General features: G+C 47.0%; 31 protein-coding genes, 1 tRNA gene and 1 pseudogene. 15 read left to right on the top strand and 18 right to left on the bottom strand.

The genetic code is table 11. The features are described from left to right. Positions 1 to 535: 535 nt before the first annotated feature. The 4 genes from pssA to rluD form a co-directional block, all read right to left on the bottom strand. Positions 536 to 1,357: a CDP-diacylglycerol--serine O-phosphatidyltransferase gene (gene pssA, locus CWE08_RS11545; protein ID WP_126768400.1), complete on the bottom strand. Its 822-nt coding sequence runs from the start codon at positions 1,355 to 1,357 to the stop codon at positions 536 to 538. A gap of 125 nt (positions 1,358 to 1,482) precedes the next feature. Next, on the bottom strand, positions 1,483 to 4,056 hold the full coding sequence (clpB, locus tag CWE08_RS11540) for an ATP-dependent chaperone ClpB (RefSeq protein ID WP_126768398.1): 2,574 nt from the start codon (positions 4,054 to 4,056) through the stop codon (positions 1,483 to 1,485). Positions 4,057 to 4,155: 99 nt separating this feature from the next. Then, the gene (gene pgeF / locus CWE08_RS11535; RefSeq protein WP_126768397.1) at positions 4,156 to 4,890 is read right to left on the bottom strand and encodes a peptidoglycan editing factor PgeF; all 735 of its coding nucleotides are present in this window, start codon (positions 4,888 to 4,890) and stop codon (positions 4,156 to 4,158) included. After that, positions 4,887 to 5,855 (bottom strand): 23S rRNA pseudouridine(1911/1915/1917) synthase RluD, encoded by a 969-nt coding sequence (rluD, locus tag CWE08_RS11530; protein WP_126768395.1) that lies wholly within the window; start codon positions 5,853 to 5,855, stop codon positions 4,887 to 4,889. Before rluD ends, pgeF begins: the two co-directional genes overlap by 4 nt. A 151-nt stretch (positions 5,856 to 6,006) precedes the next feature. On the opposite strand from rluD, the gene CWE08_RS11525 reads away from it, so the two are divergent. Then, positions 6,007 to 6,732 (top strand): outer membrane protein assembly factor BamD, encoded by a 726-nt coding sequence (locus CWE08_RS11525; RefSeq protein ID WP_126768393.1) that lies wholly within the window; start codon positions 6,007 to 6,009, stop codon positions 6,730 to 6,732. A gap of 32 nt (positions 6,733 to 6,764) precedes the next feature. Here the strand turns inward: CWE08_RS11525 and glnB are convergent, their stop codons facing one another. The 4 genes from glnB to CWE08_RS11505 all read right to left on the bottom strand — a co-directional run bounded on the left by glnB (position 6,765) and on the right by CWE08_RS11505 (position 10,043). Then, positions 6,765 to 7,103 (bottom strand): nitrogen regulatory protein P-II, encoded by a 339-nt coding sequence (gene glnB / locus CWE08_RS11520; protein ID WP_126768392.1) that lies wholly within the window; start codon positions 7,101 to 7,103, stop codon positions 6,765 to 6,767. A 5-nt stretch (positions 7,104 to 7,108) separates the two neighbouring features. After that, complete coding sequence (locus CWE08_RS11515; protein WP_126768390.1) at positions 7,109 to 8,758, bottom strand: NAD+ synthase; 1,650 nt, start codon at positions 8,756 to 8,758, stop codon at positions 7,109 to 7,111. A gap of 120 nt (positions 8,759 to 8,878) precedes the next feature. After that, positions 8,879 to 9,403: a DUF1285 domain-containing protein gene (locus tag CWE08_RS11510; RefSeq protein ID WP_126768389.1), complete on the bottom strand. Its 525-nt coding sequence runs from the start codon at positions 9,401 to 9,403 to the stop codon at positions 8,879 to 8,881. Between the two features lie 34 nt (positions 9,404 to 9,437). Further along, positions 9,438 to 10,043 carry a LuxR C-terminal-related transcriptional regulator gene (locus CWE08_RS11505; RefSeq protein ID WP_126768388.1) on the bottom strand — a complete coding sequence of 202 codons (606 nt, stop codon included), beginning with the start codon at positions 10,041 to 10,043 and terminating at the stop codon, positions 9,438 to 9,440. Positions 10,044 to 10,337: 294 nt separating this feature from the next. Here CWE08_RS11505 and CWE08_RS11500 point away from each other — a divergent pair, with 294 nt between their 5' ends. From CWE08_RS11500 to pdxH, 3 genes are read left to right on the top strand one after another with little or no spacing between them, the layout of a single operon-like run. Beyond that, positions 10,338 to 12,071, top strand: a complete 1,734-nt coding sequence (locus CWE08_RS11500) for an amidohydrolase (protein ID WP_126768387.1) — start codon at positions 10,338 to 10,340, stop codon at positions 12,069 to 12,071. A gap of 40 nt (positions 12,072 to 12,111) precedes the next feature. Beyond that, positions 12,112 to 13,068: a DUF3369 domain-containing protein gene (locus tag CWE08_RS11495; RefSeq protein WP_126768385.1), complete on the top strand. Its 957-nt coding sequence runs from the start codon at positions 12,112 to 12,114 to the stop codon at positions 13,066 to 13,068. 60 nt (positions 13,069 to 13,128) lie between these two features. After that, the gene (gene pdxH / locus CWE08_RS11490) at positions 13,129 to 13,767 is read left to right on the top strand and encodes a pyridoxamine 5'-phosphate oxidase (protein ID WP_126768383.1); all 639 of its coding nucleotides are present in this window, start codon (positions 13,129 to 13,131) and stop codon (positions 13,765 to 13,767) included. Here pdxH and CWE08_RS11485 read toward each other — a convergent pair. Further along, positions 13,756 to 14,817, bottom strand: a complete 1,062-nt coding sequence (locus CWE08_RS11485) for an Ldh family oxidoreductase (RefSeq protein ID WP_126768382.1) — start codon at positions 14,815 to 14,817, stop codon at positions 13,756 to 13,758. The genes pdxH and CWE08_RS11485 overlap by 12 nt on opposite strands. 122 nt (positions 14,818 to 14,939) lie before the next feature. Between CWE08_RS11485 and CWE08_RS11480 the strand changes: the two genes are divergently transcribed. From CWE08_RS11480 to aceA, 7 genes are all read left to right on the top strand, one after another. Next, the gene (locus CWE08_RS11480) at positions 14,940 to 15,953 is read left to right on the top strand and encodes an ATP-dependent 6-phosphofructokinase (RefSeq protein ID WP_126768380.1); all 1,014 of its coding nucleotides are present in this window, start codon (positions 14,940 to 14,942) and stop codon (positions 15,951 to 15,953) included. A gap of 51 nt (positions 15,954 to 16,004) precedes the next feature. Continuing rightward, the gene (gene speB, locus CWE08_RS11475) at positions 16,005 to 16,922 is read left to right on the top strand and encodes an agmatinase (protein WP_126768378.1); all 918 of its coding nucleotides are present in this window, start codon (positions 16,005 to 16,007) and stop codon (positions 16,920 to 16,922) included. Continuing rightward, complete coding sequence (gene speA / locus CWE08_RS11470) at positions 16,919 to 18,850, top strand: biosynthetic arginine decarboxylase (protein WP_126768377.1); 1,932 nt, start codon at positions 16,919 to 16,921, stop codon at positions 18,848 to 18,850. Before speB ends, speA begins: the two co-directional genes overlap by 4 nt. A 136-nt stretch (positions 18,851 to 18,986) precedes the next feature. After that, positions 18,987 to 19,062: transfer RNA gene (locus CWE08_RS11465), tRNA-Phe, on the top strand. 292 nt (positions 19,063 to 19,354) lie between these two features. Further along, positions 19,355 to 20,803: a sodium:proton antiporter NhaD gene (gene nhaD / locus CWE08_RS11460; protein WP_126768375.1), complete on the top strand. Its 1,449-nt coding sequence runs from the start codon at positions 19,355 to 19,357 to the stop codon at positions 20,801 to 20,803. 231 nt (positions 20,804 to 21,034) lie between these two features. Further along, positions 21,035 to 22,636, top strand: a complete 1,602-nt coding sequence (aceB, locus tag CWE08_RS11455) for a malate synthase A (protein WP_126768374.1) — start codon at positions 21,035 to 21,037, stop codon at positions 22,634 to 22,636. Between the two features lie 49 nt (positions 22,637 to 22,685). Further along, a complete protein-coding gene (aceA, locus tag CWE08_RS11450) occupies positions 22,686 to 24,011 on the top strand; it encodes an isocitrate lyase (RefSeq protein WP_241973895.1) in 1,326 nt (441 codons plus the stop codon). Positions 24,012 to 24,130: 119 nt separating this feature from the next. On the opposite strand, the gene CWE08_RS11445 is transcribed toward aceA, so the two are convergent. Further along, positions 24,131 to 25,492 (bottom strand): amidohydrolase family protein, encoded by a 1,362-nt coding sequence (locus CWE08_RS11445; protein WP_126768372.1) that lies wholly within the window; start codon positions 25,490 to 25,492, stop codon positions 24,131 to 24,133. 129 nt (positions 25,493 to 25,621) lie between these two features. Then, positions 25,622 to 27,358: a bifunctional isocitrate dehydrogenase kinase/phosphatase gene (gene aceK / locus CWE08_RS11440; RefSeq protein WP_126768371.1), complete on the bottom strand. Its 1,737-nt coding sequence runs from the start codon at positions 27,356 to 27,358 to the stop codon at positions 25,622 to 25,624. A 101-nt stretch (positions 27,359 to 27,459) separates the two neighbouring features. Between aceK and CWE08_RS11435 the strand changes: the two genes are divergently transcribed. Next, a complete protein-coding gene (locus CWE08_RS11435; protein ID WP_126768369.1) occupies positions 27,460 to 28,401 on the top strand; it encodes a LysR family transcriptional regulator in 942 nt (313 codons plus the stop codon). A gap of 178 nt (positions 28,402 to 28,579) precedes the next feature. Here the strand turns inward: CWE08_RS11435 and CWE08_RS11430 are convergent, their stop codons facing one another. The 6 genes from CWE08_RS11430 to CWE08_RS11405 all read right to left on the bottom strand — a co-directional run bounded on the left by CWE08_RS11430 (position 28,580) and on the right by CWE08_RS11405 (position 37,681). Beyond that, positions 28,580 to 31,756 carry an amidohydrolase family protein gene (locus CWE08_RS11430; protein WP_126768368.1) on the bottom strand — a complete coding sequence of 1,059 codons (3,177 nt, stop codon included), beginning with the start codon at positions 31,754 to 31,756 and terminating at the stop codon, positions 28,580 to 28,582. Positions 31,757 to 31,934: 178 nt separating this feature from the next. Next, positions 31,935 to 33,296: a GntP family permease gene (locus CWE08_RS11425; RefSeq protein ID WP_126768366.1), complete on the bottom strand. Its 1,362-nt coding sequence runs from the start codon at positions 33,294 to 33,296 to the stop codon at positions 31,935 to 31,937. 31 nt (positions 33,297 to 33,327) lie between these two features. After that, a complete protein-coding gene (locus tag CWE08_RS11420) occupies positions 33,328 to 34,158 on the bottom strand; it encodes an EAL domain-containing protein (RefSeq protein WP_126768365.1) in 831 nt (276 codons plus the stop codon). Positions 34,159 to 34,268: 110 nt separating this feature from the next. Beyond that, a complete protein-coding gene (locus CWE08_RS11415; protein ID WP_157981255.1) occupies positions 34,269 to 35,576 on the bottom strand; it encodes an MFS transporter in 1,308 nt (435 codons plus the stop codon). Between the two features lie 23 nt (positions 35,577 to 35,599). Then, on the bottom strand, positions 35,600 to 36,952 hold the full coding sequence (locus tag CWE08_RS11410; RefSeq protein ID WP_126768361.1) for a hypothetical protein: 1,353 nt from the start codon (positions 36,950 to 36,952) through the stop codon (positions 35,600 to 35,602). A 6-nt stretch (positions 36,953 to 36,958) separates the two neighbouring features. Continuing rightward, positions 36,959 to 37,681: a VC0807 family protein gene (locus CWE08_RS11405; protein ID WP_126768360.1), complete on the bottom strand. Its 723-nt coding sequence runs from the start codon at positions 37,679 to 37,681 to the stop codon at positions 36,959 to 36,961. A 175-nt stretch (positions 37,682 to 37,856) separates the two neighbouring features. Here CWE08_RS11405 and CWE08_RS11400 point away from each other — a divergent pair, with 175 nt between their 5' ends. Next, entirely contained in the window at positions 37,857 to 38,876 is a 1,020-nt protein-coding gene (locus CWE08_RS11400) for a M28 family peptidase (RefSeq protein WP_126768358.1), read from the top strand. Between the two features lie 6 nt (positions 38,877 to 38,882). After that, entirely contained in the window at positions 38,883 to 40,151 is a 1,269-nt protein-coding gene (locus tag CWE08_RS11395; protein WP_241973894.1) for a serine hydrolase domain-containing protein, read from the top strand. Positions 40,152 to 40,251: 100 nt separating this feature from the next. Here CWE08_RS11395 and CWE08_RS11390 read toward each other — a convergent pair whose 3' ends face one another. Beyond that, positions 40,252 to 40,653: a hypothetical protein gene (locus tag CWE08_RS11390; protein ID WP_126768355.1), complete on the bottom strand. Its 402-nt coding sequence runs from the start codon at positions 40,651 to 40,653 to the stop codon at positions 40,252 to 40,254. Positions 40,654 to 40,862: 209 nt separating this feature from the next. Between CWE08_RS11390 and CWE08_RS11385 the strand changes: the two are divergent. After that, a pseudogene (locus CWE08_RS11385) lies at positions 40,863 to 41,149 on the top strand (MipA/OmpV family protein); the annotation flags it as partial.

Below are 41,149 nucleotides of genomic sequence, written 5' to 3'. Positions count from 1 at the left end.
CTCGAAAGCTGAACCTTGGTATAAAAGTAAACTTTCATACCTGCCACCGAAATGGCGTTTGGTTGATGCTTTTCTTGCGCAAGTGCCCACACAGATTACTTGGCTTGATATATTGTTAAAGAACGTTTGCTCGGCTCAGTGGAGCTCGTAGCAGGGAAGCGAATTTTACGCGACCCGGTGAAGAAGTCAAGAGCTTGATTTCAATTTTTACTAAATCAATTTTGCTCGATTCCTACCCGCTGACACCTCGGTGACAACGGAGGCGAATTATATAGATCAGATTTGATCACGCAACCCCTCAAATCACTTTTTTTTAGTAAAAAATGATTGTTCGTTCGAACTTTCACCAAATCTGGTTCATTTCCCGAGCAAGGCGCCATTTTCGCTACATTTAATCAACAAAAGAGCCCGCTACTTTTCAATAGCGGGCTCGAAGAAAAAGCTACATTTCGCCAAGTTTTGTTGCGTTTTTACGGCTTTATCTTGATTTTATCTCTTTTCTTAGTCTTTTTCAGATTCAAGTAGCTGCAAAAGCTTAGTCTTTACCTTTGCGGTCCACTGAAGCATCTTTCGGTTCTTCAGATTTTTTCTCGCTATCAGAAAGATCAACTTCTTCTTTCTGGTCTCCTAAAATGTGTTCGAGCTTTAACTTGTTTACATTCTTAATTGTTAAAACAGGGCCTGATATTGCATAGGCTGTGAACAGCAAGAATAAAACTAATGCAGGTTCGGTTGCCACGATTACAAAGATTAGAACAACCAAAAGAATAGCGAGGAAGTTTACTTTGCCACGCCAATCCACATCTTTAAATGAATGGTATTTAAAATTGCTTACCATCAATAGGCCGCAAGCGATTGTGAAAAAGACAACGATGAAGCTCACATTTTCTGGTTCGAAATCATATTTAGCACCAACCCAAACTAATCCTGCAACTATCGCAGCCGCGCTTGGTATAGCTAAGCCCTGAAAATACTTTTTGTCCGATGTAGAAGTTGAAGTGTTAAAACGAGCCAATCGTAACGCGCCACCGGCAACGAAGATAAACGCCGCAAGCCAGCCTAACTTTCCAACATCGTAGAGCGCCCAATTGTATGCCACTAAAGCAGGGGCAATTCCGAAAGAAACAATATCAGCCATGCTATCGTATTCAGCACCAAACTCACTTTGTGTATTTGTTAATCGTGCAACCCGGCCATCGAGCCCATCAAAAACCATAGCCACAAAAATTGCGATAGCAGCGAGTTCAAAGCTACCATTCATTGATGCAACGATAGCGTAGAAACCGGAGAACAAACCTGCGGTTGTTAATAGATTCGGCAACAGATAAATACCACGGTGCTTATTTTGGTCTGGCATAGTTTTTCCTATAGTTATAGGTTTTAGGCGTTGTATTTATAGCAGAGCATAGCATAACTGCGCACTATAAATAAAAAGCGCCACCCTGAGGTAGCGCTTTTGCTTAATTTGTACTTTATAGCCTATTACTGGGAGAGTTCTAGGCCATGCTCGCCTGCATCTACCTTAATCACTTTTCCTGGAATCAGAGTCCCAGCCAAGATTTTCTGGGCTAGAGGATTTTCAAGCTCACTCTGGATTGCCCGTTTTAGCGGCCGCGCTCCAAATATTGGATCAAACCCTGCTTCCGCTAACTGATTAATGGCTGCATCACTCACTTCAAGTTTATAATCTCTGCTTTCAAGGCGATCAAACAAACGCTGCAATTGAATTTTCGCAATTCGATGCAAATGCGAATCAGCAAGTGGATGGAACACCACGGTTTCGTCGATTCGATTCAAAAACTCTGGCTTGAATGCGGTTCTTAACACATCACCCAGCATTGATTTCATTTCTTCGTACGCTACTTCTCCAGCATGCTCTTGAATTAGGTGTGAGCCTAAATTCGATGTCATGATAATTACCGTGTTACGGAAATCTACTGTTCTGCCTTGCCCATCGGTAAGCCGGCCATCATCGAGTACTTGCAGTAAAATATTAAAAACATCTGGGTGCGCTTTTTCTACTTCATCTAAAAGTACAACTGAATACGGACGGCGCCGAACCGCCTCAGTTAAATAACCGCCCTCTTCATAGCCAACATACCCTGGAGGAGCGCCTACTAAACGCGCCACACTATGCTTTTCCATGAATTCCGACATATCTATACGAACCATTGCATCATCGGAATCGAACATGAACCGGGCAAGCGCCTTACACAATTCAGTTTTACCCACCCCAGTTGGGCCTAAGAATAGGAACGAGCCTGTTGGCCGATCTGGATCGCTCAAGCCGGCTCGCGAGCGGCGAATGGAATTCGCCACCGCAACTACAGCCTCATGCTGGCCAACAACACGCTCGTGCAGCTTATCTTCCATTTGCAGGAGCTTCTCGCGCTCACTCTCCAACATTCGAGCAACTGGAATACCCGTCCAGCGTGCCAAAACCTCGGCTATTTCTTCATCGGTTACGCGATTTCGCAGCAGTGTCATTTCCTGAATTTCAGCACTAAGCGCCACCTCGAGCTGCCGCTCAAGATCTGGAATTTTTCCGTACTGTAACTCTGCCATGCGGTTCAAATCACGAGCACGATTCGCAATTTCAAGATCATTTCTGGCTTGATCTAGCTGTTCTTTAATGTGCTGATGCCCTTGCACCGCCATCTTTTCACTATTCCATACCGTTTCTAACTCGGCATATGAACCTTCAAGCTCACTTAGCTCATTACTGAGGTTTTCTAAGCGCTTCTTACTGGCATCATCTTTCTCTTTTGCCAAGGCTTGTTGCTCTATTTTCAATTGCACAATGCGGCGCTCTAACCGATCTAATTCCTCTGGTTTCGAATCCATTTGCATCCGAATACTTGAAGCCGCCTCATCGATCAGATCAATGGCTTTATCCGGGAGTTTACGATCGCTAATGTAACGGTGTGATAGAGTAGCTGCCGCCACAATCGCCGGATCGGTAATTTCAACCGAATGGTGCAACTCATATTTCTCTTTCAAGCCACGCAGAATCGCAATGGTATCTTCAACCGAAGGTTCATCTACCAATACTTTTTGGAAACGGCGTTCTAGAGCAGCATCTTTTTCAATATATTGGCGGTACTCATCTAATGTAGTAGCACCAACACAGTGTAATTCACCCCGCGCAAGGGCCGGTTTTAACATGTTCCCTGCATCCATAGCGCCTTCGGCTTTACCAGCCCCTACCATAGTGTGCAGCTCATCAATGAACAAAATAACCTGGCCTTCTTCCTGCTGCAGTTCATTCAATACCGCCTTCAGGCGTTCTTCAAATTCACCACGATACTTAGCGCCAGCTAGCAAAGCTCCTAAATCAAGAGAAAGTACACGTTTACGCTTTAAGCCATCAGGTACTTCACCGTTTACAATACGCTGGGCAAGCCCTTCTACGATGGCCGTTTTACCAACGCCAGGCTCGCCAATCAAAACTGGGTTGTTCTTAGTGCGCCGCTGTAACACTTGCAACGTACGGCGAATTTCCTCATTGCGGCCAATTACCGGATCAAGTTTGCCCTGCTCGGCTCGCTCAGTTAAATCAATTGTATATTTTTGTAACGCTTGGCGTTGCTCTTCCGCGTTTGCATCGTCAACACTCTGGCCCTTGCGCAGGTCGGCTATTACTTTTTCAACTTGCTTGTTTTCCACGCCTTGGGATTTTAAGAGCGCGCCAAGCTTGCCCTTATCTTCGGTGGCAGCAAGAACAAATAGCTCACTAGAGATAAAGCTATCTTTACGCTTTTGCGAATATTTATCGCATAAGTTTAAAAGGTTCGCGCTATCGCGGGAAATCTGAACATCACCGCCAGTGCCCTGCACTTCGGCAACACTATCGAGGATCTTACTCAATTCGGTTCTAAATGTTGCGATATCAACACCCAACTGCTGCAACAGTGGGCGCACAGATCCGCCATCTTGATTCATAAGTGCAAGCATGATGTGCACAGGCTCGATAAACTGGTGATCACGGCCAAGCGCCATCGATTGCGCCTCAGCAATGGCTGATTGAAATTTGCTTGTAAAACGTTCCATACCCATGATTTACCTCACTGAAAGCATTAAGGGATGCCAATACAGTTAATGTGGGTATGTTTTAGGCTAATTCAAGGTTAAAAATGAAAAATCGTAAATATATATTTACACGCGCCAAATTAATGTAGCCATTCGGCCTGTTTTGCCATCACGGCGATAGGAAAAATAATCTTCTGGCTGGTTAAAAGTACACTCACCACCACCCGACACAGATTTCACGCCATGCCAAGTGAGTTGCTGGCGGGCAATGGCGTAGATGTCAGCAAGATATTTTGCTTCTTGTGGTTTAAACGCTGCTGCTAAATCCGCATGCAGCCCCAGCATTGCAGTGCGAACATCCTCACCTACTTCAAAAGCCGTTGGCCCAATTGCTGGCCCCATCCAAGCATGTATCTTGCTCGCAGGGGAATTAAATTCAGCCAAAACATTACCAAGGATATTGCTTGCCAAACTGCGCCAACCGCAATGAACAGCGGCAATTTCCTTGCCATCCTCAGTAGCTAACAATACGGGTAGGCAATCAGCACTCATGATCACCAGTGGTGTGTTTGCACAATCTGTATACGCCGCATCGCCCTCCGGAATATCTTTGCAGCCATTCTCGGAAACTCGGATAACGCCATTACCATGCACTTGGTTTAGCCAAATTGGCGTTTGCGGTAACTTTAAATGTTTACTTAAGCGTTTCCGATTGGTTTTAACTGCCGCAGGTAAATCCTGCACGTGCGCACCTAGGTTTAAGCTGCTAAACGGGGCTACACTGACACCGCCACTGCGCTGAGTGCTGAACCCCTGTACACAATCGGACACTGGCCAATCCGGCAGCAAACCACGAATCATACTTCTTTATGTTCCTTACTATCCGCTCGCAAGGCTGCCAACAACTGCTGCATATCATCTGGAAGTGGAGCTTCCCACTCCATCATTTCACCAGTACGGGGATGCACCAAAGCTAACCGTATGGCATGAAGTGCTTGCCGGTTAAAGCCTCTGAGCAACGAGATAAATGCCTCGCTTGCTTGCCGGGGCGGCCGTGGCCTACCGCCGTATTGGGGATCGCCAACAAGTGGATAAGTTAAATGTGCCATGTGCACGCGAATTTGATGCGTTCGGCCACTCTCTAAACGCAACCGCAAGCGTGTATGCGCACGAAAACGTTCCGCAACACGATAATGGGTAACGGCTGGCTTGCCTGTGCGCGTTACCGCCATCAATGTGCGCTTAGTTGGGTGCCGGCCGATGGCGGCTTCTACTGACCCTCCGGCCGTCATCACGCCAGTACAAACGGCTTCATATTCCCGCGTAATCTCTCGCGCCTGCAGTGCAGCAACCAACGCCGTATAACTTGGTAAGGTTTTAGCAACCACCATCAAACCTGTGGTTTCCTTATCTAAACGATGCACAATCCCTGCGCGAGGCAGTTGCTCTAAAGTGGCACAGTGGTGGAGTAGTGCATTGAGCAAAGTACCATCTGGTGTGCCAGCCCCAGGGTGAACTACTAATCCGGCTGGTTTATTGATAATTAAAATATCATCATCTTCATACACGACATTGAGCGCAATTGCCTCTGGCGCGGAAAATACCTCAGGTTCAAGCGTGGCCTCCAAAACAACCTCTTGCCCGGCAATCACTTTTTCCCTTGGCTTGGTAACCACTTGGCCGTTAACCTGAACATTCCCCTCTTGTATCCATGTTTTTAATCGCGAACGCGAAAAATCAGGGAACAACTCAGCCAATGCTTGGTCCAACCTTGCACCTAAAAGAGTTTCAGTAATTATTGCTGTTTGTTTCACATAATCTGTCATAGAACCTGCGTTATGCATCCTCGTGCTGTGCATCGTTGCTTTTGATCGTTGCATTAGTGCGTTACAATCTGAAATTGGTACCTAGTGTACTTCAGATGATGATAAACATCCCAGGGAATTCAACGGAAAAATAAAAGAGATCAGGTTAACCATGAGAGTAGTTCTTTCGATTGCCATCTGCGCAGTATTATTTTTAGGTGGATGTTCATCTCGTTCAGATACCGATATTCAACGCTCTGAACTAGAAAACTTGTACGAATTATCACAAGAGTATTTACAAAATGGGCGCTTTGCGGATGCAGGGGCCTTGTTAACGCAAATCAATACCCGTTATCCTTTTGGGCCCTATGCCCAGCAAGTGCAACTCGATTTGATCTATGCCAATTACAAAGTGGGTAGAGAAGAACAAGCACTTACGGTTATCGATCGTTTCCTTTCGTTAAATCCGAATCACGCGGATAACGATTACGTGCGGTACATGCGTGGCCTAGTGCATTTGCAAGCTGAAGGTGCTTTCTTCCAAGATGCGTTTAACATCGAACGAAGCGATAGAAACCCAGTATATGCCGAGCGCGCCTTTGATGATTTCGCGGAATTGGTTCAACGCCACCCAGACAGCAAGTACGCGGCAGATGCGCGGCAACGTATGGTGGGTATTCAAGCCCGTTTAGCGCAGCACGAACTTGCTGCAGCTGAATATTACTTGCGCCGGGAAGCCTACATGGCGGCTGCTAATCGTGGCGTTTACATTTTGGAAAACTTTCCAAATGTTATTGAATCAAAACGAGCACTCGAAATTATGATTGCGAGTTACGATGCACTAGGGTTAGAGCAAGAAGCTGCCGACGCTCGCCAAGTGCTGAGTGCTAATTTCTAATTAAATGATTACCTTAGAGAGGGCGCTATCGTTTAAATAGCGTCCTCATTTTCTTCACCAGTGCGAATTCGAATTACGCGCTCAACGCCTGAAACGAATATCTTCCCATCACCAATCTTGCCAGTTTGTGCCGTTTCAATAATAGCTTCCACGCAGCGATCCACATCATCATCCGCAACAACAATTTCAAGCTTCACCTTTGGCAAAAAATCAACCATATATTCGGCGCCACGATAAAGCTCGGTATGCCCTCGTTGCCGCCCAAACCCTTTTACTTCGGAAACTGTCATGCCGGCAATACCCACTTCCGATAAAGCAGCGCGAACATCGTCTAATTTAAACGGCTTGATAATTGCTTCAATTTTTTTCATAACGATTAACCCTTGTTGCTCGCAAATGAATTCATCAATGTATGCACATAATGATTAGTTATCGGGTAGCGGCGATCTTTATTAAAGTTGCGGCGTGTTACCTTTGGCCCCACCGCACCTTGCCTGCGTTTATATTCATTTCGCTCTATTTTACGAATAATATCTTTTACTAGTGCCTCGGAATATCCCAATGCAACTAAATCAGCAATCGAAAGATCGCGTTCGGCGTAACCATCAATAATTTCATCCAGCACATCGTAGGGCGGCAGTGAATCTTGATCTTTTTGATCTGGCGCCAATTCAGCCGATGGTTCCCGAGTAATTACCCGCTCAGGTATCGCCGGCTGATCTTTCAGGTTGAGTGTATTTCGATATATCGACAACTGATACACCAAGCTTTTCGGCAGATCTTTGATAGGTGCAAAGCCACCACACATATCACCATAAAGCGTACAATAGCCCACGGCTAGTTCGCTTTTATTACCTGTAGTAAGCAATAAACTACCATGCTTATTCGATAACCCCATTAATAGCACACCGCGGCATCGAGCCTGCAGGTTCTCTTCTGTGGTATCGGCTGCAACATCACCGAACAATGGCGTTAAAGTTGCCATAAAGCTATCAACCATGGGCTCTATTGGCACAATATCAAACGCACAACCCAAAGTTGTGGCTTGTGCTTGCGCATCCTCTACACTGATATCAGCAGTGTAGCGATAAGGCATCATCACTGCTCTTACGCGTTCACCACCTAACGCATCAACGGCCAAAGCTAAAGTTAACGCCGAATCAATGCCGCCAGATAAGCCTAGAAGTACGCTCGGAAAACCATTCTTTTCAACATAATCACGCAAACCTAAAACTAACGCTTGATAAATGCTTGCTGAGTTTTCCGGCACTACAGGTAGGGGGTGCGGCACCGGCTGCAAACCTTCAAAACAGGCAGTTACCACAGCTTCTTCACAGTGGGGTAAATGCACCGCTACCTCGCCTTTTGCATCAAGCACTACGGAGTTGCCATCAAACACTACTTCATCTTGGCCACCTACAGTATTCACATACACCAAAGGCAATTGAGTTTCTTTACAGCGTGCCGAGAGCACCTGTAAACGCTGTGAGTATTTGTATTCTTCAAACGGCGAAGCGTTTACCGACACTAAAACTTGAGCACCTGCTTCACGAGTTTGGCGTGCCGCATCCGGGCTCCACAAATCTTCACAAATGAGTAGGCCAATTCTTACACCTTGCAACTCGAAAACAGTAGGTGTTGAACCCCGGGTAAAATAGCGCTGCTCATCGAACACACCGTAATTTGGTAATTTGCGCTTAAAATAAGTAGCTACTTTGTGCTGCTCAGAAAAAACGCTAAGCGCATTCCAATAAGTGTCACCATCAGTTTCTGGATGCCCAACAGCCACCGCTACTTCCGTTGTTGCCGCTCTTATTTCCTCAAGCGCAGCCGATACAACTTGATAAAGATCCGGCCGATAAAGGAGATCTTCAGGCGGATACCCAGTAATGGCGAGCTCAGGGAAAACGATAAGATCGGAATCTTGATGGTCCGCAATAACAGCGAGAATTTTTTCTTTATTCGCTTGAATCGCACCTACGGTAAGGTTGAGTTGCGCCAAGGTAATATTCAAAGGTAAGTGCATGCCCACATCCAATTCAAAGCAACATAAAACAATGTATTTAAATCATTGTTCAGCTAAGTGTTTGCTACTATAGCTCTACAGGCTGCGAATAATATAGCAACGCTCGAAACCTCGCAAACTTCAGGCTGGAGCAAGCAAGAAACGCTTACCGCCGCTACACAAATAAAATCCAGCCGCTTCACCAGCTTCTGAATTCTCGGCAATTTCTGCCCATTGATAATAGACATTACGATGCACACGGGCTCGTAAATTATCACGCACTACAACAGCGGGTAATTCCTTATCTAGCACCAAAGGATGATGCTCAGACAGCAAGTAGCGCTCACCAACATTTGTGGTTACCTGAACAAAGCTCACACTATCTTGGGTAACTTTTTGCCAAGTAGTTATCACAAAGGGTAAATCGTCTACCTTGATACGAACTTTCTCCGCTGGTGTTACCAAGAAGAATTCATCATTCTCTTGCTTCAATACACTCGCAAATAGTTTAACGAGAGCAATACGGCCAATGGGTGAGTTCATATAAAACCATTGCCCATCCGCGGCGATGCGGATATCGATATCCCCGCAGAACGGCGGATCCCACTTTTCTACTGGTGCGCGATGCTGGTGCTCAAGGCTGGCTTGTAATTTAGTTAAATCCATAATGCTCAACACACGAATACAATTGGTTCATGGCTTAATTCTGCCGCAGTAAATACCATAAGGTAGCTTCAGTTCGGTTAGATACTTTAATCGCCTTGAATATGGCAGATAAGTGCACGCGAATTGTGCCTTCAGTGATACCTAAAATATTCGCTATTTCTTTGTTTGATAGGCCTTGAGCCAGCAATTGCATAATTTCTCGCTGCCGTGGCGATAGCTTTCTATCTGCCTCAGTTTGTTTACGGTAGGGTAAATCATCTACGGGTAAATAGGCTTTATTCTGAAGTAAACCATGAATCGCTAATTTCACGCTTTCAGCGCTAGCATCTTTACGTAAATAACTCTGAGCACCTTGCCCAATGCCAGTTTGAATATCAGCAGTGCTGCTACGCCAAGTGAACAACACTATATGAGCATCCGGCGCAATGCCATGAAGTGTATTGATCACAAATCGATGATCCGCATCCGGCAAATCTAATTCCGAGAAAATTAAATCGTAGGTTTCGCCAGAATTAATATAGCTTTTTGCCACTTCAAGATTTGTTGCTTCATAAATCGCAACCGACCCCGGTTGCGAGGTGAGCAGGTGAATCAGCCCTGTTCGCGTTAAAAATTGCGGATCTATAATCAGAATCTTCATAATCGCTTTTGCTCTCTTGAGTAACAACCGCTTCTCTTTACAAGAAGTTTGCGGATAGCGGATCTCGTTTGTGTTTCTAAATTTTAACAAATATCCCAAATAAATGTTAGGTTTAAGCCTATAAATTAAATATCTGTTATGGGCCAACGAAACGAAAGTTATAGTATTAACGCTATATGCCTTTAATACTAAACCTCTAGTGTTGTACTTAAGAAGTTTTTTCTACCCTGTACTGAACAGAAAAAACCGGTATATTGATAATTAACATTTTTTGGGTGACGGAAAAGGTCTGCGATGAAGGCATTTAAACTTCTTTCGAACTTATTATTGGCTCGGCAACTTCAATGCGCGTTAACTTTGCTGATGAGTTCTTTATTGCTTGTGTATAGCGTTGCTTCGGCAAACACGCAAGGTGGTGATTTCAGTAACCACACTGTCTTCCATAACTTCGATGGTTTCACTTTCACCGGTGAGCCCGGTAACAACGCACGCCTATTAAATTTCTCGGTAATGGTGGTGGCAAACGGCAAAATTGTTGCCACCGGAACTTCACAATTGGTTGATAATTACCAAGGCGCAAAAAAAGTAGATTTAATGGGCCGAACTCTTATTCCGGGTTTAATAGATGCTCATGGCCATATTTCTAGTTTAGGAGAGAATTTAACTCAGGTTGATGTTCGCGGTACCACAAGTAGAACGCAAGCGGTAGCAACCGTAGCTAATTACGCTGACGATAACCTCCATCACGAATGGATTGTTGGCCGCGGTTGGAACCAAGAGCTTTGGCCTGACCGGCAATTTCCAACACGGCAAGATTTAGACGAAGTAATTAGTGATCGCCCGGTTTGGTTAGTGCGTGTTGATGCACACGCGGGTTGGGCAAATAGTAAAGCGCTGGAGCTTGCTGGCATTACCGACGACACGGTAGATCCTCCCGGAGGCCAAATCATTCGTGATAACTCCGGTAAAGCAACCGGTGTGTTAATCGATACGGCGATGGCGATGGTGCAAGCAGTGCTTCCGGAAGCAACCGATGAGCAACTTGCCGAGGTAAACGATAAAGCATTCCAACACCTACTTTCATTGGGTATCACACAAGTTCATGACGCCGGCGTAGATGCGCGTAGGCTCAACATTTTTAAACAACTTGCAGAGGCTAACCAATTGCCTTTACGAGTGAACGCTATGATCGCCTCAAGTGAGCCTCGTTTAGCCGAACTCCTGGCTGCAGGCCCCTATCGTAGTGATAACGATATGCTACAAATCAATAGTGTAAAGGTATATGGCGATGGCGCTCTTGGTAGCCGCGGTGCTCGATTAATAGAGCCTTATAGTGATGATGCCGATAATATCGGTTTGCTGATTAACCCTGAGGACCGCGTTCGTGAGCTATTCAGCCTTACTCACAACCATGGCTTTCAAATCAACTACCATGCCATTGGCGATTACACGAATCGTTTAGCGTTAAATGAGTTTGCTCGCTTGGCAGAATCTGAGCATAGTTATCGGCACCGTATTGAACACGCGCAGATTGTTAGTATGGAGGATATTCCGCGTTTTCTTGCCCTCGATATCATTCCTTCGATGCAACCTACCCACGCTACAAGCGATATGAACATGGCCGAAGATCGCGTGGGTTCAGAGCGTATTGCCGGAGCCTATGCTTGGCGTGAATTTCTTGATCAAGGCTCGCTTATTGCTGCAGGCTCAGATTTTCCAGTTGAACTTGCCAATCCATTTTACGGTATTCACGCGGCTGTAACGCGGCAAGACCGTGATAACCAGCCAGTAGAGGGCTGGTATCCGGAACAGCGCATGACACTGCAAGAGGCCTTGCGCAGCTTCACTCTCGACGCCGCCTACGCGGGCCACTATGAACAAGAAACCGGAAGTTTAGAGCCAGGCAAGTGGGCTGATTTTATTGTACTAGATCAGAACCCCCTGCGCATGAAAGTTGAGGATCTTTGGCGCGTTCGCGTTGAATATACTTTCGTTGCTGGCAAAGAAGTTTACAAACGCCCGATTTAGATTCCTTTCGTGTATCAGGGATAATTTATAAAGGATAGTTATGGCCGATGAATTTCTGTTTGCCGATGAAGGCGTTCAATCACAACCGATAGAACCACAGCCACCGTTTCACATTCTTATCGTTGATGACGATGAGGAAATACACGTTATTACAAAAATGGCGTTGGCTGATTTTCATCTCGATAAACGCCCTTTGGCTTTTCACTCCGCGTATTCCGCTAGAGAAGCAAAAGAAATGCTAGCTAAGCGGAATGATTTCGCATTGATGCTGCTTGATGTCGTGATGGAATCTGATCATGCAGGTTTAGATGTAGCGCGGTGGACACGAGAAGAGTTAAAGAATAAGTTAATTCGTATCGTTTTGCGCACCGGGCAGCCTGGGCAAGCTCCGGAAGAAGAAGTTATCGCAAAATATGATATCGATGATTACAAAGAAAAAACTGAGTTAACGTACCGCAAATTAATGACGTTAATGTATTCGAGCTTGCGTGCATTTCGTGATTTACAAGCCATTGAGCACTACAAATCCGGGCTTGAACGCATTATCAAAGCCTCGGCGGAAATATTTTCAGCGCAATCAGTAAACCAACTGAGCCAAGGCATATTAGAGCAGCTTGTAGCCCTACTCACCCGCACCCAAACCGCGGCCTACTGCAAGATAAATCCTGCGGGCTACACCGCCAGTGCTGATACTGATCAGCCACTGCAGATTATTGCAGCCACCGGCGAATACACCCAGCGTGTAGGGGAACTGCTAAAAAACAGTGATGCACAACGCATTGTAAATGATTTGCGCCAGCGCAAAGAATCAGTAGCTTATGAAATAGCAGATGACACCTACTACGGCCTTTATAAAACTTCGAAATCTCAATATTACTTGCTATTTATCAAAGGTATTGGCGAACTAAGTGAAACAGATAAGCATTTACTTAGTTTATTCATGAACAACACCGCCATTGCCTTCGAGCACGCTACATTACTGAATAACTCTATTTGATCAATATCGATAAATTTCACGTTCACATTCAACTACTAAATTAAATGAGTATTAGCTGCTATGAGCATCGATCAAATCCGCCGCGATTATACCCAGCGCACTCTGCAACGAAGCGATTTGTTGGAAGATCCAATCGAGCAATTTCAACTTTGGTTTAATGATACATTAGAAGACCAAGGCGATACCGACCCAACCGCCATGGTATTGACCACATGCGCGGATAATCAGCCAACACAACGAGTAGTTCTACTGAAAGGCGTTAGCGAGCAAGGGTTTGTATTTTATACCAATTACGAGAGCCAAAAGGGCCAACAGCTTGCTCGTAATCCAAATTGCAGTTTACATTTTGCATGGTTGCAGCAAGAGCGGCAGATAACCATAACCGGTAAAGCCGAACGCTTAAGCACAGCAGAGAACACACACTATTTTCAATCTCGGCCGCGTGCCAGCCAGCTCGGTGCCTGGGCATCGCAACAAAGCCAAGTCATTGCCGATCGCAAAAGTTTGGAACAACGGTTAGCAGAAGTTGAAGCACGCTTCGCCGAAGAGCCGGTACTACCATTACCATCATTTTGGGGTGGCTTCCGAGTTGTACCCGAAAGCATAGAGTTTTGGCAGGGCCGCAGCGGCCGTTTGCATGATCGCTTTCGCTATCAACGTCATTCAGAAAATTGGCAGTTACAACGGCTACAGCCCTAACACCGCCGGCGACTCTACGCCAAGCTTTTTAGCGCAATGTTGCAATCGAGGCCAAGTTAATTCATCAAGGAGCACACCCCGCTCGGTTTGCTCCTGAAAATTAGCCAAAGCGCCGCTACCAGGAATTCGTACAGGCTGGCTCGAATCAATGGGCTGCGCATCTAAACAACGGGTTAATAAATCTTCCGCCACACGAACAAACGCAGCCTTCCCAGCGAACGCCTCAGGATCAATAACCTGCACAAAAAATGTATTTTGCTCACCATCAGCAACGGCTTCCGCGCGGCCATAACCACTCAAACCTAATGTCCATAATTCGCTCTGTAAACATAAGCCGTAACCCTTGTACCCTAAATCGGCTCCTCCCAAAGGTAAAATAGCACCACCCTCTTCGATATAAGCCTTTGGGTTATTGGTAATCTCACCGGTTTTAGTAACAATTGCAGGCCAAGGTAGGAGCTCATTGCGATCATAGGCTTGCCGTATTTTGCCAGCAGCAGTTACTGAAAAACTCATATCCAACAAGAGCGGCGCGCCATTGGTTGGTACACCAATGGCATAAGGGTTAGGCGAAAAAACACGGCTACTGCTGCCTGCTGGTGCAACACTTGATTGTGCAGGTGTTGCCGCCATCAAGTTAACTAACAGCCCTCTATCAGTGGCTATTTGCAAGTAAGCTGCCAAGCTCGCTACATGTTCGCAGCGCCGCACTACCACGGTGCCGGTACCGGCATGCAAAGCCATAGTACAAGCTTTTTCTACGGCTTGCGGTGCCACAAACAAGCCAGGCAACCCATTGGCATCCCAAGTTTCAACGGCTGCTCTACTATTCAGCACTTGCACACTACCCTCACCCCGAGCTGCACCGCTTTGTAATTGCTTCACATTGTAGGGTAACCGGCGCATGCCGTGGGTACGAAAACCTAAAAGATCGCCCCATAAAAGAGATTCCGCCATCGTTTTGGCAATCGTTGCTTCCGCTCCCGCTTTTGCAAAGCAGGCCGTTGCAAAGGTTAGCAAGCTTTCTTTTGTTACTCTCACTTGGGTCATAAACCAGCCTTTTTTCTCAAAAAATACAGTGTAACGGTTAAATCATACTTGGTCAGCGCTCTTTCGTCCGTTAAGCTGTAAGATTAACCAGATTACCGAATCTCTGAGGAAAGGAAAAGAAGATGGATAAGATCGCTGTGATCACCAGCGGCGGCGATGCGCCGGGCATGAATGCGTGTATTCGAGCTATTGTAAATACTGCTTGGCAGGATAACGTAGAAGTTGTGGGTTTTCGCCACGGCTTTCGTGGCATCGTTCAAAATTTAGCGCAACCCCTACACCCAGATGATATGCGGTTAGTGAGCCAGCGCGGCGGTACCTTTTTAAAGAGCTCGCGCTTTCCTGAGTTTCGTGAGATAGCCTCCGCTCAGGCCGCTGCAGAAGTACTCGATAGCCACGGTATCAGCGCGCTGATCGTGATCGGTGGCGATGGGTCGTTTCGCGGCGCCGCACACCTGCAGGAACACTGGCAAGGCCAAGTAATTGGTATTCCTGGCACCATTGATAACGATATCGCCGGTACCGATACAACCATCGGCTTCGCCACCGCCGTGGATACCGCCATGGATGCTATCGATAAAGTACGGGAAACCGCAGAAGCCATGGCGCGGGTGTTTTTGATTGAAGTGATGGGCCGGCACGCCGGCTTTATCGGCTTACATGCCGCCATTGCCGGCGCGGCTGAGGCCATGCTGCTTCCTGAGCTTGAGCCGCAACCAAAATTAGCAGAAATGGCGGATAATATTTTGCAAGCGCGAAAAGCCTTTCCAGATAGTAGCTATGTTGTTGTGGTAGCCGAGAATTTGTGGCCGGGTGGCGTACATGAACTCGGTAATAATCTATCGAAAGCCACTGGCGTAACTTGCCATCCTTGCCCGCTAGGCCATATTCAACGGGGCGGGCGGCCGAACGCACAAGATCGCATATTAGCAACGCAACTTGGGGCAGCGGCCGTATCTGCTATTCTTGAAGATAAACGCAGCATTATGATCGGCCTCGAACAAGAGCACGTAGTTGAGGTACCGCTCCATTCAATCCTAGCTCGAGATAAACCACTCGACCGACGTTTGGTGCAATTGCAGCAAGGTTTGCAAGGCGTAAATTTAGCTTCAAAAACAACTGCGAAAACCGCATAATGGCGGCCCTTTTTAAAGCGCATTAATTCACAGTTAAAGGTGGTTAAACAATTGGCAAACATATTCCCTATTTCAGTAAACCTTGATGAGCCAGTGCGTGCCTATTTTGGTGCTGATTTGGCAACCGATATCACATCGAATCATACTTATGTAATCGGTTTTGGCTTTGATGGTACAGCGTGTTTTCGTAAAGGCACGCGCTACGGGCCAGACGGCCTGCGTGCCGTTTCTGAGGATATCGAATCGTATTCGCCATACTTAGATCGCGATTTAGAGGATTACGAATTTTTCGATTTAGGGAATTTACAGCTTGGTGATAGCACTGATGTGGAAGCGCAGTGGCAGCAAGCGAGCAATGATTTCAAAAAAGTATTCGATACCATCGATATACAGGCCAACGATATAAAAATACTTACACTTGGTGGCGAGCATTCCATTTCCTATGCGCCCATTGTTAAGTATCTAGAGCAATATCCGGATCTTGTATTGCTGCACTTGGATGCTCACGCCGATCTGCGTGATGGCTTTACTGGCTATCATTATTCTCACGCCTCAATTATTCGCCGGGCGCTCGACCATTTTGGGCCCGGCCACGAGCTCATCCAATATGGTATTCGTTCAGGCACGCGCGAAGAATATGCGTTTATGCGCGAGCACAAAACCGTGCGTACTTCACGTAAAGATTTTCTCGATAGCGTGGCGGCCATACCAGCCGATCGCCCGATTTATTTAACACTGGATTTAGATTATTTCGATCCATCATTTTTGCCCGGCACCGGCACACCCGAGCCCGGCGGTGAAGATTTTCATTCGTTTGTGAGCCTCATCAAGCTACTCAAAGAGCGTAACTTCGTGGGTTGTGATGTTGTTGAGCTTTCACCACAAATCGATCCCACCGGAAATTCAGATGTATTCGCGGCTAAAATTGTCCGCGAGTTGTTACTTGTACTTGAGGAGAGCCGCGCATGAGTGCCCCAAGCTTGAATGAAAAATGGAACATTGAAGATGCGGAAGCCTTGTACGGTGTGAACCGCTGGGGTGCAGGCTATTTCAGCATTGGCGAACATGGCAACATTCAAATATCGCCAAACCATCGCAAGCCCGATGTGTACATTGATATGAACGAAGTGCTCGAGGAAATGAAAGCCGAGGGTATCGAATTCCCTGCGGTTATTCGTTTTCACGATATTTTACGCTCACAAGTAGAAATCATTAACGAAACTTTTCGCGATACTATCGAAACAGCCGATTATCAAGGTAAGTATGTCGGCGTTTACCCGATCAAAGTGAACCAGATGCGGGAAGTAGTAGAAGAAATTCTGGATGCCGGTGAAGCCTACAACTACGGGTTAGAAGCCGGCTCAAAGCCGGAACTCATGGCTGTTTTGGCTTACAACGAGAATCCTGAAGCCCTAACAATTTTGAACGGCTATAAAGATGAAGATTATTTAACCCTTGCCCTATTGGGACGCCACATTGGCCGCAAGATGATTGTGGTCGTTGAGAAATTCTCTGAACTTGAAATGCTGGTGCGGTTATCGAAAAAATACAAGATTGATCCGATGATTGGTTTGCGTTCAAAAATGATGGTTCGCAGCACCGGGAAGTGGTCGAGCTCTAGTGGCGATCGGGCAAAATTTGGTTTAAGCATTGCAGAAATCGTAAATGCCATGGAATATTTGAAAAGCCACGATATGTTGCACTGCGCAAAACTACTGCATTTCCATATTGGCAGCCAGATTTCGGATATCCGGAAAATAAAAGAAGCGGTAACCGAAGGCGCACGTTTATACGCGAAATTAGTGCAAATGGGCGTTCCTTTAGAGTATCTCGATATCGGTGGCGGTTTAGGTATTGATTACGATGGCAGTAGTACCACCACAGATTCTTCCCGCAATTACTCCACGGAAGAGTATGTTGCCGATATCGTTTATGGCGTCAAACAAATCTGTGATCTTGAAGAAGTGGCTCATCCAAGTATCGTCAGCGAGAGTGGCCGGGCCATCACCGCACACCACAGTTTGGTAGTTACAAACGTGGTTGGCGAAGTGAACCCCGGCGCTACTGATTTTGATTTCAGCCCGGAAGAAGGTGAGCATGTACTTGTCAGTAACATGCGCGAGCTTGTAAACGGCAACGATATTCATCCACAAGAGCGCTACAACGATGCTGCTGCATACAAGCAAAGTGCTTATGAAGCCTTTAAGCTCGGTATCTTATCGATCCGTGAGATGGCGAAAATTGATACCATTTATTGGCGCGTGCTTACCGATATTCACCATGCCTTAGACCATGAAACTCGGCAAATTCAAGAACTCGATGAATTAGAAGATGCATTAGCGAGCCAATACCTTGCCAATATGTCGATCTTCCAATCGGCCGCCGATACTTGGGCCATTGGCCAGTTATTGCCAATAGTGCCGCTTACGCGCTTGCATGAAAAGCCGGAAGTGCGGATATCTATCGCCGATATCACCTGCGATAGCGATGGGAAAATTGGTAAATACATCGAAGGAAATAGCATCAGCGATAACATTCCAATGCATCGCCTTCGAAAAGGCGAATCCTATCCGATTGGCATGTTCTTAACCGGCGCTTATCAGGATGTAATGGGCGATATGCACAATTTATTTGGGCGTTTAACGGAAGTTCATATTTTTAGCCATGATGATGAACCAGGTGCTTTTTACATTGAAGAAATTGTGCCTGGCCACTCGGCTGAAAAAGTATTGGAAACCATGCAATACAACACCGATTATATGGCCAAAATGGTGAAAAAATCGATCGATAAGCAAATCCGTAAAGGTTCATTAGCTCCCCGCGAAGGTGTGCGTTGGAGCGATTTTTACGAGCGATGCTTGGCCGGCACAACTTACCTACGGGAAGAACGCAAATAAGCCTTTGTTCAGGAAAACGCCTAGAAATGGGCATTTCCTGAGCAGTTGAACCGCAAACGCCAAAAAGCGGTTGACTTCAACTGCCAGAAAACGTTTAATTGCACCCACTTTACGCAACAGCGTAAAACAAAAATTTGCCCGGATAGCTCAGTTGGTAGAGCAGAGGATTGAAAATCCTCGTGTCGGTGGTTCGATTCCGCCTCCGGGCACCATTATTTCAAAGGCCCTGCTAGCAATAGCGGGGCTTTTTGTTTTAAAACACCTTAATTAGAATTATCCCTCGCTGAAAAATACCCCTTCTTTGGTAGATCGGTTTTAAGTATACAAAAACACCTATTTTTTCCCTCGCAATTCTTTAATTTTATGTTAATCTTCCCGCGCTTTTATTGGTGCGCTTAACTTGGCCTACCCCACAGATACTTACGCACGAATAAAGCCCCCCTCCGCTCTACGTTAAAGCTTGGCAGCACACATGTGCGCGCCTATTAGTTGCAGGTTTTAGAAATGAAAATTGCAGTAGGAATACTCGCTCTACTATCAGCGGTGCTGTTCAGCACGCCAGCCTATGCCGCTGTTCCCGAACTCGATATGACCAATACCACCATCGGCTTTTTCGCCCTCGGTATCTTTATTCTCGCCTACATCTTGGTGATGGGGGAAGAAAAGCTGCATATGCGTAAATCCAAGCCAGTGCTGGTTGCCGCTGGCGTTATATGGATTCTCATTGGCTGGGTTTACACGCAGCAAGGCATGCAAGATTCGGCCGAACATGCATTCCGGCAAACCTTACTAGAGTTCTCTGAGCTCATGTTATTCCTCTTAGTAGCAATGACCTACATTAACGCATTGGAAGAACGTCGGTTATTCGATGGCCTGCGTTCTTGGCTTATCCGCAAGGGGTTTAGCTATCGCTCACTTTTCTGGATTACCGGTGTTTTATCCTTTGTTATTTCGCCGATTGCCGATAACTTAACCACTGCACTTCTAATGTGCGCCGTAGTGATGAAAGTGGCCGAGGGCGATAAGAAATTTATTGGCATTTGCTGTGTGAATATCGTGGTGGCCGCGAATGCTGGCGGCGCTTTCAGCCCCTTTGGTGATATCACTACACTCATGGTATGGCAAGCGGGTATGGTAGCTGCACAGGAGTTCTTGGCGTTGATGGTGCCGGCATTGGTGAACTTCCTGATTCCAGCAACAATCATGAGTTTCTTTATTGAAAACCGGAAACCAGAAGCCCTGAGCGAAAGTGTTGAGCTGAAGCGCGGCGCCTTCCGAATTACCGCCCTATTCTTGCTCACTATCGCCACCGCCGTAGCCTGCCACACTTTGCTTAATCTACCCCCGGTTTTAGGCATGATGATGGGCCTCGGCTATTTACAATTCTTTGGCTATTTCCTCCGCATGACCCTACCCGGCTCGCTGGCCCGAAAAAAGGCTATGGCCGAACGTGTGGGTGATCAAAAAAGGCTCGAACGCCTCGGTAGCGTGGTACCTTTCGATGTATTTAGCCGCGTATCCCGCGCTGAGTGGGATACCTTGCTGTTTTTCTACGGCGTTGTAATGTGCGTAGGTGGTTTAGGGTTTTTAGGCTACTTGGGCTTGATGTCGGATTTTCTCTACAGTGAATGGAACCCCACCTATGCAAACGTAGTTCTCGGTATGGCATCGGCTGTGATCGATAACATTCCCGTGATGTTTGCTGTACTCACCATGCAGCCGGAAATGTCGCATGGGCAGTGGCTTTTAATTACACTCACAGCCGGCACTGGCGGTAGCTTACTCTCGGTGGGCTCTGCCGCAGGTGTTGCCCTAATGGGGCAAGCGCGCGGTTATTACACCTTCATGACGCACCTAAAGTGGGCGCCTGCCATATTCCTCGGCTATATCGCTAGTATTTTTGTGCACCTTTGGTTGAATGCGCATACTTTCGATTTATATGGCATCGTGTGATAGCGGGCTTATTTAGCCCGCTCTGCAATGTATAAAGCGAATCTTCGGATTCGCTTTTTTCTTATCTGCTTTTTCTCCTCACCTACTATTCATCACATTTATGCGTTTAATTAATAACCATGTCATTCATCAAGTGAATGGTGATAATTTTATATATAGATTGGATGAATACCAAAGCTAAGCTCATACTCATTTTGTGTTTAACATTGAACTAACAAATTAGGCGTGATTATGAGCAGCAATGAAAAACCAACCCAAGATTTAGTGTTCGCCAAAGAGCTAACGAACGAGTTCCGCAGTATTTTTAGCGAGCAAGCACAAGCTCTTATTGTGGAACTAACCCGAAAGTTTCGGCCTCGCTTACAAGAGCTCTTAGTAAGCCGCAAAGTGGCGCAAGATACCTACGATAATGGTGCGCTTCCTGATTTTGCAAAAGAAACTGCGGATATTCGTAATGGTGAGTGGCGCATTGCGGCTATCCCGAAAGATCTACAAAAACGCCATCTTGAAATTACCGGCCCAGTAGAACGAAAAATGATTATAAATGCGCTCAACGCTGATGTTGATGTGTTTATGGCAGATTTCGAAGATGCGCAATCGCCTACTTGGGAGGGGTTAATTCAAGGCCAGATCAACTTACGCGATGCAAACCTCGGAAACATATCCCACACCGATACAAAAAGTGGCAAAGAATACGCACTCAAAGAAAATCCAGCCATGCTTATTGCGCGAGTACGCGGCCTGCATCTTCCGGAGAAACACCTTCTCGTTGATGGCCAGCCAGTTCCCGGAGCGCTACTCGATTTTATCCTCTATTTCTTACATAACTACCAATCTCGAGCAGAAAAAGGAAGCGGCGTTTATTTGTATGTGCCGAAGCTTCAACATCATCAAGAAGCGCTTTGGTGGAATGATGTATTCAGTTACCTCGAAGATAAACTCGAACAGCCGCGCGGCACTGTTCGCTGTACTGTGCTGATTGAAACCTTACCTGCGGTGTTTCAAATGCACGAAATTCTGCACAGCCTTCGTCATCATATTGTGGGTTTAAATTGTGGCCGCTGGGATTACATCTTTAGCTATATCAAAACGCTGCGTGCACATGCCGATAGGGTATTACCCGATCGACAAGTAGTTACCATGAACCAACCTTTTCTTAGCGCCTATTCACGTTTGTTAATTAAAACCTGCCATCAGCGCGGTGCCCTTGCTATGGGCGGCATGGCGGCATTTATCCCGAGTAAAGATAGCGCCGAGAACGCCGAAATCTTGAAAAAAGTAAGAGCGGACAAGGAACTTGAGTTCAGTAATGGCCACGATGGTACCTGGATTGCTCACCCCGGATTAGCACCCACTGTACGCGATGTGGCGGCTAAATATCTAGGCGATTACCCCAATCAAATCCATGTAAGCCGGGAACAAGATGCGGAAATTAGTGCTGCTGATTTACTCGAGCCAAGCACCGGCGAAAGAACCGAAGAAGGTATGCGAACCAACATTCGTGTGGCGCTGCAATATATTGCGGCTTGGCTTTCGGGTAAAGGCTGTGTGCCCATTTATGGATTAATGGAAGACGCCGCTACCGCCGAAATCTCGCGAACTTCGATTTGGCAGTGGATTCAGCACGGTAAAGCGTTATCTGATGGCCGCAAAGTAACCAAAGAGCTGTTTCGCACAATGTTAGCGGAAGAGGCAGATGTTGTAGCCCAAGAGGTTGGCAACGAACGCTGGCAAAGTGAAAACTTTGCAACAGCAAAAACGCTACTTGATGAAATCACTACGGCCGATGAACTCACAGAGTTCCTCACCCTACCCGGCTATAAACATTTATAAACCTAAAAACTTGTACTCAACAACAAATTTAAACGGAAGGAACACCACCATGACCACACCAAAACATATGCAAAAAGAAGTTGCCGCTTTGGAACAAAAATGGGCAACAGAAGATCGCTGGAAAGGCGTAGAACGCACATATAGCGCGGAAGATGTTATTCGTTTACGGGGTTCACGAAAAACCGAATACACCCACGCGGCCAAAGGTGCTGAAAAGCTATGGCGTTTAGTTAACGGCGCGGCACAAGAAAAGTTTGGCAAAAATTATGTTAATGCGCTCGGCGCGTTAACTGGCGGCCAAGCCGTGCAACAAGTAAAAGCCGGCCTTCAAGCCATTTATCTATCGGGTTGGCAGGTTGCCGCCGATAACAACTCAGCCGCCAGCATGTATCCGGATCAATCACTTTATCCCGTTGATTCAGTGCCAAAAGTAGTGGAGCGTATTAATAACTCTTTTGCTCGTGCCGATCAAATTCAATGGTCGAAAGGTATTGGCCCTGATGACGAAAGCTACGTGGATTATTTTGCCCCTATCGTAGCGGATGCCGAAGCGGGTTTCGGTGGTGTATTAAATGCTTACGAACTCATGCTTGGTATGATCAAAGCCGGTGCCGCCGGGGTGCATTTTGAAGATCAACTAGCCTCGGTGAAGAAATGTGGCCACATGGGCGGTAAAGTTTTGGTACCTACTCAGGAGGCCGTTCAGAAATTAGTGGCCGCTCGCTTAGCCGCCGACGTTGCGGGGACAGATACACTTATCGTAGCCCGCACCGATGCCAATGCGGCCGATTTGTTAACCAATGATGTTGACCCCAACGACACCCCATTCCTAACCGGTGAACGCACGAGCGAGGGTTTTTATAAGGTAAAAGCGGGCATCGACCAAGCTATCTCTCGCGGCTTGGCCTATGCACCTTTTGCTGATTTAGTTTGGTGCGAAACGGCAAAGCCAGATTTAGAAGAAGCACGCCAGTTTGCTGAAGCTATTCACGCTAAATACCCAGGTAAGCTTTTAGCTTATAACTGCTCACCTTCGTTTAACTGGAAGCGCAACCTTGATGATGCCACGATCGCTAAATTCCAGCGTGAACTCGCTGCTATGGGTTACAAATTCCAGTTCATCACCTTAGCGGGTGTTCACAACATGTGGTATCACATGTTTAACCTCGCCTACGATTATGCGCGGAACGATATGTCGGCGTATGTGAAGTTGCAGCAAGAAGAGTTCGCCTCAGCTGATCGCGGCTATACCTTCGTTGCTCACCAACAAGAAGTGGGCACTGGCTACTTCGATCAGGTAACTAACGTGATTCAAGGTGGGGTATCTTCGGTAACCGCATTAAAAGGCTCAACTGAGGAAGAGCAATTCTCTTGAGCCCGAGCAATTTTCATTGGCAAGAATAATTTGCTTGAACAAGAACAATTCTCTTAAGCAATAAAAAAAGGGGGCATTACAAAATGCCCCCTTTCGTATGTTTGCTATCAAAACTTAACCTACAGAGCCGATTCCTGTACCTGCCCGTTTTGTTTGTAAATCACACCTTCTTTCATTACAAAATCAACGTTTTGTAAAAGGTTCATGTAGCGTAGAACATCACCACGCACCGCAATAATATCGGCCACCTTACCTTCCTGCACGGAACCGAAACGATCTTGCACGCCCATCATTACCGCAGGCCAATAAGTAGCTGCGCGAATGGTATCTTTGGCATCAAACTCCATGATATCTACCCACCACGCCATTTCTTGCCAAGTAGATTGGCAATGAAATTTCATGGGAATTCCACTATCGGTACCAATCATCATCACCACACCGGTATCTTTTAACTGAGCAATTTTATTTTTCAGTGTTGAACGGCGTAAAGGTGTAAGTTGCATGTAGCCAAGTTGCGCCGGCTGAGTAATAGAAGAACGAATATCGGCAACGATATCTTCCGATAACCCCATCTCCCAGCACGGATCATCTAAGCGCGTAGGGTTATCTACGGTATTATTGTAATTCCACAAACCTTCCACGGTTGGTGTCCAAAATAACAAGCCATCGAATATGCCCGTTGCAGTGCGTTCAATAAGTGCATCAAGAATATCTTGTGGGTAGCCAGGCGCAGTAGTTAAACCGGTATGCTCAAAGTTATCGATACCAATATCCAAGCCCACACGAATCTCATCAGGCTTATGGGCATGCCCAACTACTTTCATTCCTAATCGGTGTGCTTCATCCACAATGGCTTGTGCTACTTCAAGCTCCATATCGTCGTGGTCGATCAACTTCACCATTTCCATGCCTGCTTCGTGCAATTGCTGCACACGGCGCTGGGCTTCCGCTACGGTGCGCACTTCCCACCGATAATCCCGTTGCCACTCATCTACCTCATGCTGAAGAAACGGCCCCGAGGTATAAAGGTGCGGCCCCGGAATTCGGCCGCTCCGAATTGCCTCTTTTACATTTACCGAGGCTTCAAGAGGCGCTCCTAAATCACGGGTACTAGTTACACCCGCGAGCAACAGTTGCAATGCTGCGGCAGGCATAATCTCACTTTCAAACCGATCGGCGTATGTTGAATTCCAATGCGGGTAATCAGCGTGCCCAACTAACATTAAATGCGCATGATTCTCCCAAAGCCCCGGAAGCAAATCATGGCCGCCCATGTTAATTTCCCGATAGCCTTCAGGCACGGGTAAGGTATCGATAGTTCCTACCTGCTGAATAATGCCGTTATCGATAAGCACTACACTACGCAAAATAGGGTTAGCTACTGTACCATCGATTAAACGGCCGCCCACTAGGGCAATTTTTTCCGCCTGTGCAGGCCATGCACAAGCAAGTAATACACAAAATATAATTCCGCGAACCATAGCGAACCTCTTTATTGTTGTTGTTTGTATTTTACTCAGCTTAGCCTGTAATAATCGATATAACAACGATTTAGTAAAGTGTTAGGCTGAGCCTAACGCCGCGGTTTTTCTTGCGGCTTACCTTTTAACTTAAGTAGCTTCATCATATTTTACGTGTAAAAAACGAATACACTGTGGATAGGGAAAAACATCGGCAATCACCCCAGCTTTAATTTTTTCCTGCTGCTCACCCCAATAATCAGCACTAGCCAATTCAGGGTAGAGGTCTAAAAACTGTGCTCTTAATTTCGGGTTGTAAAATACATACTGAGGTAGCTGCTCAGGAAAAACATCGTTCGGAGCCACCGAAATAGAAGATGAATCTTGCAACGAATCTTCCATCGATTCGGCTTTCGGTAATGCCCTAAAGTTCATCTCGTGCAGATACTGAACTTCATCATAATCGTAAAACACCACCCGTTTAGTTCGAGTAACCCCAAAGTTTTTCAGCAACATATCGCCAGGAAATATATTCGCAGCCAACATATCTTTTATTGCTTGGCCGTAATCTTGAATTATGGCCTTGGTTTCCTCTGGGTTTGCATACTCCAAGTATATGTTCAGCGGTGTCATCCGTTTTTCGATATACATGTGGCGGATAATCAGTAAATCGTTTTCAAACTCCAATGAGCTGGCAATGCTCTTTTTTAGTTCCTCGAGAAGATCAGCTGAAATACAACTCAAGGGTAAAGCTACGTTGGAATACTCAATGGTATCGGCCATACGCCCCACCCGATCGTGTCGCTTTACCAGCTGGTAGCGCTTCAATACGGTATCGCGGCCGAAAGGCTTGCTTTCGCCGAATTCATCGCGAATAACTTTAAAAACATAAGGAAAAGAAGGCAGGGTGAACACCATCATCACCAAACCGCGAATACCCGGTGCCGCAACCATTTGTTCATTAGTATCAGCTAAATGATTTAACAGTTCCCGATAGAATTCGGTTTTACCTTGTTTGTGTAACCCAATCGAAGAATAGAGTTCGGCAAGTGTTTTGCGTGGCATCAAGCCCTTAAGAAAACGCACTAGCGCCGAAGGTGCGCGCGTATTCACCATAAAATAAGCGCGAGAAAAACTGAAAATAATGGTCATTTGGTTTACATCAGTAATCAACGCATCAAGAAACAACTCGCCTTGTTGATTCACTAAAACCGGCACAATAAAGGGATATTGTTGATCCTCAGTAACGATGCGCCCTACCACATAAGCCGCTTTGTTCCGATAAAATGGATTTTGCAATACATCTAGGCGGAGTTGGTGCGCCGCCAATGCTCGAACATTAGATTGCCGCTGAAAAGCGCGCATCAACTGGGCAATATTCGCCTCTAAATCGGCAAACTTAGCCGTAAAGTGCATTTCGTTAATAATCCGGCGGAGCGTTTCTTTCACTCCCTCAGCAACAGGAAAATAGCTCTGATATTCAGTTTCTACCGGCAAAGGAATGCGCCGCGCTAACGTTGATTCCACGAAAATAAATTGATTATGAAAGTAACGGCGGTGAAATAATTTGCAAAAAACCGAGTTGAAAAAGGTTTCTGCTAGCTCGGCTTGTGGATGAAATAACAACAATTCCTCGTAAGTGCTACGCACCTCTTGCCAAAGCTCAGTGTTCGGCTCATCAGTGGCTAATTCTTGATTCAGCATTGCAATGGTTTCTTGCACGCGCAAATCATAAAACGAAATACGATCCCGTGCCGCCGCTTGTAGTTTCCCCCACGCACGCGCTGTAAAGTGCTGCTCAGCAGTATTCGTAATGGCTTGAAACAGCTGATAGTGGTGGTGAAACCCCTGTAAAATCAAGCGCGCGATGCGCCGGCTTTCCGCCATAAAGTATTCTCCTAAATTCTAGAACTAAGATTGCAGTTCTGAATTGCTTCTTTATAATTCATTCATCTTATTTATTATCATCGGCACAGGCAATTCATCTGATGAATCATTTTCGAAATATCGATCTCAATCTTTTGATCTATCTTGATGCGTTATTGCGAGAGCGCAATGTTACTCGAGCTGCAGAACAATTAAATATTACCCAGCCGGCTATGAGTAATGGCTTGAAACGCTTACGGAATTTGTTAAACGATCCCTTGCTGGTACGCACTAGCGAAGGCATGGTGCCTACCGAGCGAGCCCTATCCATGCAACAGCAGGTTCGGCAAATTCTTTACTCGGTTGAAGAAGTTATTCAACCTTCGCGCTCTTTTACTGCGGAAACCAGCGAACGGGTATTTCGTATTATGGTATCCGATTACGCCGCCTCTACGCTTATGTCGCCGCTTCTAAAGGCATTACGCGATCAAGCACCAAAAGTAACGATCGATTTAATGACGCCAAGTGATGTGAGTTTTCACGATGTAGAAAACGGCAAAGTCGATATTGCCATTAATCGCTTCGATGATTTACCGCAATCATTTCACCAAAAAAATCTCTGGAGTGATGATTTCACCTGTTTAATTCATCATCAACACCCAATTATTGAAGATTATTCACTCGAAAGCTACTTAGCCGCGCAACATTGTTGGGTGAGTAAAACCGGTTTTGGCGTTGGTATCGGCATGACACCCGATGCGGTGCAAAAGCTGGGTTGGGTAGACGAAGCATTGGCTAAAATTGGCCATCAACGCCGTATTCGCGTGTTTACGCGCAACTATCACGTGGCTATGCACTTGGCGCGAGAAGGCTTAATTGCCACACTACCAACCCGAGCTGCGGAGCTTTATGCCGATAGCCCCGATTTAGTGCTACGAAAACCGCCATTCCCAATTCCAGCGATTGATTTACAAATGATTTGGAGCCCGTTGCTACAACATGATGAAGGCCACCGCTGGTTCCGCCAGTTAATGGCAGATGTAGCCGCTGAGTGCTGCGAGTGAGGTAAGAATTGCGCATTAAATAGAAAAGGCACCTTAAATAAGGTGCCTTTTTTGTATGTTACTTTTGTGCGTTACTTTTCTGCGTTACTTTTGTGCGTAAACCTGGTTTAAAGCCGTTTACTGCAAATCGTTTATCGGGAGCGCTTACTTAACGGGAGCGCTTACTTGCCCGGGTATATTACTCAAAGAAAAACGGCTTACGTTCACGGCTGTTGCGGCCAATTTCATTCATACTTTCAGCATCGAATAAACGGCCATTTACCATGGTATGCGTAACCCGATCACTCACGCGAATATCACTAAGCACATCACCATCGATAATAGCTAAATCAGCAAGCTTGCCTGCTTCAATAGACCCAATTGCATGCTCCATACCAAGATTAATTGCAGCATCATAGGTTGCTGTGCGCAGCGCTTCTGCTGGGCTCATGCCACCTTGCGCCATCATCCAGATTTCCCAATGTTGCGCTAAACCCTCGCGCTGACCATGAGCACCAGCGGTTACTTTCACGCCGCGATCCTGTAACGCCTTGGCGCCGGAAGCAACATTAATGTGGTTGTAGTGATGCGAAGGTGCAATCTCTCGGCGCATAGAACGCGGGCGAAGCACTCGCTCTGGCACATAAGTGCTTAAACGCGGGTGATTCCAAACATCAGTATGGGCATACCAATAGTTTTCACCCCAAATACCACCGTAGGCTACGCCAAGTGTTGGCGTATAGGCTGTTTCCGTTTGTTCCCACAATTGCAAAACGTCCGCATAAATCGTTTCTACTGGAAGCGCATGCTCAATTACTGTGTGTCCATCAGTAATCATGGTCATATTGTGTTGGAACAACGAACCACCCTCGGGCATTACCATCATCTCAAGCTCACGAGCCGCCTGAATAATTTGCTGGCGTTGATCCCGGCGCGGTTGGTTGTAACTTTTCACCGAGAACGCACCTACTTTCTTCATCCGTTCCAAGTGGAAGCGCGCATCATCTAAGCTATCTACATGAGCCGTTGCGGAAGGGCTATTCGCACCATACAAAATTGTGCCTGTAGAGAAGATCCGCGGCCCAACAATAGTGCCGGCTTTTTGCATTTCACTGGCAGCAAAAATTTGTTGAGTATTGTTCGATGGATCGTGAATAGTGGTTACACCGAAGGTTAAGCCCGCATATAAACCCCAGTTTTGCTGCGGAATAATTTGGCTTTCACCTTGGGCACCATGGGCGTGCGTGTCAATTAAGCCTGGAATCATTGTTTTCCCGGTAAAATCGATCACTTCAGCGCCACGTGGAATGCTTACCTCCGAGCGCGTGCCTACCGCTGTTATTTTATTTCCGGTTACTACCACAACACCGTTCTCAATCACCTCATCACCATTCATGGTTGCAACCGTACCACCAACAAAAGCAATCGTTTGATCGGGAATGTGTGTTGCACTGGTGAAACCGATATTCATGCCATCAGCTACTTTCTCAAAGTTGCTTTCGCCACCGATATCGAACATGCCGTTTAGGTTGGCTGAATATAGCTCTGGGCCCAAGGTCCAATACAGGTTATTGCTATCTGCGGTCCAAGAAAGATTATCGCCCGCTCGTTGTGAAAGCTGCTCAATCGGGAATTGACGATCATTCGGGCCAATGTTAATGGCTGCACCACGCTCAACAAATGGCGTTACGAAAACTCGGAAGCGCTCGGCAAACGCAAGATATTGGCCATCTGGAGAAACCCGATATTCCGTTGCATGGGAAGAGGTGTAAAGAGTACGTGTTTCACCATCGGCAATACGAATACTACGAAGCTCTGGGCCACTGGCACCAAAACCGTTCACATAAACACGATCATTGCGCGCACCAAACTGCACGGCACTACCACTACGAGCAATGTGCTTAGGCTCATCGGCATCAAGGGGCAGATGGTAAATACCCGCTCGTAAACCATGGCGCGGGTCGGTTAAGTAACCGCCACTAATTTTACGATAAACCACAGCTTCACCATCTGGTGAAAATACCGGCTCTACAAATTTCCCGGGGCCCGTAGGTAAAACCCGCTCACTATTATTCTGTAGATCACGCACCACTACTTGGCCTTGCTCTTGATCATGCCAAGTGGTGTAAACCAAGTAACGGCCATCACGTGAAAATGAAGGGAACTGTTCAAAACGCTCGGTTTGTTCCGTTAAACGTTGCGCTTCGCCATTCGGCAGGCCGCGGCTATATAAATAGCCCAACGCTTCATAAATTACGCGATCCGCACTTGGCGATACCACAGCACTGCGCAGCATGCGCACATCAAAATCATCATGTTCAATATGCTGGCGGAAGCGCACTGCGTTTTGCACTTGTTTTTCCACCGATACATTAAATGGAATGTTGGCTGTACGGCCATCGTTCACGTTCAAACGATGCAGCTGACCTTTTGCGTAAAACACCAATTCGGTGCCATCGGTATTCCAGCCCATGCTTGGGTAAACACCGTGAATCGCCCAAGTTTCTTGCATATCACGGCTTAAATCCGCGTAAACTTCGCGGCGTTCGCCCGTTTCTAAATCATATAAATAGAGCTTACTTTGAAAATCATCACGGCCCACGAAAGCAAGATGGCGGCCATCGGGTGAAGGCACCGGACGCACAGCACCACCCATACCTGAAATAACGGTTTCGATATCACCGGTTTCTAGTTCATAGCGTTTAATGGTGTAAATACCAGAAATTGAATCTTTGTTGTAATGGAAGGTTTGGCCAGGGGTATCATCTTGCGAGAAATACACATATTTGCCATCGGGTGAGAAAGCCGGTTCGCCAAGATCTTTTTGATCATTTGGCCGCGCCGTTAACATCACACCTTGGCCACCACTTTTGTGATACATCCAAATTTCACCCGCACCCAGCGAGCGGCGCGCGGTAAAGTGTTTGCGCGCTACCAGATATTCGCCATCTGGGCTCCACGCGGGGCTGTTCAACAGCCGGAAACTTTCGTTAGTTACCTGCCATGCATCGCTGCCATCGGCTTTCATAATCCAAATATTATCACCGCCACCCTCATCAGAGGTGTAGGCAATGTATTCGCCATCAGGGCTGTAGGTAGGCTGCATGTGCCAGCCAATACCACCGCGAAGCAACTCGGCCTCGCCGCCCCCTGCGGGCATCCGGTAGATATCACCAAGCATATCAAAGATAACGTGGGCGCCATCAGGGCTCACATCCACACTCATCCAAGTGCCTTTATCGGTATTAATGGCCACCGTGCTGAACTCACCCATGGGCTCGCTCACATTCCATTCGTTTTCAGCGTTCGCTACCCCGCCAATACATAGGCTTGCGGCTAGGCCAGCAATGGGAATGAGTTGCTTTAATTTAAACATGAAAGATTCCTAATTTTTTATTGTGATTAACAGCGATTGCATAGGGGCTGTTGCTAAAATCGTGCAGCAAACCAATGCTATTTGGCTATTTCCTGCTTGTTTTATTACTTTATACTTGTTGTAAACCACCGCGGGAAAGATGTCTATGCTCCCGCGGTGAGCTCACCCATGCTTGCGATTAAGCTACTAGCATGGCTACCGCCACGACAGCGAGCGCCGCCAACATTGGCACCAACACAGTGACCACGAAAATATCGCGATACGCTTCTTTGTGGGTTAAACCCATGAGCGTAAACAACGCAATTACCGCGCCGGAGTGTGGCAGTGAATCTAAACCACCAGCCGCTAAGTTGGCAATACGATGCAGAAGCTCAGGCGCAACACCCAAATCAAGATAGGCAGGCGCCAAACTCGACATGAAAATCTGCAAGCCACCCGAAGCCGATGCTGTGATCCCGGAAATCAGATTAGCCGAGATAAATACCGATACCAAGGCCGGTAAATCAAGAGCCAACAACCAAGCCGCAAACGCGTGAAAACCTGAGGTTTGAATAACTACTCCGCCGAATCCGATAACAGCAGCCGTATTAATCAGCGGTAACAGGGCATCATCAGCGCCTTGGCCGATAGTACGCACGAAATCTTTGCGCACCGGAGGAAATAGCAGGTAACAAATGCCCGCGCCCATCAGCAATGCAAAACTCGCCCAAAGGATAGGCTCGCCAGACGCAAAAGTTATCCAATCAGCGGAAAAGTTAAATACTTGCAAGAAGCGCGGCAACGCAATGAGCAGCAACACTACAACAACCGGTAAAATCGAGCGCCCCCAGCCGGGTAAAGCCGATCCTTTAGGCCCCGCCAAGGCCGCCATTTGCTCATCTTTATCAGTGGCAACATAACCCTCACCTTGGGCTAATGCAGCATGCCATTGCCGTTGTAGATACCAAATACCCAAACCGGCCATTAAGGCACCTGCTAACAAGCCATACCAGCCACCGGCGAACAAATCAGTTTCGAGCGCCCGCGCGGCAATCACGTTATGTATTGAAGGCGTTCCTGGCAGCGCTGTCATGGTAAAGGTACCAGCCCCTAGGGCAATGGCCGCCGCATATAAACGCCTTGGAATATTCGCTTCTTTCATCAAGGTAACGCCAATGGGGTACATGGTGAAAATCACTACGAAAACCACCACACCGCCGTAAGTAAGCAGCGCGCACACCAACATAGCAATTAGCAGTGCGCGTTTTGCGCCCAGCCACTTGGTAATGCCCATGGCCACGCCCTGAGCAGCTTGGCTCGCCGCCATAACTCGGCCAAACAGCGCACCACATAAAAATAGTAGAAGAAAATTACCGGCAAAACTAAAGGCGCCAGAGGGGCCAAACGGAAAGTGCTGCAAAAACACTTCCTGAAATGCCATACCATTGGTAAGGCCGATAACTAAAATGGCAAGTAGCACCGCCAGTAAGATATTCCACCCGCGCAGTGCCAGCCCTATAAGCAGAGCCAAACCCAGCAGTAACCCTATGTTCCCAAGCATAATGAAACCCTGTTGTTATTAATATTGGGTATCAAGGTAGCAAAAAATGTATATCTTCTGCTACTGCTAAAAATTCACTGGTTTTTTGCTGCCCGGTAAATTGCAATAGTTGGCTAAGCGGCATTGGCTTGGCTAATAAGTAGCCTTGGGCTTCGTGGCAATGGCTTAACTGCAGAAAACGCAGCTGTGCTTGGTTCTCTACACCTTCGGCAATGATTCGTAAATCAAGGTTGCGAGCAAGCTGCAAAATATCGTGGTAGAGCAAGGCATCGCGGGCGTTACTCACTGCATCGTGAAGGAAGCTGCGATCAATTTTCACTGTACTCAGTGGCAGTTTTTTTAGGTAGCTTAGGCCGCAGTAGCCCGTGCCAAAATCGTCCATGCTCAACGATATACCAAGTTGCCGTAATTGTTTTAGTGCGTTTAATAGGGCCGGTGCCGATTCCAAAACCACTGTTTCAGTGATCTCCAAATCTAAGCAATGGGGCGAAACACCGGATTCCGCCAAATACTTTTCAACTACCGTTACCACTGGGCGCCGCTGCAAATAACGTACCGATAAATTAACCGATAACCGCTTCACCTCATTCTGTACCTGAGCAAAATCAGTAAGCGCTTGGCGTAATACCCACTCACTCAATAACACAATGAGCTCATCTTGCTCGGCTACCGCAATAACAAGCTCTGGGTTCAGCCAGCCAAACTCTTTAGAGCGCCAGCGTAAAAGTGCTTCGATGCCGGTGAGTGTTTCCTGGGCAAGTGAAAACTGCGGTTGGTAGTGCAAGCTCAATTGCCCCGTTTGAAGCGCAAGCTTGAGGTTACTTTTAATAAATGCTTTTGCCGATAAATGAGTGTCGCCCATAGCCAACCTGGAGTAGAAGAAGTGTATTTATCAAGCCTAATACACACATTTCCAGATGCACGATTCTTCAGCTATATCACCATCAAGTAGGTGCTCAACAAAAACTAGCGTTAATTTTCTGAGCGGCTCATTGCCGAGAGTTGGCTAACTCGAGCTAACAAAATAGCGCCAATAATGAAAAAGCCTATCACCATCAACAATGCATTTTGCCGCGAGAAGAGGTCGGCAACGATGCCAAAAGTGGCCGCCAGCAACATTGCCATGCGGTTGAATACACCCCACAAACCAAACGCGCTGCCATCTCTTTCCGGCACGGCTAACAAAGCTACTAAAGAACGGCTTGAAGCCTGAATCGAGCCAATCCCAGTGCCAGCAAGCAAGGCAATTACCAAAAACACATCGCGCACACTCATTTGCAGCCAAGCAGCAATATCGTAAATACCATACATGCCGCTAATGGCGATTACCCACAAAAGAATAACTACGAAAAGCACTTTTCGGGCACCAACAAACCGCTCAACAACCCCAAATCCTATGGCACCAAAAAGGGCGCTGAACTGGGTTGCTAAGAATACGGCTACTAAATCGGTTTGGGAAAGGCCAAGCTCACCGGTGCTATAGATACCAATGAACTTTATTACGGTTTGCACACCCGCCATGTAAAACAAAAAGGCCCAAAAAAAACGAAACAGCGTAGGTTGTAAACGCTGTTGCCGAAGTAGATTCAAGCTCTCCCGCCAGCCCTCACGCGGCACTAGCCGAGTTGTTTTTGGCTTATCTTTTACCAGCAAAAAGGTAGGAATGGCCACCAACACAAAATAGATAGAAATCGCAATCATTGCCCACTGGTGCTGGGCAATATACAAACCGCGCTCGGCTACTGGATCGGCACTTATGATAATCACCGAAACCAGCACCATGCTCACGAAGCCACCCAAATACCCTAGCCCCCAGCCTAAACCGGAAACCAGCCCCATATTCTTGCGGGTAGAGAGCTCAGGCAAGAAGGCGGAAATAATGGCTTCGCCTACCATCCAGGCAGTATTGGTGATCAAAATAATCGCTATACCCCACCAAACATCACCGGGGCCAATAAAATACAACAGGCAGGTAAAACTGGCACACACTAAGGTTGACCAAGCGAGCAATTTTTTCTTCGAAGCACCGCGGTCAATCCAATGGCCCACCATTGGCGATAGCACCATCGCAACCAAGGTAGAACCAATAATCGCAATCGACCAATAGGCATCGCGCCACTCACTATCCGCAGGCACGATATAAGCAACAAAAAAGGCAGAATAAACAAAGGAAATAACAATGGTTGTGTAAGCTTGGTTGGCAATATCATACATCGCCCAACCGAATATCTGGCGCTTCGGCGCATTCTTAGCCGCGCTTAACTCTGTTTTACCTACCATTAGGTGCATTCCTTTTAATTCGGTTAGCTCGCGGCTTCGGTTTCTACAATACCATTGCGGTTCAGTACAATTTTCCAGCGTTGAATATCATCTTTATCGGCCCAGCGTTCACGAATCACCACGTTGAGCACTGAGCGCTTTTCAACAATATCCCGCACTACTTCATTTTTTTCTTGCCGATAAATAGGGTGAGTGCTTTGCTCAAGCAAGGGCGCGAGCACCTCAAGGTCCAACACGATCGTTTCCCGCGTGGTGGCGTAGCCACTTAAAAACCGCGAAGGTAGCATTTTCGACCAACTGCTATAATGCAATACGGTTTCACCCCGTTGCGGCGTTGATGCCCGCCGCGCCTTTTTAACTTCATCAGCGAGATCTTCAAAGGTTTTGTAATCGATCCACTCAACCGATTTGCCCACAACATTTTCATTATTGGGATCAACAAATTCGTGCCGCCACTTTGGCCGGCCTTTTCGCAGCCAAAGCCAAAGCTTCTGCCGAATATCATCTTTAAATACTTCGCGAACTGCATATAACAAGGCTACCGCAGCGATAAATACAGCAGTAACATCGCCTAAGGTATCGCGGGCGCGCAACACGGCATAAGAAACCGCTGTCATTACCACAGCCGCCACACCTGCTTTCACAAAACGCTCTTCAATGTTGCCAAGCTCATGGCCTACCCGGCGCAGCGTAACTGGAAATTCAATCAGCCGGCGCAAAAGCCGCATTTTATTCGACATTCGCGTACTATCGGCCTGCACCCGCTCAGAATTATATTCGTTTTCATTCCGATACTTTGCTTCTCTGCGAGCAATACGCAACAAGAGCTCACGAATATCTTGCTCATCATCGGCAAATTCAAGCTCTGCGGCTAAGCGCAAAAATTGTTGCTCAGAAAACCACGATAAGTAATTGTCCACGTTCGTGTAGTAACGCCGCAACGCATCTTCTTTCGGCGCAGTTCGGCGTAACCTACGCATTATCGTAGCGCTTAAATCAAGAAGCTCCGCCAATGATTCACGCAAATTCTCCGGCCGCTCACGAAGTACCCGCCCCACTTCCTGCTCAATAGCATTTACGTATTGATAGGCATACAAGCTCAAACTCAAGCGATACTCTGGCGTGGGCCGTTCTTGTTGTTTCGCCAAGCGTTGCACCAGCCGGCTGCGCACCAGTGGTTCGAGTTGTACTTGGCTATGGTAGGTGCGATTAATATGAAAGGCTTGATGATAAAGCGCCCGCTCAGTAACCACATCAACCGACAACCCAAGTTCACCGGGCACAAACAGGAAAATATCCAGCTTATGCTCCGGATAATCACCTAGGTTGCGAACAATGCGTAGGCTGAATGAATCGTTGCTATCTACGGTTACCACGCGTGCTTAGTTATCCTGTGCCTGTAAGAAAGTTTCCACTGATTCACCAGTGAGCGTGCTAATGCGTTTGAATATATAGAATATAGCACCCATAAGAATAATCATGGTGGGCAGCGCAATTACGGGGAAGCTTAACGCTGTCATACGGCCAATTTCGCTATTGAAAGCCTCTGTACCGGCCGGGCTCACCACAATCATTCGGGCCAAAATATAGTTCAAAGTGGCTGAGAGGAAAAACGCGCAGGCAACCGCATTCCCGCCATTATTAATCGTGCGCTGAAACTCTGCTGATTTTTGCCGGCGCTCTAATGCGGCATAGAGTTTATCTAAATCTAATATTTTTCGATTCAGTAAAATTTTTTCCACAACAGGGAAGCGGGTAAATCGGCTACCAAACACTACCAAACCAATAATGCCCGGCACAGCGGCCTCTTTAATCGCAATGTACGCGGGGTCGAGTTCTAGTAAACCAATGCCGCCGGTTAGCAATACACTCACCAAACCCAAAATGGAAAACCCGTTTATTTTTTTCCGCCGATAGAGCTCCCAAAGGCCAAAGCCAATAGGAAAAGCTAACGCTAAAACCAGTGCAGTGGCAGCGCCAAGGCGGGCTTCACTGCTCAACTGCATTAAAATGATTACCGGTAAAAAAATGTTGAACAGCATGTTCACCATTAAACCCGGCTCTTTGATGTCTTGTTCGGCGTGATTTTTACGATTATTTGACATAAGTAACTTCTATTTTACTGAAATAAAACCGCTAATTTTGCTATCTTACGCGCTGCTGCCCCCTGCGTATAGGTACAACAGTATTGGCTTTGCATTCTATGCGAACCGTGATTATTTTGCAGCTCTGCCCGCATAGGGTAATATAGCTTTCCTCGTTTACCGATAGGGAATTTTTATGAGCAACCGTAGTGCTTGGTATCGCCGTTTATGGCCAGTTTGGTTAATTATTGTTGTTCTGGTTATCGCTTGGTGGCCGGGCCGGATCGTTTATATGAACCTGCTCACTGAGCGGGAAGCCCAACGTATTGCCGAAATCACGCCCGATCGTGGCGCCGAAAACACACCGGAACGCTTAAGTATTGATCGCATCATGGCTGATTTGCATTGGCTAGCCGATGCCGAACGAGCTGGCCGAGCACCAGGAACACCGGGCAGCCTTGCCGCTCGCGAATATATTATCGAGCGCTTCGAAGCCCTTGGATTAGAGCCCGCTGGCACCGAAGGCTATGAACATGCATTTAGCCACGAGCGCGTTGAACGTGCGGTGAATGTTCTGGGCACAATTCCGGGAGAAGATCCAAACCTACGCACTATAGTGATCACCGCTCATTATGATCATTTGGGCGTGCGCGATGGCGATATTTATCACGGTTCTGATGATAATGCCTCGGGCACCGCGGTACTCCTCGAAATGGCCCGTTATTTTAGCGAGAACCAACCACAACACACCTTGTTATTTGCGGCGTTAGATAGTGAAGAACGCGGTTTGCTTGGTGCCCATGCGCTGTTTACTACGGGCCATCTCGAACCTCGAAGCCTAGCCTTTAATGTGAATATGGACATGATGAGCCGCAACACCGATGAGCTTTTATACGCGGTGGGCACTTATCACCACCCGTGGTTAGTGCGTTTAGTTCAGCGAGTACAAAGCGAAAATGGTGCTCGCATTGTAATGGCGCACGATCGCCCGTGGTACAAAGCTGGTTACACCGTGGATTGGACAAATAGCTCAGATCATGGCCCGTTCCATGAACAAGGTGTTCCTTTTCTCTACTTTGGGGTGGCCGATCATCCTGATTACCATGCACCTTCCGATACCTCGGATAAAGCCGATGCGGCTTTCTTTCGTTTAACTGCAGAAGCGGCCTTGAGCTTCACTAAGCTTATCGACCAAGTTCTCGCGGAAAAACGCTAAGTGCTTGTGAGTGTCAAAAAAATTGGGGTTTTAGCGCTTCTCTGTGCGTTTTTGGGAAGCGCTAATGCTGATCAAAATGGCAACCGCAACGTTCCAGAAGCGGCGCCTTTACATCCTGATTTTGCCACTTTGTTTTCTCGCACCCTCACGCTTGATAAAGTGCCGGGTGGTGTTTACGCCATTGTGCATCGCAATCAAATTGTAGAAATGAATGCCTTTGGTGTTCGCGAACGCAATGGCACCACACCGGTTGATGAACACACAGTATTTCGTATCGCTTCGGTATCAAAAACCTTTGCCGGCACCTTAGCGGTTATGCTGGCGGAACAAGGCCAACTTGATTTATCCGACCCTGTGAGCCAGTACGTACCGGAGCTCAAATTTAAAAATCCACAGTTTAATAACGGCTTGAAAGTGCAACACTTGCTGGCGCATAGCTCGGGTGTAGTGCCTAACGCCTATGATAATTTAATCGAGGCCGATTATCCCCGAGAACGCATCTTGCCCCATTTTAATCGTATCAACCCCATGTGCTCGCCCGGTGCCTGCTACGGTTATCAAAATGTATTGTTTAGCCTCGTTGAGGATGTTATCACCCAGCGCACCGGCGAAACTTATCAAAACCTAGTGGATAGCTTGATTTTTCAGCCTCTCACCATGAACGATGCGTCCATTGGATTACAAGGCTACTTAGCAAGTGAAAACCGTGCTTCTGCTCACATTCGTGGCCGCAATGGCTGGTATCCACGCGAAGTGAACGCTAACTACTATCGGTATCCAGCCGCAGCTGGAGTAAACGCAAGCGCTAATGATCTCGCCAATTGGTTAATCGCCCACATGGGTTTTCAAAGCGATGTGTTGCCCGCTCCCGTGCTCGATACCATTCGTACGCCACGGGTTCGAACCACGCGCGATTTACGCCGCCGCAATTGGCGCCCGCTGTTATCGGATGCGCATTATGGTTTGGGTTGGCGCGTTTATGAAATCAAAGATAAAACCTTGATGTACCACGGCGGCTGGGTAGAAGGCTTCCGGGCGGAAATATCTTACTCACCCGATTACGATGTGGGTTTAGTTATTCTAATTAATGCCGAGAGCACGGCAATGAACGGCTTATCGCCCTATTTTTGGCGAGAGGTGCTACCGCGCATGGAAACCGAACAGTGGGTGCCCTACCAATACGCCAATAGGGTTCAACCACTGCCCACCCCCTTGCGAAAGCCAGAACAAAGCGTAAGCTTCCCGTTTAATCTGTGTTATTCCTGCCTACTTTAGCGTGGCTATCGTTATTGTTCGTAGCTTGATTGTTCGTAACTTGCTTGGGAAAAGTGGCAACACCGATAAAACGCGCGATTAGAGAAAACAGGCCACGGTGTTAGTGTTCCTCGCTGCTTTCTAGTGCTTTTATTTGCGCCAACTCGCTTTCTGTTAGTTCTTTGTACCCTCTTAGATACGGCCAACCATACCCCCAACGAAAGCGGGTTGGCAAATAAGGCGAGCCACCTACTCTTACGCCACCTAACATCAAAACGGCGATCTCAGGCTCGCCTACTTCAGCAACACAACTTTCAAGTTCTTCATCGGCAGCTAAGCGTTCTTCATAAGTGCCACCTTGCCAGTATTGGTAATCATGTGCTGTGCAGCAAGATAACCACAGCTGGTTTTGCTCGAACGTTCCATTAGGGAATGAGCTGCATCCATCCGTGGTAAATGGCCGAATCTCTTCAGCGAGCGCGCTTATTGGTAAAAGAATGATTGAAAACAGAAGGTATCTCAATGTTTTGGCCCATGTAAATGAATACTCTGCGGTAGCTTTAAACTAGTACCAACATCCTAATTTCTCAAGTAGAAATTAGTTTGCCAGTAAATAAAGGTAAATAGAGGTAAATATAGGATATTAGTATATGATCTAGTGAGGAAAGCTATCAGTATAATGCTTGTGCTCAAAAGAGGCCCCAAACACCACCACAGATTGGAGGAATTTAAATGAAGAAAGTAACAGGCCTATTAATGGCGGTTTTACTACCTGCCCTATTCTCGCAAACAGCATTAGCGCAAGAGGAACCAACGGCATTGGTGCCGTTACCATCGCTTGATGATTTCACCCGCGGTGAAGATGGTTGGAGCTTCGGGTTAGGTTTAGGTATTGAATATGAATCAGCTTATGAGGGCTCCGATGAGTTCGGATTCGAGCCACAGCCAGCCGGCGCTGTGCAGTGGCGCAGTGGCGATGATATTTTCTTCTTCGCTGGCGAAGCGCTCGGGTGGCGTGG

The sequence above is a fragment of the Aliidiomarina iranensis genome, from assembly GCF_003987135.1.
Lineage (GTDB): Bacteria > Pseudomonadota > Gammaproteobacteria > Enterobacterales > Alteromonadaceae > Aliidiomarina > Aliidiomarina iranensis.
This window is presented reverse-complemented; position numbering and strand designations above follow the sequence as displayed.

Bases quoted from the DNA above. Each gene is read 5' to 3' on its own strand.
- pssA (WP_126768400.1), bottom strand. From the start codon at position 1,357: ATGCCAGACCAAAATAAGCACCGTGGTATTTATCTGTTGCCGAATCTA.
- clpB (WP_126768398.1), bottom strand. From the start codon at position 4,056: ATGGGTATGGAACGTTTTACAAGCAAATTTCAATCAGCCATTGCTGAG.
- pgeF (WP_126768397.1), bottom strand. From the start codon at position 4,890: ATGATTCGTGGTTTGCTGCCGGATTGGCCAGTGTCCGATTGTGTACAG.
- rluD (WP_126768395.1), bottom strand. From the start codon at position 5,855: ATGACAGATTATGTGAAACAAACAGCAATAATTACTGAAACTCTTTTA.
- CWE08_RS11525 (WP_126768393.1), top strand. From the start codon at position 6,007: ATGAGAGTAGTTCTTTCGATTGCCATCTGCGCAGTATTATTTTTAGGT.
- glnB (WP_126768392.1), bottom strand. From the start codon at position 7,103: ATGAAAAAAATTGAAGCAATTATCAAGCCGTTTAAATTAGACGATGTT.
- CWE08_RS11515 (WP_126768390.1), bottom strand. From the start codon at position 8,758: ATGCACTTACCTTTGAATATTACCTTGGCGCAACTCAACCTTACCGTA.
- CWE08_RS11510 (WP_126768389.1), bottom strand. From the start codon at position 9,403: ATGGATTTAACTAAATTACAAGCCAGCCTTGAGCACCAGCATCGCGCA.
- CWE08_RS11505 (WP_126768388.1), bottom strand. From the start codon at position 10,043: ATGAAGATTCTGATTATAGATCCGCAATTTTTAACGCGAACAGGGCTG.
- CWE08_RS11500 (WP_126768387.1), top strand. From the start codon at position 10,338: ATGAAGGCATTTAAACTTCTTTCGAACTTATTATTGGCTCGGCAACTT.
- CWE08_RS11495 (WP_126768385.1), top strand. From the start codon at position 12,112: ATGGCCGATGAATTTCTGTTTGCCGATGAAGGCGTTCAATCACAACCG.
- pdxH (WP_126768383.1), top strand. From the start codon at position 13,129: ATGAGCATCGATCAAATCCGCCGCGATTATACCCAGCGCACTCTGCAA.
- CWE08_RS11485 (WP_126768382.1), bottom strand. From the start codon at position 14,817: ATGACCCAAGTGAGAGTAACAAAAGAAAGCTTGCTAACCTTTGCAACG.
- CWE08_RS11480 (WP_126768380.1), top strand. From the start codon at position 14,940: ATGGATAAGATCGCTGTGATCACCAGCGGCGGCGATGCGCCGGGCATG.
- speA (WP_126768377.1), top strand. From the start codon at position 16,919: ATGAGTGCCCCAAGCTTGAATGAAAAATGGAACATTGAAGATGCGGAA.
- nhaD (WP_126768375.1), top strand. From the start codon at position 19,355: ATGAAAATTGCAGTAGGAATACTCGCTCTACTATCAGCGGTGCTGTTC.
- aceB (WP_126768374.1), top strand. From the start codon at position 21,035: ATGAGCAGCAATGAAAAACCAACCCAAGATTTAGTGTTCGCCAAAGAG.
- aceA (WP_241973895.1), top strand. From the start codon at position 22,686: ATGACCACACCAAAACATATGCAAAAAGAAGTTGCCGCTTTGGAACAA.
- CWE08_RS11445 (WP_126768372.1), bottom strand. From the start codon at position 25,492: ATGGTTCGCGGAATTATATTTTGTGTATTACTTGCTTGTGCATGGCCT.
- aceK (WP_126768371.1), bottom strand. From the start codon at position 27,358: ATGGCGGAAAGCCGGCGCATCGCGCGCTTGATTTTACAGGGGTTTCAC.
- CWE08_RS11435 (WP_126768369.1), top strand. From the start codon at position 27,460: ATGAATCATTTTCGAAATATCGATCTCAATCTTTTGATCTATCTTGAT.
- CWE08_RS11430 (WP_126768368.1), bottom strand. From the start codon at position 31,756: ATGTTTAAATTAAAGCAACTCATTCCCATTGCTGGCCTAGCCGCAAGC.
- CWE08_RS11425 (WP_126768366.1), bottom strand. From the start codon at position 33,296: ATGCTTGGGAACATAGGGTTACTGCTGGGTTTGGCTCTGCTTATAGGG.
- CWE08_RS11420 (WP_126768365.1), bottom strand. From the start codon at position 34,158: ATGGGCGACACTCATTTATCGGCAAAAGCATTTATTAAAAGTAACCTC.
- CWE08_RS11415 (WP_157981255.1), bottom strand. From the start codon at position 35,576: ATGGTAGGTAAAACAGAGTTAAGCGCGGCTAAGAATGCGCCGAAGCGC.
- CWE08_RS11405 (WP_126768360.1), bottom strand. From the start codon at position 37,681: ATGTCAAATAATCGTAAAAATCACGCCGAACAAGACATCAAAGAGCCG.
- CWE08_RS11400 (WP_126768358.1), top strand. From the start codon at position 37,857: ATGAGCAACCGTAGTGCTTGGTATCGCCGTTTATGGCCAGTTTGGTTA.